The 48644-nt window shown below is 71.0% G+C and carries 37 protein-coding genes and 1 pseudogene; 11 read left to right on the forward strand and 27 right to left on the reverse strand.

What is annotated here, in order from left to right; translation table 11 throughout:
- The 17 genes and pseudogenes from FAF44_RS20365 to FAF44_RS56400 form a co-directional block, all read right to left on the reverse strand.
- Nucleotides 1-1657: ATP-binding cassette domain-containing protein (locus tag FAF44_RS20365; RefSeq protein WP_237104797.1), on the reverse strand; the 1657-nt coding region annotated here is incomplete at its 3' end.
- 283 nt (nucleotides 1658-1940) lie between these two features.
- The gene (locus FAF44_RS20370; protein ID WP_237104798.1) at nucleotides 1941-3197 is read right to left on the reverse strand and encodes a cation:proton antiporter; all 1257 of its coding nucleotides are present in this window, start codon (nucleotides 3195-3197) and stop codon (nucleotides 1941-1943) included.
- Entirely contained in the window at nucleotides 3194-3712 is a 519-nt protein-coding gene (locus FAF44_RS20375) for a flavin reductase family protein (RefSeq protein WP_237104799.1), read from the reverse strand. Before FAF44_RS20375 ends, FAF44_RS20370 begins: the two co-directional genes overlap by 4 nt.
- Nucleotides 3709-4473: a class I SAM-dependent methyltransferase gene (locus FAF44_RS20380; RefSeq protein ID WP_237104800.1), complete on the reverse strand. Its 765-nt coding sequence runs from the start codon at nucleotides 4471-4473 to the stop codon at nucleotides 3709-3711. The genes FAF44_RS20375 and FAF44_RS20380 overlap by 4 nt, the downstream gene beginning before the upstream one ends.
- Nucleotides 4474-4496: 23 nt before the next feature.
- Entirely contained in the window at nucleotides 4497-5522 is a 1026-nt protein-coding gene (locus tag FAF44_RS55840; protein WP_237104801.1) for an HEXXH motif-containing putative peptide modification protein, read from the reverse strand.
- 30 nt (nucleotides 5523-5552) lie between these two features.
- A complete protein-coding gene (locus FAF44_RS20390; protein WP_237104802.1) occupies nucleotides 5553-8129 on the reverse strand; it encodes an insulinase family protein in 2577 nt (858 codons plus the stop codon).
- Nucleotides 8126-9199, reverse strand: a complete 1074-nt coding sequence (locus tag FAF44_RS20395; RefSeq protein WP_237104803.1) for a ThiF family adenylyltransferase — start codon at nucleotides 9197-9199, stop codon at nucleotides 8126-8128. The genes FAF44_RS20390 and FAF44_RS20395 overlap by 4 nt, the downstream gene beginning before the upstream one ends.
- Nucleotides 9196-10455, reverse strand: coding sequence for an HEXXH motif-containing putative peptide modification protein (locus FAF44_RS55845; RefSeq protein WP_237104804.1), 1260 nt, complete (start codon nucleotides 10453-10455; stop codon nucleotides 9196-9198). The genes FAF44_RS20395 and FAF44_RS55845 overlap by 4 nt, the downstream gene beginning before the upstream one ends.
- Complete coding sequence (locus FAF44_RS20405; RefSeq protein ID WP_237104805.1) at nucleotides 10452-11660, reverse strand: HEXXH motif-containing putative peptide modification protein; 1209 nt, start codon at nucleotides 11658-11660, stop codon at nucleotides 10452-10454. The genes FAF44_RS55845 and FAF44_RS20405 overlap by 4 nt, the downstream gene beginning before the upstream one ends.
- A gap of 49 nt (nucleotides 11661-11709) precedes the next feature.
- On the reverse strand, nucleotides 11710-12990 hold the full coding sequence (locus tag FAF44_RS55850) for a tetratricopeptide repeat protein (protein ID WP_237104806.1): 1281 nt from the start codon (nucleotides 12988-12990) through the stop codon (nucleotides 11710-11712).
- The gene (locus FAF44_RS20415) at nucleotides 12972-14093 is read right to left on the reverse strand and encodes a hypothetical protein (RefSeq protein WP_237104807.1); all 1122 of its coding nucleotides are present in this window, start codon (nucleotides 14091-14093) and stop codon (nucleotides 12972-12974) included. Before FAF44_RS20415 ends, FAF44_RS55850 begins: the two co-directional genes overlap by 19 nt.
- Nucleotides 14094-14278: 185 nt before the next feature.
- Nucleotides 14279-15829, reverse strand: a complete 1551-nt coding sequence (locus FAF44_RS20420) for an NAD(P)/FAD-dependent oxidoreductase (RefSeq protein WP_237104808.1) — start codon at nucleotides 15827-15829, stop codon at nucleotides 14279-14281.
- Between the two features lie 21 nt (nucleotides 15830-15850).
- Nucleotides 15851-17134 (reverse strand): MFS transporter, encoded by a 1284-nt coding sequence (locus tag FAF44_RS20425; protein WP_237104809.1) that lies wholly within the window; start codon nucleotides 17132-17134, stop codon nucleotides 15851-15853.
- A gap of 62 nt (nucleotides 17135-17196) precedes the next feature.
- Nucleotides 17197-17325 carry a hypothetical protein gene (locus FAF44_RS54790; protein WP_272894771.1) on the reverse strand — a complete coding sequence of 43 codons (129 nt, stop codon included), beginning with the start codon at nucleotides 17323-17325 and terminating at the stop codon, nucleotides 17197-17199.
- Nucleotides 17326-17787: 462 nt separating this feature from the next.
- Complete coding sequence (locus tag FAF44_RS20430; RefSeq protein ID WP_237104810.1) at nucleotides 17788-18579, reverse strand: hypothetical protein; 792 nt, start codon at nucleotides 18577-18579, stop codon at nucleotides 17788-17790.
- A gap of 37 nt (nucleotides 18580-18616) precedes the next feature.
- Nucleotides 18617-19270, reverse strand: a complete 654-nt coding sequence (locus tag FAF44_RS20435) for a hypothetical protein (protein ID WP_237104811.1) — start codon at nucleotides 19268-19270, stop codon at nucleotides 18617-18619.
- Nucleotides 19271-19273: 3 nt separating this feature from the next.
- Nucleotides 19274-19402 (reverse strand): annotated as a pseudogene (locus tag FAF44_RS56400) (DUF4236 domain-containing protein); the annotation flags it as partial.
- A gap of 116 nt (nucleotides 19403-19518) precedes the next feature.
- Between FAF44_RS56400 and FAF44_RS20440 the strand changes: the two are divergent.
- A complete protein-coding gene (locus tag FAF44_RS20440) occupies nucleotides 19519-20598 on the forward strand; it encodes a hypothetical protein (protein ID WP_237104812.1) in 1080 nt (359 codons plus the stop codon).
- A 134-nt stretch (nucleotides 20599-20732) separates the two neighbouring features.
- On the opposite strand, the gene FAF44_RS20445 is transcribed toward FAF44_RS20440, so the two are convergent.
- Nucleotides 20733-21728 (reverse strand): hypothetical protein, encoded by a 996-nt coding sequence (locus FAF44_RS20445; RefSeq protein WP_237104813.1) that lies wholly within the window; start codon nucleotides 21726-21728, stop codon nucleotides 20733-20735.
- A 78-nt stretch (nucleotides 21729-21806) separates the two neighbouring features.
- On the opposite strand from FAF44_RS20445, the gene FAF44_RS20450 reads away from it, so the two are divergent.
- Complete coding sequence (locus FAF44_RS20450; RefSeq protein WP_237104814.1) at nucleotides 21807-22397, forward strand: TetR/AcrR family transcriptional regulator; 591 nt, start codon at nucleotides 21807-21809, stop codon at nucleotides 22395-22397.
- Between the two features lie 71 nt (nucleotides 22398-22468).
- Here the strand turns inward: FAF44_RS20450 and FAF44_RS20455 are convergent, their stop codons facing one another.
- From FAF44_RS20455 to FAF44_RS20465, 3 genes are all read right to left on the reverse strand, one after another.
- Nucleotides 22469-23908, reverse strand: coding sequence for a hypothetical protein (locus FAF44_RS20455; RefSeq protein ID WP_237104815.1), 1440 nt, complete (start codon nucleotides 23906-23908; stop codon nucleotides 22469-22471).
- A 111-nt stretch (nucleotides 23909-24019) separates the two neighbouring features.
- On the reverse strand, nucleotides 24020-24865 hold the full coding sequence (locus FAF44_RS20460; protein ID WP_237104816.1) for an SDR family NAD(P)-dependent oxidoreductase: 846 nt from the start codon (nucleotides 24863-24865) through the stop codon (nucleotides 24020-24022).
- A complete protein-coding gene (locus FAF44_RS20465) occupies nucleotides 24862-25752 on the reverse strand; it encodes an SDR family NAD(P)-dependent oxidoreductase (RefSeq protein WP_237104817.1) in 891 nt (296 codons plus the stop codon). The genes FAF44_RS20460 and FAF44_RS20465 overlap by 4 nt, the downstream gene beginning before the upstream one ends.
- A 70-nt stretch (nucleotides 25753-25822) precedes the next feature.
- On the opposite strand from FAF44_RS20465, the gene FAF44_RS20470 reads away from it, so the two are divergent.
- Together FAF44_RS20470 and FAF44_RS20475 are read left to right on the forward strand one after the other, a co-directional pair.
- Nucleotides 25823-26401, forward strand: coding sequence for a TetR family transcriptional regulator (locus FAF44_RS20470; protein WP_237104818.1), 579 nt, complete (start codon nucleotides 25823-25825; stop codon nucleotides 26399-26401).
- Between the two features lie 434 nt (nucleotides 26402-26835).
- Nucleotides 26836-28596 carry an FAD-binding protein gene (locus FAF44_RS20475; protein WP_237104819.1) on the forward strand — a complete coding sequence of 587 codons (1761 nt, stop codon included), beginning with the start codon at nucleotides 26836-26838 and terminating at the stop codon, nucleotides 28594-28596.
- Nucleotides 28597-28680: 84 nt separating this feature from the next.
- Here FAF44_RS20475 and FAF44_RS20480 read toward each other — a convergent pair whose 3' ends face one another.
- On the reverse strand, nucleotides 28681-30657 hold the full coding sequence (locus FAF44_RS20480; RefSeq protein ID WP_237104820.1) for a hypothetical protein: 1977 nt from the start codon (nucleotides 30655-30657) through the stop codon (nucleotides 28681-28683).
- Between the two features lie 319 nt (nucleotides 30658-30976).
- On the opposite strand from FAF44_RS20480, the gene FAF44_RS20485 reads away from it, so the two are divergent.
- Both FAF44_RS20485 and FAF44_RS20490 read left to right on the forward strand, forming a co-directional pair.
- On the forward strand, nucleotides 30977-32950 hold the full coding sequence (locus FAF44_RS20485; protein WP_237104821.1) for a hypothetical protein: 1974 nt from the start codon (nucleotides 30977-30979) through the stop codon (nucleotides 32948-32950).
- A 138-nt stretch (nucleotides 32951-33088) separates the two neighbouring features.
- Entirely contained in the window at nucleotides 33089-35131 is a 2043-nt protein-coding gene (locus FAF44_RS20490) for a hypothetical protein (RefSeq protein ID WP_237104822.1), read from the forward strand.
- Nucleotides 35132-35294: 163 nt separating this feature from the next.
- On the opposite strand, the gene FAF44_RS20495 is transcribed toward FAF44_RS20490, so the two are convergent.
- Nucleotides 35295-36779, reverse strand: coding sequence for a UDP-N-acetylmuramoyl-L-alanyl-D-glutamate--2,6-diaminopimelate ligase (locus FAF44_RS20495; RefSeq protein WP_237104823.1), 1485 nt, complete (start codon nucleotides 36777-36779; stop codon nucleotides 35295-35297).
- A 755-nt stretch (nucleotides 36780-37534) separates the two neighbouring features.
- On the opposite strand from FAF44_RS20495, the gene FAF44_RS20500 reads away from it, so the two are divergent.
- A complete protein-coding gene (locus FAF44_RS20500) occupies nucleotides 37535-38992 on the forward strand; it encodes an FAD-binding protein (RefSeq protein WP_237104824.1) in 1458 nt (485 codons plus the stop codon).
- 55 nt (nucleotides 38993-39047) lie between these two features.
- Here the strand turns inward: FAF44_RS20500 and FAF44_RS20505 are convergent, their stop codons facing one another.
- Nucleotides 39048-39875: a methyltransferase domain-containing protein gene (locus tag FAF44_RS20505; protein WP_237104825.1), complete on the reverse strand. Its 828-nt coding sequence runs from the start codon at nucleotides 39873-39875 to the stop codon at nucleotides 39048-39050.
- Nucleotides 39876-40136: 261 nt separating this feature from the next.
- Here FAF44_RS20505 and FAF44_RS20510 point away from each other — a divergent pair, with 261 nt between their 5' ends.
- Entirely contained in the window at nucleotides 40137-40820 is a 684-nt protein-coding gene (locus FAF44_RS20510) for a zinc-binding dehydrogenase (protein WP_237104826.1), read from the forward strand.
- 90 nt (nucleotides 40821-40910) lie between these two features.
- On the opposite strand, the gene FAF44_RS20515 is transcribed toward FAF44_RS20510, so the two are convergent.
- Together FAF44_RS20515 and FAF44_RS20520 are read right to left on the reverse strand one after the other, a co-directional pair.
- Nucleotides 40911-41588, reverse strand: a complete 678-nt coding sequence (locus FAF44_RS20515; protein ID WP_237104827.1) for a DoxX family protein — start codon at nucleotides 41586-41588, stop codon at nucleotides 40911-40913.
- Nucleotides 41589-41675: 87 nt separating this feature from the next.
- Nucleotides 41676-42851 (reverse strand): NAD(P)/FAD-dependent oxidoreductase, encoded by a 1176-nt coding sequence (locus FAF44_RS20520; RefSeq protein WP_237104828.1) that lies wholly within the window; start codon nucleotides 42849-42851, stop codon nucleotides 41676-41678.
- Between the two features lie 300 nt (nucleotides 42852-43151).
- On the opposite strand from FAF44_RS20520, the gene sigJ reads away from it, so the two are divergent.
- The 3 genes from sigJ to FAF44_RS20535 all read left to right on the forward strand — a co-directional run bounded on the left by sigJ (nucleotide 43152) and on the right by FAF44_RS20535 (nucleotide 48325).
- The gene (sigJ, locus tag FAF44_RS20525) at nucleotides 43152-44096 is read left to right on the forward strand and encodes an RNA polymerase sigma factor SigJ (RefSeq protein WP_237104829.1); all 945 of its coding nucleotides are present in this window, start codon (nucleotides 43152-43154) and stop codon (nucleotides 44094-44096) included.
- 218 nt (nucleotides 44097-44314) lie between these two features.
- Complete coding sequence (locus FAF44_RS20530) at nucleotides 44315-45508, forward strand: cytochrome P450 (protein WP_237104830.1); 1194 nt, start codon at nucleotides 44315-44317, stop codon at nucleotides 45506-45508.
- Between the two features lie 297 nt (nucleotides 45509-45805).
- Complete coding sequence (locus FAF44_RS20535) at nucleotides 45806-48325, forward strand: excinuclease ABC subunit UvrA (RefSeq protein ID WP_237104831.1); 2520 nt, start codon at nucleotides 45806-45808, stop codon at nucleotides 48323-48325.
- Nucleotides 48326-48374: 49 nt separating this feature from the next.
- On the opposite strand, the gene FAF44_RS20540 is transcribed toward FAF44_RS20535, so the two are convergent.
- Nucleotides 48375-48644: hypothetical protein (locus tag FAF44_RS20540; protein ID WP_237104832.1), on the reverse strand; the 270-nt coding region annotated here is incomplete at its 5' end.

Genomic DNA, 48644 nt, shown 5'->3' on the forward strand with positions numbered 1-48644 from the left:
GGGCGTCGAGGGCGGCGGTGGGTTCGTCGCAGATGAGCAGGTCGGCGTCGCGGTGGAAGCCGCGGGCGACGGCGATGCGCTGCCATTGGCCGCCGGACAACTCGCAGCCGTCCTTGAAACGGCGATCCAGCAGGGTGCGGTAGCCGTGCGGGAGGCCGGTGATCACGTCGTCGGCGCCGGCGATGGCGGCGGCGGCGTGCAGGGCGGGCTCGCCCCGATCGGTGCCCATGGTGATGTTGTAGCGGGCGGTGAGCGGCCAGCGGGTGTGGTCCTGGGCGATGACGGCGGTGCGCAGGCGGACCGCGTCGGGGTGGACGCCGGCCAGATCGACGTCGTCCCAGTGGACGGTGCCGGTGCCGGGTTCGTACAGGCCGGCCAGGATCTTGGCGAGGGTGGTCTTGCCGGAGCCGTTCTCGCCGACGAGCGCGATCACCTCGCCGCGTTTGATCTCCAGGGACACCCCGCGCAGGGCCGGGGCGTCGGAGCCGGGGTAGGAGAACGTGATGTTCTCGGCGGCGATCCGGCGCGAGCCGGCCAGCGTCGCGGCGGCGGGACGGTCGCTGGTCGGGGCGTGCCGGGCGGCGCACAGGTCGAGGAACGTGGTGAAGTCGGTGAAGTACAGGCCCTCCTCGTACAGGCGGTTGGTGGCGTACATGAGGTTGGCCAGGGAAGCTTGGGCGGATTTGATGGCCAGGACGGCGGTGCCGGCGACGGCCAGGGGGATGGCGGCCACCATCAGCAGCAGGCCGAGCGCGACGTAGACGAGCCCCGCGCCGATGCCGCCGATGGCCTCTCCGACGAGCCGCGCGATCGTCTGCCGGCGGGCGAGGCCGAGGCGGACGTCCTGCTCGGCGACGGCGACCGCGTCGTACATGCGCAGCAGGAAGCCCCGCATGGTGAACGCGCGGACCTCGGCGGCGGAGTCGCGCTCGGCCAGCAGCCTGCCGATGATCCATTTGCGGCGGCGCACCGGGATCAGGGCGTACTCGGTGGTGTAGCGCATGCGGGCGGCGCGGATGGCGGCCCACGCGTCGGGCAGGACGGCCAGCAGCAGGAGCGGCAGCAGGACAGGATGCAGCACACCCAGGACCCCGGCCACGGCGATGAGCCCGATGACGGCGCTCAGCACGTCGATCGCGGACGTGACCACGGTGGAGGCGATGAACATGCCGCGCGAGGTGGCGCGTTCGAGAGCGTCGTGGAAGTCGGGGTCGTCGAAGGCGGCGAGCGGGACCGCGCTCGTCTGCTCGTAGAGCCCTTCCTCGGTCACGCGCGAGATCTGCGGCATGAGACGGGACTGCGCCCACCCCGCGCCTGCCTGCACCACGGCGCGCAGCGCGGCGGACGCGGCGACGAGGGCGAGACTCGGCAGCGCGGCCTGGACCCGGTCGAGGGTCGGCCCGGTGGTGAACAGCGCGGTGAGCACGCCGGTGGTGGCCAGCAGCCCGAAGGCGGTGAAGACGCCGCCGAGCAGGTTGAGGATGACCGCGCACAGGGTGTCGCGGGGGCTGGCCCGCCAGGCCACGTCCATGGCCTGGCGGACGAGGGAGGGCAGGCGTCTGGCGATCGTGAGGAAGCGCACTTCGGCCATCTTGTCGGCGTGGCCGTACCAGTCGGAGATCGTGATCTCGCCCATCTCCAGGGCATCATCTGCCATGACGGAGAGTATGGACGCGGCCACTGACAGTTCCTCGTGTTGGTGACCCTCAGCCGGATCTTGCCGCCCGTCACGGTCAGCGACGCCGCCACGCCCTCCGGCCCCGGGGTGTGGAAGACGAATCCCGCCGGATCGGACTCGACGAGTTCTTCGAGGCGTACACGGAAGTGTTGTCCAGGTTCAGCCGAACGCCGCAGGACGCGTCACCCGGCGCGCGGCCGGTGTTCCGCGGATTCTTCACGATGCCCGCCTCCGCAGACCCGCCGTCCTGACCCGGGCGTGCTCACCTACAGGTCGCATCGCACCGATGGGGTTGCCGGCAGGGGAAGCGCCGGGTGACGAAGGCGTAGAACGGCCCGGCGAGAGCCGTGGACAACAGCGCCATCGCCACCAGGACCAGGTAGAGCTCCGACGTGAGGATTCCGGCCTCGTGTCCCGCCTGCAGCACCACCAACTCGGTCAGCCCGCGGGTGTTCAACAAGGCGGCGGCGCGCATCGCGTCCCGGGGGGTCCGGCCACCCAGCAGCGCTCCGGCATAGGACCCGAGCGTCTTGCTGCCGACGGCGACGACGGTGACCAGTACGACCATGAGCCATGGCATCGCATGCCACGGCTCGGACAACGCGGTGAGCCCGGCCACCACGAAGAACACGGGGACCAGGAGCCGGCCGAGGTGCGAGATGAGCTGGACCGGCCGCTGCCACCGCTCACCGACGGGTAGCGCCAAGCCCACGAGGAGTGCCCCGAAGACCTCGGTGAGCCCCCACGACCGCATCGACGACGAGACGCCCATGGCGGCCACGGCCACGATCCCGGCGGTGACGTACGGGTGCCGGCCGATCCAGGTCTGACCCGGCCAGTTGCCCAGGAACCGCCGTAGCAGCAGGCAGCCCAGCACCCCACCGGCGATGAGCCCGAGGAGAACCGGCAGGCCGGTCAGCGCGCTGGCTGCCAGGCTCAACGACACGGCCAGCAACAGCCAGGCCACCACGTCGGTGGTCATGGCCGTGGCCATGGCCAGCCTGCCCAGATCCGTGCCGGTGAGCCGATGCGCGGACAGAACGCCGGCGAGGACGGGGACCGCGGTGACCGCGAAACAGGTGGCGATCATCAGCACCAACGCAGCCGCGGGCGCCTCGCCGCGCAGTGCGCCGTCCGGTCGCGCGACGAGCCACCAGCCGACGAGAAGCCCGGTCACGGCCGGCACGAGCAGCGTGCCCAGCCCGGTCCACACGACGTCCTTCCCGATCGTGTTCCCCGGCGCCCGGCCCAGATCGTGGGCGACGCCGACGATGAAGAGCACGAGCCCGACGTGCCCGATGAAGCTCAGCGCCTCGGTGACGTCCGGCGACAGCAACCCGCCGGGCCCGGCGGCATCGAGGTGCGGAAGGAGCACCGGCCCCAGGGCCAGGCCCGCCGTGATCTCGACGATGACAGCGGGCTGCCGCAGGAATCCGGCCACCACGCGGGCGACGAGGAGAACGACGCCCAGCGCGAGGAGGGCCGCCAGCAGTTGGCCGGCGAATTCGATCGCCGTCATACGTGTCCGATTCCGGCGGCGTCCCGTCGCGGGGGGCGGGACGCCGGCTCGCGGCCCCCCAGGCCGAGACCGCCGAGCACACCGTCATGGAAGACCAGGGGCTCCCCGCCGTAGATCGTGAGGTCCTGGACCTCGCCCAGGTACAGCAGGTGGTCGCCGGCCGGATGCCGATCCCACGGCCCGCACTGCAGGGTCGCCACACAGCCTTCGAGGCACGGGGCCATGAGCCCGTCACTCCACCGGACCGGCACGTTCGTCTCCGGGCCGCCGGCGAACCGCAGGGCCAGGTCCCGTTGGTCCGCGGCCAGCACGTTGACGGCGAAACCGCGCGACCGTAGCTGCTCGCCCGACTTCGCGGTCTTCGCCAGCGAGACCAGCACGAGTGGCGGGTCGAGCGAGACCGCGGTGAACGCGTTGACGGTCACGCCTCTCGGGCGGCCCAGCCGCAGATAGGTGACCACCGTGACGCCCGTCGCGAACTGGGCCAGGCACCTGCGAAGCTCACGGCTGTTCACGTGGCTCGGGCGACGAAGTACAGCCGCGGCACCCGGTCGGGATCCGGCAGCGGAGTCGCCAGATCGTTGAGACGGCAGGCCCAGGCCCGGTCGAAACCGCTCTCGACCAGGGCGGCGATGATCTCCTCCGCGGGCCACGCGGTGATCGACGCATCCTGTTCGAAGCGCTCCCACCGGGTCGTCTCGTCGAGACGCCGGCATCCGGTCACCCGCGCCACGGCCCGTCGGCCGGCGGGGTCATAGGTGATCTTCACGACGAGCAGCAAGTCCTCCATGTCCCGTACCGTCGAGAAGTTCTGCATGCGCAGCCCCGTCATGCTGTGGACGTCGAAGACGAACGTGCCGCCCGGAGCGAGGGCACGTCGCACGGCCGAGAAGCACTTGCGCAGCGCGGCGACGTCGGGCAGGTGGTTGAGGGAGTCACCGGTACAGGTGACGAGGTGCACCGGCTCCTCGACGTCGAAGTCGGTGGCGTCGGCCGCCATGAGCCGCACGGCGCCGCCGCCCGGAACCTCTGCCGTACGGCGGGCGGCGATCTCCAGCATGGGGGCGGAGGCGTCGACCCCGACGACCTGGTATCCATGCTCGGCGAAGTGCGCGGCGAGCTGACCGGTGCCACAGCACAGGTCGAGGAGGCGGCGCTCCGACGGCTCGCTGATGCTCTCGAAGTAGCCGCGGATCGTCCGGGCGAAGTCAGTCACGGGGCCCGAGAAGTGGTTGTCGTAGATGGCCGCGAACGAGTGATCGTAGAAGTGCGTCATGCCATGGCTCCAGACCGTGTGCTTCAGGAAGGGGATACGGCCGACGGGCGGGTCGCGAGTTGCCCCGCGGCGGTCTCGACGACCGCCGATCCGGCTTCGGTGAGGTGGGCGTGGTAGCGGCGCAGGGTCGTGACGGCCTGGCCCGCCTGGTCGGCGAGCGCGTCCGCGCGTTCGTGGAGCGGCCCCTGCTCCGGGACGACCGCACCGGCGCGCCGGTAGAGGGAGGCACACCGAACCAGCACGACGAGCTGCTGCAGGAGACCGGCCAGCGGCCGGTCGTCGGCTCGCAGCGGCGTCGCCACCAGGGGCGCCCTGCCTTCTGGACCGCTGGCCACGAGGGGTTCGGAGACGGCCGCGGCGTTGCAGAGGCTGTGGGTGGCCTCGTGGAGGAGCGACTCAGCGAGACGCACCTCGGCGGGGACGCCCGTGGTGCTGATCGCGCGGGAGTCACTGACGAAGGCGGCGCCGTGCGCCACGAAGTCGGTGAAGCCGACCAGGCCGTGTCCGGTCAGGTACCAGGCTTGGGCCAGCACGGCGTCGATCTCCGCGTACGCGGCGGGCCACGCCGTCGCCAGCAGTTCCATGGCGCGTTCGAGGGTCGGCTCCTCGGGCCAGGGCACGAGCCTGCTGGTCAACGTGGCCGGGTCCAGTTCGGCGGGAGCCTGGGCGAGGGCCCGCCGGACACACGCGGCGGCGTACTCGTCGTCCGGCCGCCCGATGAATCGGCGTGCGCCCGCGCCTGCCCGCCGCTCCCGGTACCTGGTGGCCTGGCCGGCGAGTCTCATGGCGGCCTCGCGCGAGCGCCGCGGATGTGCCTCGGCGCCGCGGAGGTGATGGTAGAGGTGGTAGACGCCGGGGTAGAGCGGCAGGCCGCCGTCCGCGTGCAGCGCCTGGTCGAGTGCGACGGTGACCTCGTGGTCGTCCGTGCCGAACAGGTGGAGCGCGGCGGCTCGCAGCTCGGTCGCGACGGTCGCCTCCAGGCGCTCGCGCTGCCGCGTGGCCACGTCCGTCTCCGGCTCGACGAGGGGATGTCGATCAGCGGTGCTCACAACGGATTCCCTTTCGTGCTCATGGCTGCGTCAGTTGATGCTCACGGTCCGGCCGAGATCCGGAGCCAGACAGCGTTTCGCCGCCTCCGCCAGCTCGTCCGCGCTGATCGCCAGGAGGCGATCGGCGGTCAGCGGGTCCGCGGCGAACGGCGACCAGGCGTGCTCCAGGAGCCCGGCGAGGTCCGACCGGCCAGGCGGTCCGAAAGCATGGGTCCGCGCCGCCATCACCCGTGCTGTTTCCAGGTCGTCGTCCCCTGGAGGGGCGTAGTGCCGCTCGATGATCTCGAGCAGCTCATCGGTTCTGGACGCGCCGGTGGGGTCGGCGTGGGTGGACAGGCACAACCCGCCGCGTACGCCGTCGAAGAAGGCATGAGCCCCGTAGGCGCCGCCATCCTCGCGCAGGACCTGATGGGCGATCCGGCGCCTGATGTCGGAGGCGAGCACGGCCGCCACCGCCCGGTCCAGCTCCGGCGGTACGGGCCAGGCCACGGCGTGGGCGAAGCGGTCCCGGCCGCGAGCCACCTTGACGGCTTCGGCGGCAGGCGGGTCCGGCTCCCTCTCGCCACCGACGGACAACTCGCGGCTCAACGACCTGGCTTCGGCCGGCACGTCCTTCCCGACCACGAGGACGCGCACCGGTGCGGCCGCCAACCGGGTCAGCGCCGGGTGGAAAGCGCCGGCCGCGGCCGGGCCGCGCCACGCCACCATGGCGGGCAGCCCGTTCACGGCGTCCTGCGCCGCGCCCGGCACTGACACCTTCCCGAGCGCGGCGCTCTCGGCCAGCTCGTGGGGGGCGGTGACCAGCCGCCAGGAGCCCTCGTCCAGGCATCTCCCGACGCTCCGGACCGCGCGCTCGGCGCCCTGCTCCGTGGAGAGGAGATCGGTCACGCGCTCCAGCAGGCGGCGCCATCCGCCCGGAGTCCAATCGGAGAGGACCAGGTCGAGAACCGGCTGCCCGCCGTCCATCCGTACCTGTGGACGGGCCACCACCGGGCGGGGCCCGGTATCGGCTCCTGGAGCGGCAAGGGACTGCACCAACCGGATGAGCGGCCAGAGCAGCCGGGCGTCGTCGTGGGTGACCGGCACCAGCACGTGACCGTAGACGCCGCGCGGGCCGTCCGGCAGCACTTCCAGAGAGGTGTCCAGCCGCTGCACGCGTGGCGGGACGGGTATCGCCAGCTCGGCCACGCCACGCAGGGGCAGGCACGAGGCGTCCTGGCTGGGCCGCGGCCCTTGCCACACCCGCTCGTCGGCCTGCCGGCGCTCCGGCGACGGCGGGGTGATCGGTTCCGCGCGGTGCGGCACCGGGTCGAGCACCCGGGCCTCGACGCGCATCTGGGCGAGGGGCGAGGGATCGCGCTCCCGCGAGCAACTGCCGTACCTCTCGTGCGGCGGCTCGTCGTCGTTCGCGAGCTGGAGCGGACTGAGACCGGTGGCCTGGGCCCCCGCCAGTGCCAGGCCCCAGGCGATGTCCGGCGGAAGCGTCCGGTAAGGCTCGGTGAGGCGGTGGAGCAGCGGTGGCGGCGGATCGTGGGCCGTCCTGCCGTCGCGCCAGCCGGCGAGCGCATCCTCGAGCCGTCGCCGCAGGTCGGCTGCCTCCTGCCGGGGATCCCCGGACCCGCTCGCGCGGGTTGCCGCCACCACGATGACCGACGTGTCGATCGCCACCGGGCGGCAGACCAGCCCGCGCTGCTGCGCCGGCCGCCAGGTGGCGGAGAGATGGTCGTGGATCTCGAAGGCCAGCCGCCAGGACTCCGGCCGGCCCCCGGGCAGCGTGATGTCCGCCGCCACCCACCGCTGGTCGCGCAGGTGGCCGGGCGCGTGCAGCGAGGCCGGGCGGACCCGAGCCGGCGGAGCCTCGTCAGGGGCGGCGGTCGCCCGGCGCTCCCGGTGCGCGGCGCCGAGAGCCGTCAGCGTCTGCGCCAGCTCCGGCCCGACCGCGAAGGAGAACGCGCGTCTCGGCTGGTAGCAGCGCTGATGGAAGGCGTGTCCCGAGTCCGGTGTCAGCGCTGTGAGCGCCGAGGGCACCCCCTCGTGCCGGTACTGTTCGTACCCGTCGGGATGCAGGTGGCGCGCCATCAGCCGGACGACCCACTGAGCGTCGGTCTCCGGCTTGAGCAGCATCTCGTTGAAGACGATGCCCGTCCATCCGGACCGGCTTCCCGCACCCTGCCCCGAGGGGATGTCGATGGCCCGGCAGCTCTCGCGCAGGAACTCCCGTTCCGACAGCAGCGGACGATAGACCGCGTCGAGCACCACGTCGAGGACGTCACGGAAGTCCGAGCCGCTGCCGGCGGTGAAGGTGCACGCGGTGCGCCCGCACTCAGTGAACCCGTTGAGGAAACCGGAGCGGCAGCGGAACGCGGTGGTCAGCAGGGCGCTGCTCATCGGGTACGTCGCCGATCCCGCGCCGATCCAGTGCTCCAGCACGTGCGCGACACCGCTGTCATCCTCGGCGGGGGTGTCGAAGCTGATCCCGAACGCCCGCGTCGTCCGCTCGCGTTGCCAGTGGAGATGAACGGCCCCGCTCTCATGACGCCAGAGGGAGACCGGGGCGTCCTGCCGGGAGACCTGGTTCAGCAACTGCCAGTCGCCGGAGGGGATCACGGCCGCTCCAACGACTCGCTCGGCAGCGGCAGCCCCTTGTCGCCGGTCGTCCCGCAGACGCCACAGCGGGGATGTTTCACGCACGGGTCGAAGCCGGCGGTGAAGTCACCGGCCAGTTGCCATACCCGGTTCACCGTCGCGGGCGTCAGGCCCAGCAGATGGCGCACCGCCTCCATGGCCACGACCGCAGCGGTCATGGCGCCGTGCGGGCTCAACGCCCCCGAACTGCCGCGCGGAAGGCGGAGTTGCCGGCGCAGCAACTCGCCGTACAGCGGCTGGCGCTCGATCTGGTGGCTCCAGTCGCACATCGCGCAGGCGCCGGACTCATCCAGGCGGAAGGGGCCCACGCGTGAGCCGCTCGCCAGCAGGACCGGGGTCTTCGTCCGCTGCGCCGCCGCGGTGATCCACTCCTTGATGACCCAGGGAGGCTGGTCCGCCAGGCCGAGCACGACGTCGGCCTTCTCGAGTTCGGGGACGAGGTCCTCCTGGGAGGTGACGACGAACTGGCGCGTGGTCACCTCGATACGGGGATGGAAGCGCCGCATCGCCTCGGCCGCGACGGTGACCTTGGGGCGTCCCACATCCGCCTCGGTGAAAAGGATGCTCCGGTTGAGATTCGACATCTCAACCACGTCTCCGTCGATGACGGTGAAGCGGCCGACGCCGCAGCACACGAGGTTGTAGACCACCCAGCTCGCCAGACCACCGAGCCCGACGATGACACAATGCGCCTCGCGGAGCCTGCGCAGCAGGGTGAACCGGCTCTCGCCGGCCAGCTCCATCTCCGAGAGGAAGTTCAGCAGGCGGTCGAACCGCGCCAGGTCCGGATCGGACGACGCCGGCGTGCACTCTTCCAGGAAACCCGCGCCGTGCAGACGACTCATCCACGGCACGCTCGCCACCTGGTCGGCGGCGCAGCCACCGCGCAGCTCGTGCAGGTGAGGCAGCTCCTTCTCCGTGAAGGGCGCCACGCGCAGCCGCGTGGTCCCCAGGCTCAGCAGGAGCGCGTCATCGACCCAGATCATCTGGGCCCGGCCGCGTAGCCGGAGCCGGGTGTCCGTGCCGGTCATGCGGCCGCCTCGGCGCGCATCTCCGACCACAGCCGCTCCCCGGCGGGAGTGAACCGGACGGACTGCTCCGCCTCGACCGCCCGCAGGGCCTGGGCGAGCTGACCGGCGGTCTCGGCCTGGCGGCTCGCGTGGATCTCCTCGCCGGTGACCGCATGGGCACGGCGGTGGAAGGCGGCGATTCTGGCGAACGCGAAGGCCGTCTGGAGCATCCCCGGCAGCGGGCGGGGATCGAGCCGGACGGGAGAGCTGAACGTGGCCTCGGGGTCGGCCTCGACCAGCGGATCCAGCTCTTCGATCAGCGTCAGGCGCAGATGGGCCGCCTCGTGGAGGAGATGCTCGGCGGTGTGAGGGCGTGAGGAGAACGGCCACATGGCCTCGGACAGGAAGACCGCTCCCATCAGGCACGCCTCCGTGAAGCTGGAGTGGAAGGAACTGCGGTAGGGGACGAACAGCCGCACGTACGAGGTGATCTCCACGGCGAGTTCGGGCCAGCAGCGCTCGATCAGCCGGAAGGCGGCGTCGATGTGCCCCGGCCCTTCCGGGCTCAGGTCAGCGGGCGCGAGGTCGGGAGGCGGGTAGCCGGGCACGGCCGGTTTGGTGTTCATGGAGCTCAGGTGGCGGTGGATCCAGGGATCGCCGGAATCCACCTCGATGCCCGTCCCGGCGATGAACAGGTGGTCGTGGCGGCGGGTGTGCCCGAGCGGCCCGGTGACCTGGCCAAGCAGGAAGGCGCGGGGCAGACGTACGGCTCCGTCGCGGACGACACCGTCGCCGTCCCCGGACACCCGTACGGTGTCGACGGGATGGGCCACGGCGAGATGGAAGGCGCTGCCGGGCAGCCGGATCTCGCGGGTGGGCTCGGGGAGCCGCATGCTGACGGGCTCGTCCGGATGCCGGGTCAGGTGCGGCACCAGCAGGAACCGGGCCAGGTGGTGTGACCAGGTCTGGACGAACTCCCGGTCTCCGCGGGCACAACCCTGCATGAGCTGGAGCCAGAGGTAACCGAAGAACGGATGCCCGACGATCCGCATGGCCACGTCCTCGGGAAGCGCGTAGAAGCGCTCGGACCACACGCCTGTCTCGCGTACGGTCTCGGCGTCCCCGAACGCGCCGAGGCGCCTGGTCACGCGGCCCACGGAATCCCGCAGCCGGGTGGTGTGGTGTGCGGCGGCCGGGTCGTGACCGTTGGCGACCATCGCCAGCGGGCCACCGGTCAGCTCGGCGGGCGTCACGGCGTGTTCCCTCGTGTCGCTCACATTTCCCCCTTGAGATAGTCGGACTCGGCCGCGGGAGCGACATCACCGCAGGCAGCGGATACCCGATCGCGCTCGGAGGCGATCTCGGCCACCAGGCTCCGGCCGGCGGGGGTGAGCCGCACGGACGCGGTCAGCGTGGCCAGAGCGGTGGACACCTTGTCGATCAGGGCACGTGCCTGCGCGGCCCCCTGTGTCGCCTCGGGGGTCTCACGCGTGACGTGCAACAGCGCCGAGGCGGCCCGGGTGAAGACGAAGGCGCCGTGCAGCAGGCCGGTGACGGGGCGCGGCCCGGTGCGGAAGGGGCTGTTGACCCGCTCGTCCCAGGCGTGCTCGTGGAGGGGGACGAGCACCCCGAACGCGTTCAGCCGTAGGTGTCCCGCCTCGTGGGCCATCCGCTCGATCAGGAAGAGCGGGTCGGCGAAGTCGCCGCGCAGGAACACCGCACCCTGCCACGCGGTGTTGGAGAACGCCGCGGTCTGCCGGCTGGCGATCGGCGTCACCAGACTGACCGTGGCCACCATCTCCTCGTGCAGCTCCGGCCATGCCGCCCGAAGCGACGCCAGCGCGTTGCCGAACCGGTCGCGGGCATCGGCCGTGACCGGGATCGGACGGACGGACTCGATGGAGAAACTGCCCGGGTCCTGCGCCAGCTCGGCCAGCATCGGAGCGAGCAGTTCGGCCCGCCCGCCGAAGACGACGTCCTCGGGGCCGGAACCGGATGAGGGCACGATGCCCCCGGCGCCGTGGGCGCGCCAGCCGAGCAGTCCGTCGCCCGCGTGGTGGAACTGCACCGGCGTGCCGTCCGGGGTGGAATCGAGGAGCAGCGGTTCGCCCAGCGAGCCGAAGCACACGGTGCCACGAGGGCCGGCGGTCAGCGTGATCGGCTCTTCCAGCAGCGCCGCCGCGGGGATCAGTACGCTGCCCAGCAAGCGCTCCAGCGAGCGCGCCGCCGCCTGGAAGTCGCCGGCGCGCAGCGCGGTCACCAGTCCCGTGAAGGCCGCGTGGAAGACGGGTTCGCGGCCCAGCGCCTGACGCCCGGCCGTCGGTAGCTCCGGGATCCGTTCCAGGAGCGCCGCCGCACCGGTCGCGTGCGGGAGCCGGTGACGGCGGAGAAGGTCGGCGAGCCGGCGCAACTGCGTCAGCCGCAGGCGCACGATCTCGTCCATCACGCGCCGGTGCTGACCGGCGTCCGGGGCGAACCCCATGACCTCTCGGAAGGACTCGCCGAGGAGGGGAACGGCAGGTGGGGAGGTTTCAGTCGGCAAGGGCTCGTCTTCCCTTCAGCGGTTCGACCAGAGTCTGGATCTGGCGGTCGGCCCAGGGGCGAAGTCGCTGCAACGGACCGTCCGAGAGCGCGTCGCGCAGCAGGACGAGTGGGGTGACGGCGGCGGGATCGGCGGCGATGGCCTCACCGAGGGCGGCCAGGGCCCGCTCCTGGTCGCCGAGCCGGAGAGAACAGCGGGCGGCCTGGGTGTGCGCGTAGGAGGTGTAGGGCAGGCCGAGGGCGGCGGCGTCCTGGTAGCTCTCCCGAGCCTCGGCGGTCCGTTCGCGACGGAGCAGGTAGTCCGCCAGCCGGACGTGAACCTTGGGATCCTCGGGGTCGAGCTGTACCAGTGCCCGGTAGTAGTGCTCCGCCTCGTCGAATTCGCCGGCGGCCGTGGCGGCTCGCCCGCGGGTCTCCAGCAGCGGGTGCCGGTTCTCCCGGGCGAGCAGGACCTCGTCCGGCCCCGCCTGCTCGACGGCGGCGAGGGAGCTGTCCTCCGCCTCGTCGAGCATCCGCCGCACGGACGGGTGGTCGCCTCCGAAGAAGGGCAGGAAGCTGACCCCGCGCCAGTAGTAGCTGAGCAGTACGGGTCGGACCTCGCCGGGTGCCGCGGCGACCAGGCCATCGGCGACGTCCTTCCAGCGGTCCATCTCCGTCATGGAGCGATCCGACTTCGCGTGATCGACGATGAGGTTGACCGCGGCCGTGAGCCTGGTGGCCACCGGCAGCGCCTGGGAGGTGGCGACGGCGGTGAAGGTCTTGCGGGCCGCGGCGTGGGTGGCAGGCGTCGGTCCCGACAGCTTGAAGTCGGCGTTGCACCGCAGGATCGCGAGCCTGGCGTCGTGCGGGGAACGCTCGGGCGTGAGGTCCGGGGGGACGAGCCTGCCCACGGCGGCCCAGAAGCCGAGCTTGCTGAGCGTCGCCGCGACCGCGATACGTTCGCCGGTCGGCGACGCCGGCCACCTGTCCAGCATGGCGCACAGGTGCTCCCACCGCGGGCTGCGCTCGTCCGGCGGAACCTCGCGGGGATCGCCGCACGCCACCTTCCCCCAGCCGGCGGCCGCGAGGGAGGCGCGCAGCGTGCTCGGCGTGTTGATCTGGTAGGTCGGCGCCTGCTCGCCGGCGACGAGGCGCCGGCCGAGGTCGGCGACCGAGCGGGCGTGCAGCGGGCCCGCGTCCGAGGTCAGGTCGAGGTAGGCGCGCAACAGGTGGAGATCGCGGGAGTGCCACCGCGACCGCGTGACGGGGGCTCTCAGGAATTCGGCACGCACAGCTCGCCCTCCTCCGAACGTCCCATGCGCAGGTCGCGGGCGCTTCGCCCGGCCCACTCGGCCAGCCGCCCGTCACTCCGATGGCGGGCGAGCCGTTCCAGTCGCAACAGCGGCGTCACGGCCGCCGGGTCCCCGCGGTGGGCGCACATCAGCGCGTGTTCGGCGTCGGCGGGCTCCATCACCCCGGCGGCCTTGCACCATGCCAGCGAACGGTAGGGCGAGCCCAGAGCCGCTGCCGTGAGATAGCAGGCGAGGGCCGCACGGGGTTCGCCGCGACGGACGTGGACGTCGCCGAGCTGCACGTGAACCTTGCCGTCCAGCGGGTCGTGGTCGCGTAGCTCGGTCGCGAAGGCCAGCGCGCCGTCCGCGTCACCGGCCCACAACGCCGCCTTGGTGCGGGTCTCCAGCAGCGGGTGGAGGTTCTGATCGCGGATCCATCGCTGCTCCGGGGTGTCTCCGGGGAGCCGCCGCGCCAGGCTCTCCGCCAGATCCAGCTCCTCCTGGGTACGCCGGCGATCTTCGGCGAGGAACGGCTGGAAGCTGACCGCACGCCAGTACGTGCTGAGGTGGACGAGATCCAGCCAGTCGTCGTCCGGGCTCAGGTGCCTGGTCAGCTCATGCGCGGCGTTCCGGTACCGGTCGACCGCCGCCGGGTCGCGCAGCCGGCTCTGGGCATGGAGCACGACAAGCGTGGTCGCGGCGCCCAGCCGGGCGGTCGCGGGCAGGTCCGCGCAGGCGAGGATGTCCCGCAGAGCCTCGACGCTGGCCCCGGACGAAGCGGCGGTCCGCTCCGTGACGGAACGTGCGTGCGCGATCCGCGCCCGTACCAGGAGAGTCCGGGGATTCTTCGGCACCTCCTCCGCCGGGCCGGGGGAGAGGGTCGCCAGGTGGCGGTAGAGGCCGACGCCGGCCAGCAGCCCGGTCAGCCGCACCCGATCCGGCACGCTCAGGTCGTCGAATCGCGCGCCGAGCCGGCACATGCGGCTCCACGCCTCGGTCCGCAGCGATTCGGGTAGCTCCGCGGGGTCGGTCAGCGCGTACTCGGCCAGCAGCGGCGACTCGACCAGACGATCACGGAAGGCGGGGCCCGGGCGGATCTGCACGGGAAGCTGGGCGTCCTCAGGGAGGTCGAGATTCCGGAGAGCCAGCGCTGCCGCGGTCGACCTGGTCGGTAGCGCCTCATCGAAACCACCGAGGTCGAAGAGGGGCCGCCATAACCGGAACTCGATGGGACGTGCGGGCCGAGCACCCGCGAACGGCTCGGGTATCCGTAGGAAGGTCTCCATGGTCAGGCCGCCCCGCTGTTCAGGCCGGCGTCCTCGACCACCAGGCGGCTGCTGTGCAGCACCGACACCAGACGCCGCAGGCGGGGGTCACGGTTCCAGCTCCCCCGCACGACGGGTCCGGCGGCCAACTGGCGGATGAAGGCCGCGGCTGACTCCTGCACGGGCACGGTGACGGCCGGGCGACGGTTGCGCCGATCGCGAACGGCCAGAGCGGGGACGACACGGTCGCCCCTCCGCGTGAAGGTCTCCAGCACCTCGACCCCCGAGGCCAGCGCGATGCGTGCCTGGGTCACCTCGACATGGGGATCGGGCGCGGTCGCGAACTCCTCCAGCAGCGGTACGAGAGTCTCGGGGATGTCCAGGGTTCCGGCGTGATGGCCCGTCAGGAAGAGCGGCACGCTGATCGGTCCGAGCTGGGCGGCCATGGTGTCGGCCGCGGAGGCGGACAGGGCGCTGAGATCGCGGGAGGCCCAGAAGCGACTGCCGCGGCCGTTGATGCCGTAGAGCAGGTGAACCATCGTCTGCACCCGCTGGTAGTGCGTGCGCATCGTCGCGTCGTACCAGTCGGCCAGGGCCTGCTCCTCCACGCCGTCGGCAAGGTGGCTGACGACGGCGGCCGCCGCCGTGACGGCGCCGAGCAACGCGCCGTGGACTCCGGTGGAGAACAGCGGATCGACGAAGAGAGCGGTGTCACCGATGAGGAGGCGACCGTCACGCCACATGGGTCCGGCGGCGATGTGGTTGGTGTAGCGCAACAGGTGGGTGCGTTCCGCGGGGGCGGCGCCCACGAGCAGGTCCCGGACGAGGCTGCTCGTGGCGATCTGCTCGGTGAGCATCGCGTCGGGCCGGGCGTTCAGATCCTCCTCGTCACCGACGAAGCCGACACTGGTGGTCGTCTCGTCCAGGGGGATGAACCACAGCCAGCCGTCGCGGGCGGCCTCGGTGATGATGTTCGTCGCCTGATCGTCGGTCAGCCGCGTGGCTCCGGTGTAGTAGCCGGAGAGCGCGACCCGGCGTGGCCCGCTGACGTCCACGGGCAGCCCGAGCTTCTTCGGGAGGAACTGGAACAGGCCGCTGGCGTCCACCGTCAGCCGCGCCCGGTGCCGGATCATGCCGTGCTCGCCGTCGCTGACGACGGCGGTGATGCGTCCGTTCTCCCCGGTCTCGACGGACTTCACCCACTGGCGCGTGTGAACCCGCGCGCCGCAGGTGTGCGCGTGGTCGAGCAGGAGCAGATCGAAATGGGCCCGCCGCACCTGGTAAGCACGATGAGGTCGGGGCATGGCGAGGTCCACGCGCTGTTGCCGTTCCCCCCACACGAACACCGCACCGGTCTTGGGCAGGAAATCCGCCTCGTCGAGATCGGCCACCAGTCCCAGGGTCTCCAGGAGCGGCATGCTCATCGCGAGCAGGGATTCGCCGATGTGGTGACGCGGGAACTCCTTCCCCTCCAACACGTCTACGGTCAGTCCTGCCCGCGACGCCATGGTCGCGAAGGCGGATCCCGCAGGGCCGCCGCCGATGACGACGACGTCGGCCTCCTTAGTGATCATGATCGAACTCCTAGCGGTCGGTTACTTGACGCGGGCCAGGGGGGCACAGAGGAGGAGGCGGACACCTCCGGCGACCACGACGGCGCCGATGGCGGCCAGGGCGACCGGCGCGGAGGTGACGCCCGCGAGCGAGACGAACACGAGCGGGCCGAACGGGGCGAGCCACGTCACCATCGAGATGAGCGCGGCGAAAACCCTGCCGCGCATCTGGGGTTCGACCTCGAGCTGCACATAAGAGGACATGGCCACCTGCGCCGCGCCCGCGGGTATCCCGGCGACGGCCATGAAGAGGAGCGCCGGCCAGCCGCCGCCCGCCCACGCGACGAGGGCCAGCGCACCGCCCTGGATCAGGAAGTTGTACCGCAGGACGGCACCGCGCCGGTCCGCCAGCGAGGTCCGGTTCAGCAGGAACATGCCCAGGACGCGGCCGACGGCCAGGGCGCCCAGCATGAAGCCGTACTGTTCGCTGCCCTGCTCGCCGGTCGCCGACAGCAGGAGAGGCAGGACGAACGGCACGGAGCCCGTGGCGAAATCCATCACCGGAAAGGTGCGGAAGCACGGGCCGAGCACGGGATGCCGCATCAGGAACCGCAGGCCCTCACCAGCGGCGCGCAACTTGCTGGGCCGCGGACCGGCAGAGTCGGCAACCGGCTCCGGCGCAGGCATGCGACGCCCGGCACAGAGGATCATCACGGCGCAGAACGCGAAGGTCGCGGCGTCCACGAGCATCAGCGTGCCCGGCTCGACCCAGCTCAGCAGCACACCCGCGAGCGCCGGCCCGGCGATGCCGCAGACGCTGAGAGCACCGAGCACCCAGGCGTCCATCGCGATGAGACCGCGCTTGTCGCCGATGATGCGGGGCAAGGTCGCCTGCAGCGCCGGCGTCGCGACCACGCTCACGAAGGTGAGGAGAACGGCCAGGCAGATCGTCACGGCCAGGGAGGACCGGTCGATGAGCAACAGCAGCCCGAGCAGCGCCACCAGCAGGCAGCGGACGACGTCCGTGGAGATGAGCAGGCGGATACGGTCGTAGCGATCGACGAACACACCCGCGAACATGCCGACAACGGCTGTGGGCAGTGCCAGGGCCACACCCAGCGACGCAAGCCCGAACACCCCGTGTTCCGCCATGTTCAGGGTGAGCGCCACCCGGAAAAAATGGTCACCCAGGACCGAGACGGTGAAGCCGATCCAGATGAAGGAGAACGCAGGAGTGCGCAGCGGGTGACGGTATTCCTGTTGTTCCTGCTCGTCAATTGCCATTTCTCTCGATTCGCGCGGAGTGGCGTTGCCGAACGGCAGCACCCCGGAGGCACGTCGAGACATGCCTCCGGAGCACTGGAAAATCTGGCGTCAGATGCCGGAGATTACTGCGCCTGGTAGTTGTACTCGGCGGCCAGCAGGACGCCGAACTCCTCCAGCAGTTCGCTCTCGGAGGCGTTCAGGGAGAACTCGGTCTCCGCGACGGGCGCATTGGCCTTCTCGGTAGCGCTCATGGGCATACCACATCCCTTCCGAACTGATTTCGCTCCTGTTTCCGGGGAGAACATTCCGATTCGGCGCCGTTAGTACGTCTTCCCCAAGCGGTAATGTACGCAGTTGCGGTATGGAGGTGGTATGTAGCCGTGCCCATCGCGCGCTTCCCACGAAAAACCGGCCGCCGAGGTCCAGGGTCTCCAATCGGTCCTGACCCGATGTCAACGTCTCCAACCTCGGCTTTTGTGCGCTCGGCAGGACGGAGGCGCTCCTCCTTGGTACTGGGCGGCACCCGCGAAATTCCCGCCGACCGCGTCGCGGCAGGGCGGCCCCACCGCTCGCCTCCCGAAAGGCCGCCGGCGCCGCCCGTGTCAAGCTCCGCGCACCGGGCGAATGCGCCACCGCTCAGTCGATGACCCGCACAAACGCCGCTGCCGACCGGCGGCGGGCGCGCGTCCGCGGCACTTCCTTCCGGACGCCGGCTACGAACCTATGGTCGTCGTCTCAACGATCTTGACAGTCCGCACCTCGGGCCTTTCTAGCCACTCGGCGAGCGATTCTCCTGAGTATCCATAGGTGAGCAGCCCGTAGATTTCGCCTTGTCGCGCGGCCTGGCGCAGCACATCGAGGTCGAGGCCGAGGGATCTCAGATTCAGCGCGTCGGTCCAGTCCAGTTCGGCTGCCCAGCGCCGGAAGAGTTCGATCGGTGACGTGCTCTCGCACTCTCGTTCATAAATCGCGCACGCTCTCCAGTAGACGGGCTTTCCAGCGGCTCCTGGCGATTCGGAGACGAATAGGTAAAGCGCGTCCGATCGGATGTCCCGCACTTCCAGCGCGGTGCTGAGCTCGTCCTCCTTCAGGGGGGCGGCCAGTTCCACTATGGCGGTGGCAAAAGCATTGTCGGGTAGTGCGGAAATCTCTTCGCGTGCTCGGGCTTTCGCCGGCTCGGCCGGCCCTCTGCCGCCCCCGAACGAGCGGAGCAGTGGGCTCATCTTTGTTTCGGGCAGGTCAGGGGCCGAAACGAGGCCCAGTACGTTCGTCGAAACAGTGCCGTCTGCTCGACGGCCCTCGGAGCGCGGGTGCAGTTCGAAAGCGCCTACTTGTGCGCTCGTCGACAAGGGGTCCGTGCGCACGGTTGAGTCCACCAGGACATGATATTCCGGATGCGCCACCTGAAAGGCTCCGCCATAAACCTCGCGCACGCGTCCGGAGCGCTCGCCCAGGAAATGGACGCCTTCCAGCGCGCAGATCAGGATGAGCGCCGGCACGATCACGTACGTGATTTTCGGTAAATTCGGAATGACTTCTCCCTCAAGGGGTGATCACAGGTGGGCGGGCGGCGATGGACTGGTGGAGTGCGTTCGCCACGGCGTGGACGAGCGGGGCCTGAGAGGCGTCCCAGACGAGGTTGAGACCGCTGTGGCTGCGGAGGACGAGTCTGCCGTACAGCAGGATGGGCAGGCGGGCGTTGTTCTTGAAACGGCGGTCGGGGCCGCCCTTGACGTTGACGTAGCGCCAGGTGGAGTCCACGACCGTGCCGTCGTGGGGCACCGGGCCCGTTTCGATGAAGCGGGCGTGTTCCACGCCGGCCTGGAGGTGCTGGTAGGTGAGGTCGGCGACGTGGCGGCCGTCCCGGAACAGGACCCGGTCGGGGAGGAAGTGCACCGACAGGCTGCCCGCGGTCAGGGTCGGGACGGCGACGTTGGTGACCAGGATCCGCGGTCCCGTCAACCGGGCCGAGGCGTTCATCCGGTGCAGCAGGTTGGCGGCGCCGGCGTTCACCTTGAACTGGTAGGTGCTGGTGATCGCCCCGGACGCGGTGATCAGCCAGAACCCGTGGGCTCGCCGGAGGTCGGTGATCGAGCTGACCAGGTGATCGAAGCGCCGGGCGGCGTCGTCGGTCACGTCGTACATGACGACCACCGCGCGAGCCGCCCGATCACGCAACGCCACGCAGAGTCCCATGCGCACGACGTTGCCGCGGGGGCCCATCCGCGCCCGAAGGCCCGGGATTCCGGTCGAGACTCCCATCCCGGCCTGGCTGAGGGTGAAACGGAACGGTCCAACTCTGAGGCGGGTGCGCACATGGAAACCCACGATGAGGAATCCGTCCGGCCCGGGCGCCCGTTACCGGGCTCCGCGGGCGCCATCGCGGCAAGCACGGAGGGTGACGTCTCGATTACGCCTGCCAGATGTGGGGAAGGCACCGGGGTATGGCGTTCACCGGCCCGGCCGTCGGCAAGCGGTACAAGATCAAGCATGTGAAGAGCGGGAGGTACCTGGCGCACGCTCAGCTCATCGACGGGCAAGCCGATGAGTACGTCTTCTACCCGACGAGCGCCGACCCCGACTACCACATGGTGCTCATCTGGAGCAGGGCGCAACTCGAATGCCTGAAGTCCGTCGAGGGGGAGTCCCTGCTCATCTCGCTCGCCCCCGTCAAGCCGGAGCACAAGGACGACTTCACCGTGACGGACGAGAAGGAGGCGACCTTCGAGCTGGAAGCCGTGGGTGAGCACTTCCTGTTCCGCCATCCCGACACCGACACCTACCTGCACTCCCAGGTCATGAACGCCAACGCCACCCTGCTCCGCGCCGGCAGCCGCGAACAGGCCTCCGACGACGTGTTCGCCCTGGAGGAGACCGGGACCTACGACGCCGTCGTCGAGGCGTGGGAGGAGGCCAAGTCCGTCACGGGCGCGATTCCGTCACCGCCGAAGCTGACGTCGCTGGACAAGCCCGCCGACGACTACCCCGCCAGTCCCGAAAAGGGCCCCCTCACCGGCAAGACGGTCGTCCCCTGGTTCCTTGTCGAACGCGACGGCACCCACGACTCCCACTGGCAGTCGTTCAACACCCCCTACTACATCATCGACCGGCATTCGCGCTGGCACCTGGAGAAGTTCCAGGTGTATGCCAACAACACCACCGAGTCGCGCGAGTGGAGCACCACCGTCGGCGTGACCAAGAGCGAGAGCACGGAGATCGACAAGACGCTCAACATGAGCGTCACCGCCGAGGCCGGCTTCGCCTTCGAAGGCGTCAGCGCGGGCGTCAGCACCACCGTGTCGCGGGGGCTCGACGTCCGATGCGTCAAGTCGACCGAGACGAGCTGGACCGGCACCTACCAGGAGTCCAAGCAGATCGCGCCCACCGGCGGCGACGAGGCGATCGGCACTTGGCTCCGCCACGACCGGTACCGCATCTACCGGGCCGACGGGCAACACCTCCTGATGCCGTTCGAGGTCGTCGACCCCACCCCGCACCAGGACAGCTACACCGACAAGACGTAGCGCGACCGTTGCCGGCCGTGCGGAGTTCCGCGCGTGGATGGCAGGGGAGCCGACCGGGCCCGATCCGGAGAAGACGGCGCTGTCGCGGCTTTACGTCCTCGGTCCGGTGGTCCACCGACAGGTACGGACGCGCCCTACGCGTCGGTGAGGACGGTGCCGATCTCCGCCATCCGCTCGGCCGCGTAACCGGGGTCGATCAACGCCTCGGGAGTGTGCAGGCCGGGCGGCACGGGGGCGCCGCGCAGGCCGAGCAGCCGCTCGACGCCGAGGGCGATGCCGAGCGCCGTCAGGGGGCGCTGCCCCTCCGGGTGGAGCAGGTAGCGGCTCGTCCTCCGGGGTGCGCCCGCGCGGTCCACGCCTTCGAGGACGATCCTGACCTCCGTGGACGCGGGCCCGCCGCGCCGTCTGCCCGCCGATTCACCGATCGCGAACGCGAAGCGGACGTTGGGCGCGCCCGTCGCGAGGGCCAGGCTCGGCACGTCGAGGATGGGGACGATCTGGCCCGGCAGCACGGCGCCGTCGACGGCGGTGACCTCCACCTCCGCGTCGGGGCCGCTGACCCAGTGGAAGACGCCGTCGCGCCGGACGTGCCCCGCCGAGGAGGCGGCCAGCAGGCGTTCCATGTCCACCATGGCCGCGGGCCCGCCGCTGTCCTGGTCGTCCAGCACGCCGCTGACCTCGATGGTGTCGAGCCGGTCGAACTCCCCGGCCAGGCCGAGCACCGCGAGGACGACGAGCCCCGCGTACCAGTGGCTGGCCAGCAGGATCGGCGTCGCGCCGGCTCGCAGGCCGGCGGCGACGACCTCGGGCCCGATGTCGACCAGGCCGCTGGAGATGCTGACGTAGGGCAGGCCGCGGTCCTGCGCGTAACGCAGTCCGTTCAGGTGGCTGTCCCACACCGTCGCCACGACCGCCGAGTAGCCGCCGGTCTCCTGGAGGCCGAGGTCGCCGCGCCGCAGATCGATGGTCGCGGCTGTCGCGCCGCCGAGTTCGTCGGCGACCCGCCGGGCGCGGCCGAGATCGCGGCCCGCGATCGTCAGCGGCAGCTCCGGGTACCACCGGCGCAGGAGGGTCGCGGTCCCCGCGCCCGCCTGGCCGGATCCGCCCATGATCAGTACGGAGTGCTCCATGGTGCTGTCCTCTCGCTAACCTACATTCTGTAACTTACATTTTGTAGCTTAAGCTGAGACGCGACGCAAGGGAGGACGATGGCCACGGGATCGACTCGCCTGTCCAAGCCGGCCAGGCGGGAGCAGTTGCTCGACACCGCCATGACGATCGTGCGCGCCCACGGCACCGACAGCCTCACGCTGCTCAGCCTGGCGGAGGCCGCCGGAGTGAGCAGACCAGTCGTCTACGACCACTTCGGCACCCGCCCCGGCCTGCTGATCGCGCTCTACCGGCGGCTCGACGAGCGGCACCGGGCCGCCTCGGAGGAGGCCCTGCGCGACGCCCCGGCCGTCCCCCGCGAGATCGCCCGCGTGCTGAGCGCCGCCTACTTCGCCTGCGCCACCGACATGCCGGAGTGGACCGCCATCTCGGCCGCGCTCAAGGGAAACCAGGAGATGGAGGCGATCGAGCGCGAACTGCTCGACGGCTACATCGACCTGATGGCCACCGCCCTGCGGCCGTACTCCGGGCTCACGCAGCAGGCCCTCCGGCTCCGCTGCGTCGGCGTGCTGGGCGCGGCCGAGGCGATCGCCGCGGAACTGAACCGGGGGCGCGCCACCGTCGCCGCGGCCATCGCGGCGCTGACGGACCTCACCGCCGCCGGCCTCGACGCGGGCACTCAGGGCTGACGGCGCCGCGGCCGGGATGCCCGCGCACTCGCCGGCCGGTCAAGCGTCCAGAAGCGCGAGATCGAAGATCGCTAGGCCGGGGTGATGCGTAGCAGGCCGACCGCGTTCTTGGTGAGGGAGAGCACGCGGTTGAACTCGGCGGGCCGGTCCATGCTGAAGATCGCGTTTCGGGCGAACGTCGTGGTCCTGTTGTGGTTGTAGTTGTTGTTGGTCGCATCGACCAGCCAGTTCTCCACCCGGATCCGGTCGCCGAACACGCTCTTCGGGATGTCGCGGATGGTCAGCTTGGTCGAGCGGTTCGTGGTGCCGGTCTCGGCCTGGTAGTTCCAGTACATGACCGTGAGCTGCCGGGAGTCGAGATGAGAGATCGCCCCGAGCCCGATTCCGCCGGTCGCCGACCCGTCGGGGGTGATGGTCGTGGCCACTCGCCCGCCGTCGTCGTAACGGTCCTTCAGCATGCCCTGCATGACGACGACATGGCCGAACGGCAGGCGCACGCCGTCGAGTCCCTCGACGAACATGTCCTTGCGGACGTTCTCGCCGTGGTGCAGCACCCAGTGGAACGGGCGGTTCATGCCGCTCTCGACGTAGTAGCGGCCCAGTGCGGCGACACCCGCCGCCTGGACGAGCTGATCGTGGGCGAGGTCACCGACCGTCCCGGTGTCGGAGCCGCCGTAGACGCCGTACTCGGTGACGTAGGGCGGCACCGACTGGCTCAGTCCGGCCTGGCTCAGCAGGGATCGGAGGGTGGCGCGCTGGCTGAGCGCCTGGCGCGGGTTGTCGCGGTTCTTGTGGTAGAGCTGCACCGCCAGGAAGTCCAGCCGCTTGCGGGCGTCTTTGTCGGCGGCGTAGCGCTTGAGGAAGTCCAGCAGCCACTCGGCCGGCAGATTGGACGTCGTCGGGCCGCCGAAGGTCAGCGGGATCGCGGGTTCCAGGCCGTCGTTGGCCGCCGACACGGCACGATAGCCCGCGGCGTAGTAGGGATAGAACTCCGCCGGGGTCATCGCGGTGTTGTCCGGATGGCCGCCGACGATCCCGAGGTTGGGCTCGATCCACGGCATCACGCAGTCGATCTGCGGATAGCGCGCCTTGTAGACGAGCAGGGCGTCCCGCATGAAGGTCTCCCACTCCTGCGGGGTCTTCTCCGTGCCGGTGGAGGAGGTGAAGCTCAGCAGCAACCGGTTGGCATAGGACGCCGCCTGGTCGAGGTAGGGGAAGTTCGACGCGGGCGGCTTCTCCATCTTGACCACCACGCGGGCCCAGCGGACGTTGAAGTCGTCCTGGAGCTGCTTGAGCGTGCCGGCCGGGAGCAGGCCCCTGGAGAAGTACCAGTTCGGATGGGTGTGGTTGACGTACCACCCGGGGTTGAAGAACGTGCCCAGGAGGCGACCGGCGTCCACGACCATCGTGGAGTCGTAGGCCGTGGCCTGCGCGGCTCCGGCGGGCATGAGCCCCGCGACCAGTGAACCGCCCAGGCCCGCCAGCGCCCGCCTGCGGTTGAGCTCGCTCATCCGGCTCTCCCGTCGTCGTGGGGCGGACATGCACGTCACGCTAGTGACGTGAGGTATACCACCGGTATGCCGGGTGATCCGCAACCTCAGGTGAACGCGTCCGGCGCCGGTTCACGGTCGGCTGGGCAGGGTCGGGGCTCCGGCGTCGATCAGGCGCTGGGTGAGGTGGTGCAGGCGCATCGCCTCGTCACGGTCGAACGCGGCTCCGCCGAGGGAGAGCCGGCGCTTGGTGAAGTAGGCGCTGAAGGCTTCGGCCGGCGGATCCTCCAGCAAGGTCGTCATGGGCATGACGGCTTTGGCGACGGAGGTGGCGACCAGCGGGAAGGTGGCCCGCACCGCAGCACGCAGCGGCGCCGGGAGATGGGTGGGCATTCCGGTCGAGACGACGCCGGGGTTGTAGCCGACATAGCGGATCTCGCCGCCGTACAACTCGCCGAAGGCCACGCCGAGAAGGTCGTTGGCGCGGAAGGACTGCAGGGTGGCCCTGGTGCCGTTGTAGCGGCGGGTCAGTTGCAGGTCGTCCCAGTGAATGCGGCCCAGGGGGACGCCGGGCGTGCCGACGTTCATGATGACGGGGCGGGGGGCGGGCGTCATGAGGTCGCGCAGGCCGTGGCTGAGGATGTGCCGGCTGAGGTAGGCGAGGGCGAAGCTGTGCTCGAAGCCCTCGCGTGTGGTGGTGCGAGGGCCGAAGAGCCGGTAGCGCTGGGCGCAGAGGACGAGCGTGTCCAGGGATGCGCACGTGCGACGGATGGTGGCGAGGAGTTCCTTGGTCGCCGCGATCGAGGTGAGATCGGCGCGCAGAAAGGTGGCGTTCTGGCTCGCGGCTTCGGCCAGGAATGACGCGCCCTTGGCGGGGGTGCTGCCGACGGCCACCACGCGCGCGCCCTGGCGCAGGTAGTGCAGGGCGAGGCCCTTGCCGATCCCGTCGGTGCCTCCGGTGACGACGACGGTCCTCATGCCCTGCCTCCCAGCACCCGCAGGCTCAACGAGGTGCACAGGTCCCAGACGGCGTTGCGGTTGCGCGGGTCGAGCACGCTGGCCGGCCACGGCTGGTGGCGGCCCTTGCTGTCGAAGTAGGCACCGCTGATGCCCGCCATCTCAGGGCTGGAGGCGAGGTAGACGCTCGGGCGGGCGGACCTGGTGAGGTCGGCCAGGAACAGCGGCGCGATGACCTTCAGCACCAGGGGGGCGATGGGCCGGTACACCATCGGGAACGCCTTGATCGACGTCGATCGGTTCATCGGTGTGTAGCCGTGCCCCGGGTAGACCACGTTGGCACTGACACCGGTGCCGGTCAGTTCCGCGGCGAGGCGGTGGGTCATCGCCATCGTCATCGTCTTGGTGTGGTTGTACTGGCTGAACGTCCAGCCCATGAAGCGCTTCTCCGCCTGCAGGTTGTCGCGCTCGATCGGGCCGCCTGGTATCCCGCCGGTGACGTTGACGACCCGGGCGTCGCCCGCCTGGCGCAGGTGCGGCAGCAGCAGGTGGGTGAGCGTGAAAGGCGCCAGCACGTGGGCGGCGAAGGTCCTTTCCACGCCGTCGGCGGTGAGCTGCCTGGCAGGCGGGTTCAGGCCGACATTGTTGACCAGGACGTCGAGCCGGTCGGTGCGCTCGGCGATCTGGGAGGCCAGCTTGGTCAGGCCGTCCAGGGTCGTGACGTCCGCGGCGAGGGCCTCGATCCGGTCATGTCTGGCATCACGGCTGAGTTCGTGCACGGCCTGGCGGCCCGCTGCCGGGTCCAGGCCGACGAGGACGACGGACGCGCCTCGTAGGGCGAGGCCGCGGGCGATCTCCTTGCCGATCCCGCCGGTGCTGCCCGTGATCACGGCAGTCTTCGCTTTCATGGCATCTCCATCCATTTCTGTCACTCGGTGCCAGACTATACATCGAATGCCAGTGGATACACTCGGTCGCGTGACGGGATTGAGGGAACGCACCAGGCGAGCGGTCACCAAGCAACTCGCCGACGTGGCCATGGAGCTGTTCAGCTCGCGTGGATTCGACGAGACCACGGTCGAGGACATCGCCAAGGCGGCCGGCATCTCCAAACGGAGCTTCTTCCGCTACTTTCCGACCAAGGAGGACGTCGTCTTCGAGGGCGTCCACGCTCTGGGCGACGACATCGTCGAGGAACTGGAGGCCCGGCCCGAGGGCGAAGGGCCGTGGGAGGCGCTGCACGTCGTCCTGCGGGACTGGAGCCAGGAGATCACCGACGAACGCCACCGCCTGATCGCGTCAACTCCGGCGCTGCGCGCCCGCTTCCACGAGACGCGCGATGGCATTCGCCGGCAGTTCGCCGAGATCGTCCGGCGCAGATTCGGGCTCGACGCCTTCACCGCCGAACTCGTCACGGCCTGCGCGGCCGCCGCCCTCGACTCCGCCTCTCACGAGTGGCACCGCCTGGGCGGCAGGACCGATCGCACCGAACTCGTCGACCGGGCCTTCAACCTCGCCCGCCCGGCCTGCTGCCCACCACCGGCCGAAGGCACCTGACCTGTGTCAACCTCCCCGGCAACGGTTCCCGCCACCGGCGAGGACGATCGGCCGGGCCCGCGATCGGCAGAGCGGCGACGAGATGCTTCATCACCAGGATGCTCCTCTCGTCTGCCGCTACCGCCAGGGTCAGGCCCGCGCCCACGGCGCCGGCCGAACAAGTCCGTGCTTCGTTCACGATCGGGCTCCGCATGCGGGGCCGGACGAGGGAGTTCGCGGCGGTCAGGGCGATGAAGTTCTCCCGGTAAATGCCCGTGGCGGCGATCCAGGCCGTCTCGGAGAGGTCGGGGAGCGCCACCGACTCGCGGGTGGCCAGTGGACGGGCGGCCGAGTGCCACAACGGGAGCTTAGCGCCGTGCGGAAAGTACGTCTTAGACGAGCCGGGGGAGACGCCCCATCATGGGATGGCGGATGGCCCGTCCGAGAGGAGTCCGATGAAACGGGGCAGCCCCTCCACCGTCGTCGCCGGCCTGCACGACATCCCCGACGGCAGCGAGTTCGACTTCGTGGTGCTCGGATCGGGCGCGGCGGGACTGTCCGCCGCGGTCTTCGCCGGGCTGTACGGCGCACGCGTCCTCGTCGTCGAACGCAGCGGCCTCATCGGGGGCACCAGCGCGCTGACCGCGGGCACGCTCTGGCTGCCGGGCGCGTACCCCGTGGACGGCAGGTCACCCGAGGAGGATCGGCTGGTCGCCGGCCGCTATCTGGAGCAGGCGACCGGCGGCGATCGGCTGGCCGCGCTGCGCGGGCGGTACCTGGACGCGGCGTCCGACGCGATCGCGCTCCTGGAACGGCGTACGAGCGTGACCTTCTTCCGCCGCGACAACCACCCCGACTACCTGGGCGCCGTCCGCGGCGCGGCCGTCTCGGGGCGCGCGATCGAGGTGGCCGACTTCGACGGCCGGGTGCTCGGCGCGGACCTCAGGCTCGTCCGCCCGCCGTTGCGGAACTTCACCATCCTGGGCGGACTGGCGCCCAACCGCGACGAGACCCGGCGATACTCCGTCATCGCGGCCCGGCCGGCCAGCCGGGAAGGGGTGGCGAACGCCGTCCGCGCGTTCCCGCGGGTCGCGCGGCACCTTGCCGACCTGCTGATCCATCGACGCTCGTCCCGGCTGACCCTGGGCAACGCGCTCATCGGCCGGTTGCTCGCCTCGCTGATGCGACTCGGCACGGCCCGCGTCGTGCTGAACGCCCAGCCGGTGACGCTGACCCGCGGCGAAGCGGGGATCGACGCCGTCAGGATCGACGACGGGCGCTCGTCCCGCACCATCCGGGTGTCACGCGGTGTGATCTGCGCGACCGGCGGGTTCACGCGGGGACCGCGGCGGGAGAGCGTGCTCGGCGGCCTGCCGCTGGAGTGGAGCGCGGTGGCCGACGGCGCGCGGGGCACGGCCCATTCCCTGCTCGAGAGCGTCGGGGCCGTCTTCGGGCGGCAGGGCACCGACGCGTTCTGGGCCCCCGTGTCGCTGCCGCCGGGACGTGACGGACGCACGGAGCCGTACCCGCATTTCGCCCTCGACCGGGGAAAACCGGGCTTCGTCATCGTGGACCGGCTCGGGCGGCGCTATCTCAACGAGGCCGACCCGTACCACCTGCTGGGCGAGAAGATGCTGGCCCACGCGGACCGGGCCGGCGCGCCGAGCTTCCTCATCGCCGACGAGAGCGCGGTCAGGCGCTACGGGATCGGCGCCGTGAGACCGGGAGGGTGGGGACGGCGCCGCCGGCTGCGGGACGGGTACCTGACCCGCGGCCGTGACCTCGGCGAACTCGGGGACCTCCTGGGCATGGCTCCGGGAGTCCTGAGCGAGACGATCGAACGGTTCAACTCCTTCGCCGAGCGCGGCGAGGATCCCGACTTCGGGCGCGGCGCCGACCCGTACCAGCGCAACCTCGGGGACGCCCGGCAGCGGCCGAACCCGTCGCTGGGAGTGGTCGCGCGCCCGCCGTTCTACGCCATCCGGATCTACCCGGGCGACATCGGCTCGGCCTCGGGGTTCGCCACCGACGAACACGCGCGGGTGCTCGACGCCGGCGGACGGCCCATCGGCAGACTGTATGCGCTGGGCGCCGACATGCGCTCGATCATGGAGGGCGGATATCCCGGCCCGGGGATCACCCTCGGCCCCGCCGTCGTGTTCGCCCACCTCGCGATCCGCGACGCGATGGGTGACCCGCCGGGCGACCCGCCGTGACCGTCCGCCGCCGGCCGATAAGCACGGCTCATCGCCGTCGTGACGTTCCGTATTGACGGGTCGAGGGTTCGGCGCAGACCGAGATCAGTTCTGCGCCTCCGGGATGGTCACGGGCGGGCAGCGCGGGTCGAGCCGCACCTTCGCCAGGTCCCGGCCGACGATCGTCCAGGCGTCGTACGTGCCGGGCTCGAACTGCAACTGCGGATTGGTGTGCCATTCGTCGCCCAGCCCGGTCGCGAGCAGCTTGGCTTCCGATCCCAGCTCATAGGCGTTGCCGCCGCCGAAGAAGGTGGAGGTGAACACCCGGCCCCGGTGGACCTGCAACTCGCCGTGTCCCGACAGCAGGCCCTGGTGCTTGATGACGCCGGTGGCGGGGTCCAGGGCGATCCAGGCGCCCAGCACCCGCTTGTAGACCGCGTACAGCAGCCCGTCGTGGACCTTGAGGTCCTGGAAGGTGCGGTGGTCCGGCAGCGGATCGAACTGCCGCACCACCTTGCGCTGCTTCAGGTCGAAGGCGGCGATCGAGGCCGTCGTCCTGGTCGGCGGCGTGCCGCCGCCGCCGAGCACGTCGCCGCCGAGGTAGACGATGCCGCGCCGGGAGTCGACGCTCAGGCTCATCAGGCTCTGGTCGGGGATGACGTTCGGGTAGACGTCCATCGTGCCCGTGTCGGGGTCGAGCACCGTCAGAGCGCCCTGCAGCTTGGCGCCGGTGGGCGCGGAGGCCACCAGGATGGTGTCGGTGACAGGGTCGTGCTCGATGTCCCACGGCCGGGACTGGTCGTGCCCGATGTAGCCGAGGCCGCGCACCTCGTCGGTGCGCACGTCGATGGAGATGATCTGGCCGCTCGGGTACAGCGCGGCGTAGATCTTGCCGCCCCGCCGCACCATGGCCTTCGGCTCGCCCACCACGCGGATCCTGCGTTCCTTCCCGGTCCGCAGGTCGCGCACCTCCACGGCGAAGTGGCCGCCGATGTACAGGGCCCGGTTCGGCACCAGCAGCATGCTCTGGGTCCGCTCGGCGCCGGTCGGGAAGCCCGCGTCGATGAGGTCGACGAACTCGGAGGTCCCGCTCGGCAGGTCCAGCCACCACATGCCGCCGCTGCCGGCGAAGCCGATGAGCCGCTGCCCGTCCAGCTTCAGCGCCCGGGTCTCCTCGCCGGGCGAAGGCGGGTCGGCGACCTTGGTCACCGCGTCCTGCCCGGTGCGGTAGCTGTAGACGGCGCCGTCGGGGCGCGAGGTGAGGTAGACCGTGCCGTCGGGGGCCACCTCGAACGCGTCGATGGTGCCGACCCCGGCCTCGAACTGCCGCAGGTCCGTGCCGTCCTTGCGTACGTCGATCAGCGTGCTCCCGCCGGCCGCCAGCACCCGGTCGCCGTGGAGCGAGACCGTGCCGATGGCCGCGGGAGCCTGGGCCAGTTCCCTGACCGCGCCGCTGACCCGGTCGACGGCCATCAGCTTGGCCTTCTCCAGCAGGCCGGCGTAGGCCGTGGTCTCGTCGACGGCGACCGCCCTGACGTAGTGCTCGCCCTGGACCAGCACGCCGTACCTGCGGACCGCGCCGGTCGAGGGGACGTACTCCCAGAGCCGGCCGTCGGAGGAGGTGCCGAGGTAGAGGGTGCCGTCCGGCGCGGCGGCCATGCTCCAGACGAAGCCGCCGTTCGCGCCGAAGGAGTGCAGGCGCGCCACCTGGCCGGTGGCCAGGTCGTAGCTGTACAGGTCGGGTACGGGGTAGGTGCCGATGTACAGCTTGCCGCCGGCGACGGCGGTGGCCCAGCCGCCTTCGGGCTCGCCTGTCTCGGGGCCGTCCGGCAGCGTCGCGGTACGCGTCACCTTCCGGGTGGCCAGGTCGATCTCGGCCACGACCGGAGGCTTCGGCCCTCGGGAGACCACATAGGCGTGGCCCTCGTGGACGGCTGCGCCGACGATCGCGCCGGTGACGGAGGCCGGGCCGTACGTGGTCACGGCCGGGGTGTCGCAGCGCGGTGCGGCCGCCGCCTGTGCGGCGGTCGGTATCGATAAAGCGGCCAGGACCATGAGCAGCGCGAGACAGGTTCGCGGCACGGCCGCACCTCCAGAATGTTCAATGCTGCTTAGTTATGGCCCAGACCGTAATCAAACGCGCGGGGACGCGTCAAGAGCTGACGTCCGACACAGGACTTCGCGCCCGCCGATGATGCCGTCCGGCCGGATCACGGCCTTGCTGGAGCCGCTCGGCGCCCGCCTGCGGTCCGCACACCCGTCCTGGGGATGTCGGCGACCAGGACGGTCTTGCCGCGGACCGGAGCGTGCGCAACCGCGTGACCAGCGGGATCGATCGCAGCGCCCACCACGGCCGCTGCCGGGAAAGCGAGTTTAAAGCGGTTGCTGGTCAACTTTGTCCGTGATCGACGACGAACTTCTGTCGCTGGCGGCGCGGCTCCGCCGGCCACGCACGGTGGTGCGGGCGATGTCGCGGGTGGCGGCCCCCGCGGCGGCAGGATGCGCCCTGATGTGGGTTCTGGCGCTGGGCACGCTCGCGCTGATGCGGGACCCCGGCGGCGTGGCGCTCGTCAACGGCCTCCCCGCCGTGGTGGGGCCCCTCCCGGTAGGGGTCCTGGCCTGGGCCGCGGTGATGGCCGTCGCGGCGACGGCCGGGCTCACCCTCCTGCTCGCCACCCTGGTGATCACGACGGCCGGATCGCTGTTGACGCACTCCGTGCCGTTCCTGCCGGCGCTGCGGGTCGCGCTCCGGTACCGCCGGGCGCTGCTCGCACTCGCCGGCCTGGGCGCGGCGGCCGGAGCCGGGGTGACGGTCGTCCTGACGTCCGTGGAATCCTTCTGGCCGAAGGTGGCGATCGCGGGGGTGGCGGCGGTCGTGCTGCTGCCGCTGCCGCTCGCCGTACCGGCTGTGGTCCTGGAGGGCCGGACGGCGCCGCAGGCGGTGTCCCGCGCTTTCGAGCTGACCCGCGCGCGGTCGCCGCTGCTCGTGCTCGCACCGGCGATCTGCCCGGCGGTGGCGGCGCTCGACTGGTGGCCGCCGGGACGGCCGGCCGTCTTGAGCCTGCTGGTGGCCGTGCAGGCCATGGTGATGACGCTGGTGTTCCTGCTCGCCCTGACGCGCGGCTGGCGCGGCGACGCCCTGACCGCGTTCCGCGCCATGGTGGACGCGCTGCCTTCCGGGCCGTCTCCCCCGGCCCGGCCCGGCGTCGTGCCGGTGGCCGCGCTCGCGGGGCTGGTACTGCCCGGCCTGCTGCTGACCGGGGTGACCGCGGCCAACCCGATGAACTGGCCCGCCTACCAGCAGGGCGAACTGTCCGGTCGCGGCAGTCCGCGGTCCTTCTCCCATTTCTCGGTGTCGGTGGACGGGCGGGCCGCACTGATCCGCGACGACGTGTGGCTGTCGGAGTGCACCGACGCTCTGTGCACGAAGGGCGGCACCGCCCCCGTCCCCGCCGGCACCCACCAGGCGACGGCGGTGGCCGGGCGTCCGCTGGAACTCTGCTGGAACCGCACCGACGACTGCGAGCCCGGCTCCGGGCTGCCCCTTCCGGAGTTCACGCAGGCGGTCGCGGCCGCCCCCCGGCCGGGCGGCCCCGGCCCGGTGGTCGCCGTCCTCGCGCCCGACCGCCGCGCCCGCTCATCCCTGTGGCTGCTGCACTGCGGAGACCCCCGGTGCGGGTCCGCCACGCGCACCCGGATCGCGGATGTGGACGAACCGTACCTGCTTGCGGACGAACAGCAGCTCGCGGTGACAGTGACGGCCGACGGGCGGCCCGTGGTGGTCCGGCACAGTTGGGCCCTCGGCGAGGTCGCGGTGTTCACCTGCGACAGTCCGGCGTGCGCCGGCACTCGCCGTACGGTGCCGGTCGCCTCCGAGCCGCCCGCCGCCGATCCGACCCGCTGGGGAAACCAGCCGCCGCAGGCCGCGATCGACCCGGACGGGCAGGAGATCTTCCTCGACCGGTCCCGCTGGGGGAACACGCGACCGGCTGTCGCGATCGGCCCGGACGGGCGTCCGCTCGTCCTCTACCACGACGCGGCCGGCGCCACCCCGGTGCTGCTGGAGTGCACCGACCTGACCTGCGCCACCGCGCGCCGCGTCCCCGTTCCCGCCGCACGCTCGTACGACGTGCGCGGCACCCTCGCCGTGGACGGACGAGGCCGCACCCTGGTGGCCACCTTCACCCCCGGCGGCACGGTCAGCCTGGCGACCTGCGCCGGCACCTGCACGGCACGTTCGGTCGGCACGTACGACGGCATCCCCCGCGGGGTCCAGTTGGCAATCGACAGCGGGGGAAACCCACTGCTGGCCTGGATGTCGGTACGGAAGGGCGACGGCTGGCGACTGAAGATCATCCGTCCGGTCAGCGGATGAGTCCGGCCGGCGCCGGGCCGTGCGTTCGGCGCGAGACGCACACAGGGCATGGATTTCCGGTACGGCAGAGGTGGTTGTGCTTCATGATGATGACCAACTGTAAGTGAGTGACTACCGAGCTTTCGTCGAGGGGCGCGCATGAGCAGCACCAGCGACCGGCCGATGGGTGATCTGTTCCCCGAGTTGCCGTCCATTCTGGGCCGGGAGAGCGAATGCGCGCAGATCGAGCGGTTATTGGCGTTCTCCCGGGTGGTGACGGTGACCGGCACCGCAGGGGTCGGCAAGTCGCGTACCGCGCTGCAGGTCGCCGAACAGGTCTGGCAGCGCTTTCCGGACGGTGTGTGGCTCATCCCGCTGTCCCCGGTGAGCGACGGTGCGGTGATCCCGAACACGGTCGCGATGGAGCTGAAGGTACGTGACCAGACCTCCCGCCCCGCGATCGACCTCCTGATCGACCATCTCGCCGATCGCTCCTGCCTGCTCATCCTCGACGCGTGTGAACACGTCGTGGACCACTGCGCGTTGATGGTGACCGCCCTGGTCCAGATGTGTCCGGGCGTTCAGGTGCTGGCCGTCAGCAGACAGCCCTTGGGCATCGACGCGGAGACGGTGACCGAGCTGGAGCCCCTGCCCGTCCCGGCAGCGGGACTGGAGGACAGAGTCGGCGACCTGACGCGGTGTGCCTCGGTGGAGCTGTTCGCCGAGCGGGCGCGCCTTGCCGAGCCCGGCTTCACGGTGACCGAGGCGAACGCGCACGCGGTCGCCGAGGTGTGCCGCAGGCTCGACGGTCTGCCGCTGGCCCTGGAACTGGCCGCGGCGCAGCTCCGCGATCGCTCCGTGGAAGAGCTGGCAGACGGTACGGACCTGCACGCGCGGCCACCGGTTCCCCCGCCGTTGCGGGCGCTCGCGCCCCACGGAAGCCTGTGGACGACCATCGGACGCAGCCACGATCTGTGCGCCCCGGCCGAGAAGTTGTTGTGGGCCCGCGCGTCCGTCTTCGCGGGCGACTTCACCCTGGCCGGGGCCAAGGAGATCTGCGCGGGCGGCCCGCTGGACGACGTCGAGCGGACGCTCGCCGGTCTCGTCGCCCGGTCCGTCGTCTCCCGGCGCGGCGAACGCTTCCGCATGCTCGACAGCCTGCGCGAATACGGCGCCTGGTGGCTGCGGGAGCTCGGCGAGCACCGTGCGATCCGGCTCCGGCACCGGGACCGTTACCTCGACATGGCCCGGCGGGCCTTCCCCCAGTGGACGGGCGAGGGGCAGCTCGTCTGGTACCACTGGCTGGCCGGCGAGTATCCCGAAGTGCGGCGGGCGTTGGAGACCTGCTTGTACGAACCCGACTCGACGGCGCTCGAACTCTCCGGCGCCCTGTGGTTCCTCTGGTTCTCCTGCGACTTCGAGCGCGAGGGCCGCGACATCCTGGAACGGGCTCTCGCCCACGATCAGCGCAGCGGGCCGCTACGGGTCAGGGCCGCCTGGGCGCTCGGGCTCGTCATGATCTTTCAGGACGATCTGGACGGGATCGAGCGGTGCATCCAGGAGTGCCGCTCGGCCGCGCCCGACCCGACCGCGATGAAGGCCGGCGACTATCTGGAGGGCACCGACTGGGCCATGAGCGGCCGCCCTGAGCCGGCCCTCGAGCGGCTCGTCCACCTGGTCTCCGGCGCGTGGGAGGAGGGCGTTCAGGAGGCGGTGGGACTGCTGGCCAGGGCCGCCCTGGTCTTCGCCCTGCTCGCGATGGGCGACTACACCGGCGCCGGCGAACTGGCGGAGAAGATCAAGACTGACGGGGCGCGGCGCGGCGAGCACAAGTTCCGCTGCTGGGGCCTGTACATCCAGGCTCTGATCGCCCTCTCCCAGCACGAGCACACCGTCGCCGCGCAGCATGCACGGGAGGCCTTTCACGGCTTCGAACTGCTCGACGACAGTTCCAACATGGCCCTCTGCCTGGAGGCGCTGGCCATCGCAACGTGCGCCGAGGGCGATCCACCGACCGCCGCACGACTGCTCGGCATCAGCCAGCGGCTCTGGCATCCGAACGGTGGACGCGCCCGCTTCACCACCCCCGAGGTCGCCTCCGCCCGCCAGGACTGCGACCGGCGGATCTCCGCCGTGATCGGGCAGGAGGCGGCGCGCAAGCAGTTCTCCGACGGCCTGCACGCGATGCCGCCATACCTTTGACGAGAGTCGCCGGCGCCGAAGTCGATGATGGTTACCTTGACGCCAATGCCGACGATCTTGCCAGCCAGGGCCCGCAGGGTGACCGCGTCAGCCTCCCGGAATCCGCGCACGGATGGGCGCCCGCTGAGGGGGTGTCGGTCATCGGCAGGCGCCCTGCGCCGTGCTACTCGGTGGCGGCGGTGGTGCCGGCCAGTTCGCGGATGACCTGCATGTCGTCGAACGGCAGCTTGCGCTCGCCGACGATCTGGTACGGCTCGGCGCCCTTGCCGGCGACGAGCACGTTGTCGCCAGATTCGGCCACCTGCAGGGCCCGCGCGATGGCGTCGCGCCGGTCGGTGATCCGCTCCACCGTCGCGGACGTGCCCTCCAAGCCGGGCATGATCTCGTCAATGATCGCCTCGGGATCCTCTCCGCGTGGGTTGTCGCTGGTGACCACCACGACGTCGGAGTGATGACCGGCGATCGTCCCCATCGGCGCGCGCTTGCTGGGATCGCGGTCTCCGCCGCACCCGAACACGGTGACGATCTTGCGCTCGGCGAACCCGCGGATGGTGGTGAGGACCTGCTCCAGCGAGTCGGGGGAGTGGGCGTAGTCCACTATCACCGACACCCCGGCCGGGGTCTGATACGTCTCGAAACGGCCCGGGATCGATGGCAACTCCTCAAGCGCGTCGGCCAGGGCGTCCACGTCGTAGCCCAGCAGGTGGCCGGCGGCGAGCGTGGCCAGAGCGTTGGAGACGGCGAACCGGCCCGGGAAGGGCACGCGCGCCGCTTGCCGGTGACCGCCATGGTGGAGCACGAAGGAGGTGCCGGTCGCGTCCACCCGCAGATCGCCGGCTCGGAAGTCGGCTGGATTGTCCAAGCCGTAGGTCGTCGTCGCGTCTGGCATCAGGGCGGCGATGTCGGCGCTGATGGGGTCGTCGGCGTTGGCCACCGCCCACCTGCACATGCCGCTGAAAAGCAGCAGCTTGGCCTGCTTGTACGCCTTCATCGAGCCGTGGTCATCGAGGTGATCAGGGGTGAGGTTGGTGAACATGCCCACGTCGATGTCGGTGCGGTCGACCCGGTGCAACGCCAGCGCCCTTGAGGATGCTTCCATCGCGACGACGTCGGCCCCCCGATCCGCCATCGCGCGCAGGATCTGGTGCAGTTCCACCGCCTCCGGGGTGGTGGGGGTGGACCTCTCAATGGTGATCGGCTCGTCACCGACACGGCAGCCATCGGTACCGATGACGCCGACTCGCGCGCCCGCTCCGACCCGCAGCAGCGCCTCCACCATGAAGGAGATGCTGGTTTTACCGTTGGTGCCGGTGACCGCCATCACCTGCAGGTCCCGCGACGGATGCCCGAAGTAGCGCGCGGCGACCAACGGCGCGGCCGCTCGCGTGTCCGCCACCCGCACGACGCAGACATGCGACGGCAGAGCCTCCACGAGTGGGCGCTCGACCAGGACCGCGACCGCTCCACGCGCCACGGCGTCGGCCACGAAAGCGTGCCCGTCCGCATGTCTGCCACACATGGCGATGTAGAGACCGCCCGTGGTCACGCACCGCGAGTCGTAGGTGATGCCGGCGCGGACGTCGGCCTGGCCCGGGTCGCCATAAAGGACCTGGAACCGGCACCCGTCCAGCAACTCCCGCAGATTCATCCTGCTCCCCTGTCTCTCCTTGAAGCCAGCTTGCCGTGATCACGGGAACGAGCGCAGGAGATACGCCGTCGGTGCGCTGACACCGTCTCGCCCGAGGGGGCGCCGGGACCAGATCATTCTCGCCAGCCGCCGCGCCGAGTTCACCACCGCCATCACAGAGGCCGGCCGTGACCGGTGCCGCGGTCACCTTCCAGGCTCGGTCACCTCGGGGGCCGCCGCGTTACCCGATTGCTCCTCCGTCCGATGCCTCGGCGTAGGCCCAAATTGCCGCCCGGCCATCGTTGTCATGGGTTCTTGGTCCTTTCTCGCGGGGACCGGGCGAGCGTCATCGATTACTTCGCGCGGTGTTTCGTGCACAGGCGCGAAGGCGGGTCTTCGAGGAGGACGCGTGCGGGAACCGGCCCTGGGCGGGCGATCTTCGTTCGGTGCCTGGAGCGTGCCTGACGCCGACAGCCGTTATCGATTCGGTCCGCCCGGATGCCTTCGGCGGGGTATCAGACGTTGACGGCTGCATGCTCGTCGACGAATGCGTCCCGCACCGCACCCGGCTCAGGGCGTTCTCGTGCCCCTCGCCGATTGCAGGCCGGCCAGGCACGCGAAACTCATCGGTCTGTCCTGCTCCACGGCTCGCCCGTCGGGGTCCGAAGCGGCGTGGTAAGCCTTTTGTGGCTGTCATCCGGTTTCGTGCGGGTAGCGGCGCCGGGTGCCGTCGGCGAGTATCGACGCGACATGACCGCGCGGCGAAAGGATCGCGTATGACGTGGCATCCGTGGAGACGGGCGTTCCTCACGGCGGGGGCGGTCGTGGTCGGCTTCGAGCCGTCCACGCGCACGTGGGTCACCGACGTCGACCGGTCTCAGGGGATGGTCGACCTGCCGCCGCTGAAGGGCAGGGTGGTGACCGATCCCGCGTCGCGCGGCCAGGCGGCCGACGACTTCGGGCACCTGGTCCATCGGACCCCCGGGGCCGTGCTGGAGCCCGGCGACGCGTCGGACATCATGCTGATGATGAAGTACTGCCGGACGCACGGCCTGCAGGTGGCCGCGCGCGGCCAGGGACACGCCACCTTCGGTCAGGGCCAGGTCGCGGGCGGTCTGATCATCGACATGAGCCCGCTCAACGCGGTTGAGGTGCGGGAGGACACGGCCGTCGTGGAGGCGGGCGCGCTCTGGAGCAGTGTGGCGCAGGCGACCCTGGCCCACGGCCTGACCCCTCCGGTCTTCACCGACTACCTGGAGCTCTCGGTCGGCGGCACGCTCTCGGTGGGCGGTTTCGGCGGCCAGACCCACCACCACGGATCCCAGGCGGACGGCGTCGTGGAGCTGGAGGTCGTCACGGGGGACGCCGGTCTGAGGAGGTGTTCCGCGCGGCTGCGCCCCGACCTCTTCCACGCGGTGCTGGCCGGAAGAGGGCAGTGCGGCGTCATCACCAAGGCCACCATGCGCCTGCTGCCCGCCCCCGCGACGGTCCGCCGCTACCTGCTCTCCTACCCGAGCGTCGCCGCGCTGACCGCCGACCAGCGGCGTGTGGTCAACGACGGCCGCTTCGCCTACGTGGAGGGCGAGCTCGGGCTGCCGACCGGCCCCGTCGGCTGGACTTACCAGCTTGAAGCGGTCGCCTTCTTCAACGGCACGACCCCGCCCGACGACGCCAGGCTGCTCGACGGGCTGGGCGACCAGCCCGGCGACCGGCAGATCCAGGACATGCCCTACTTCGACTTCCTCAACCGGCTCGCCGCGGGCGTCGCCTATCTGAAGTCCACCGGCGAGTGGTACCGTCCGCACCCCTGGTGGAACATGTTCCTGCCCGCGAGCCGCACCGACGCCTTCGTGGCGGCCGCCATCAAGGACCTGACCGAGACCGAGGTCGGCGCCAGCGGCGCGGTCCTGCTCTATCCCTTCCCCCGCGCCCGCCTGCACCTGCCCTTGCTGCGCATGCCCGACGAGGAGACGGTCTTCCTCTTCACGCTGCTCAGAACCGCCTCGCCAGGAGCCGAGAGCCCGCAGGACATGGTGGCGGCCAACCGTTCCCTCTACCTGAGCGCCCAAGCCGTCGGGGGTTACCAGTACCCGGTCGGCTCCATCCCCACCACGCCTGAGGAGTGGCGCACCCACTACGGCCCCGCATGGGCCGACTTCGAGGCGGCGCGTGAACGCTACGACCCCGACGGAATCCTCACCCCGGGCCAGGGCGTCTTCCCTCCGGGACCGTGAAGTCCATCGTGACGCCGGCCCGCGCCGTGTCCACCGGCCTGTGGCCGGTCGCGGGCTATCCCGGGCGGCGTCCCCAGGCCGAGATCAGCGGCGCGAGGGTGAGGTCGAGCTCGCCGGCATCGATGGCGGCCAGGTGCGCGTCGATCTCGGCGTCGTCGGCCAGCCCGGCGGCGAGCAACTCGGCGCGGACCATGCGCACCGTCGCGGTCTCCAGCCGGTCGCAGGCCACCCCGCCGATCGGGAAGCAGCCGGTCGCCGTGACATCGGTCAGGCCGGCCGCACGCAACACCCGCGGCAGCGTACGGCCGTAGCGCAGGTCGGCGCCGCGGCGGGTCAGCAACTCCCGGACGGCGCGCCGCAGCCGGTTGGCGCGCTGCTGCGCCGGGCCGACCTCGTCGAGGCAGGCCAGCGGCTGCAGTTCGGTGTCGGCGTCCTCGACCAGGAGCCGGCCACCGGGGCGCAGCGCCGCCACCATCGTCGCCAGCGCCCGGGCACGGTCGGGCACGTGGACGAGCACGAGCCGGGCGTGTACCAGGTCGAATGTGCCTGGCTGCGGCGGCGGGTCCCCGACGATGTCGTGCCGGCGCACCTCGTACCCGCCGTGCGGGTCCAACCAGACCGGATCGATGTCCGTGGCCAGCACGTAACCGGTGGGTCCGACGGCTGTGGCGAGTGCCTCGGGAATGCTGGGGCCTCCGGCGCCGACTTCCCAGCAGCGCCAGCCCGCCTTCACCCCGAGCCGGTCGAAGTGCCCCCGTGTGACACCGTCGAACAGCTCGGCCAGCCAGGTGAACCGCTCGCCCGCCTCCTTCCGGGCGTTGTCGAGCAGGTAGCGGTGGTCCGGCTCGGACCCAGGGTCGGCGAGGGGCTGCGATGAACTCATGCCTCCATCCTCACGACCTTCCGCGTGCCGTGTCAGCGCGACATGGAGGAAACCCTGGGGATCACGGGCTCGCACGATGGCCGGAGCTCAGGCCGCCGAGACGGCTCCGGCAGGTCGACCGCCACCGTGTGTGACCCCGCCTGCGGCGAGCCGCCGGTCCGTGGACGTCCGCCCCACCGCCGGGCAACAGCAGGATCTCCGTCATCGTGGTGGGGTGGGGCGTTTGCGAGGTGCGGCGGAGCGGGGCGGCAGGGTGCGCATGTGGTCGCAGACGCGGGTCATGATGTCGCCGAGGTGGTGGACGTCCTGGTCGGTGAGGGGGTCGAACAGGAGGGTGCGGGAGAGCCGGACGTGGCCGGGCAGGACGCGGTGGACCTGGCCGACGCCGCCCTGCCGTCGGCGGGGCTGACGGCATGGCAGGCGCTGGTCGAGCACGCGGGCCTGCGGGCCGGGCAGAGCGTCCTGGTGAACGGGGCGGGCGGTGCGGTCGGCGGGTACGCCGTCCAGCTCGCCGCCCGGACGGGCACCGCGGTGACCGCGACCGCGAGCCCCCGCAGCGTCGAGCGGGTCCGCTCCCACGGCGCGCAGGCGATCACCGACTACACGCGCACGCCGGTCACCGGGACCGGTGAGCGGTTCGACGTCGTCCTCAACCTGGTGACCACCTCTGCGGCGGACACCGAGGCGCTGGCCGGCCTCGTCGCCGACGGCGGGGTGTTCGTCAGCACCACCACACCCGGCCGCGACGACGCCGCGCGGGACGTGCGGGCGGTGCGGATGTTCGCCCGCAGCGACGCCGCCCAGCTCGCCGAGCTCGTCGACCGGGTGGACGCCGGCGCGCTGGCGATCGACGTCGCCGCCCGCCGTCCCCTGGCCGATCTGGCCACCGTCCACGACGAGGCCGTCACCGGACGCCTGCCCGGCAAGACCGTCCTCATCCCCTGACCGGCCCGCCTCGCCGCCCCTCTTTCATCGATCACGAACTTCTCCGGGAGAACACCATGCCCCTCACCCTCGACCCCGAAGTCGCCCAGGCTACTCGTCGATCCAGCCGAGCTCGACCGCCCACCCGCGCGTCATGGCTTCGGCGGCGGGCAGCGTGAGGAACGAGACGGCATACAGGACGACGAGGAGCCCGATCGGAACGGCCCAGTCGCGAAGACGGGTTTGCGACGGGGCCGCCCCGTCCTGTCCGGCGTCGGCGGGGCGAGACCGACGGAGCCCCGTCCCCGTAGGCCGGCGGTCGGCGGGTCTGAGCGCCCACGACGCGATGGCGCACATCCCGAACACCAGCGGCACCCCCCACGTCCGAGGAGGGTCGCCGACTGTCAGATGCGACACCACGGCACTCGACCACAGGAAAAAGGCGCCCGCGTACGCCCATTCCTTGATCAGCGGGAGCCTGGGCGCGATGATCGCGATGGCTGCGGCGGCCTGCCACACGGCCAGAACATCGGCGAAGTAGTGCGGGTACCCCAGATGGCGCAACTGGGCTTCCACCCATTCGATCGGCAGCAGATTCCACACCGATCCGGCAGTCAACTCGAAGACGATGACAAACGTGGTGGCCCAAAAGGCGATGGGGCGGATCCGGCTCCGGGTCCAGCCGCTCCGTGCGCCGGTTGGCGGCTTCTCGTCCGTCGCGTGCCGGATCGTTCTGGTCGGTTGATTCTTCATCTCGGCCTCCTCGTCAAATCGATCTGGCATGTTCATGGGATTCGCCGTGCGTGGTGCGCGACCTCGGTTCGAAGCCGCAGGTGGTGGTGGATCGCGCGACGGCGGTCACGGCGACGTGATCCCTCACGGCGCGGAGGCCGGCTGGTCGGGACGCGGGCCGCCCTTGAGCCAGGAGCTGGAACCCGGTCTGCGGGCCTCGCGGCGGATCCTCGACACCCCGAGTTTGCAGGTCGCCTCCTTGATCGCCGCGGCCATGCGCCCGGCGATGTAGAGATTCACCGCGGTGTCGTCCTTGCGGGAGAGCTGTCGTATGCCGGCGCGCCGGCCGAGGCTGACGCACGACCCCGTGAAGGCCTGGTCGATCACCGCCGGTTCGGTGCCCGCGATACGGCTCAGCACGGTGCCGGCGGCCTGCGCCCCGAGCGGTTGTGCGGCCTGGCAGCTCATCCTCAGCGGCCGGCCCGACGGTGCGGCGGCGTCGCCGGCCGCGATGATGCGCCGGTCGTCGACGCTGGTCAGCGTCTCGTCGGTGAGCAGCCGGCCGAGCTCGTCGGTGCGTAGCCCACTGGCGGCCGCCAGTTCCGGCACGCCGAAACCGGCTGCCCAGATGGTGAGCGCGCTCGCACGCGCCGCGGCGTCGGCGAGGACGACCGCATCCGGCCGCACCTCGGTCACCACCTCGGCCTCAAGGACGGCGACACCGTGCCGGGACAGCCACGTGGCCACGGATCGGCGGGCGGAGGCGCTCAGTGACGGCGCGAGGGTCCGGCCGCACACCAGTGTGACCGTGCGTCCTTGTTCGGCCAGTTCGGCGGCCGTCTCGATGCCGGTCAATCCGCCGCCGACCACGGTGATCGGGGCGTCGAACGGGACATTCCCCAGCCTGGCGCGCAGCCGCTGCGCGGGTTCGAGTTCAGCGATGTCGAAGGCGAATTCGGCGGCGCCGGGCACCGATGACGGTATCGCCGAGGTGCTGCCGACCGCGTAGATGACGTAGTCGTAGTCCAGCGCGGGGCCCGACGCCAGCCGCACCGCGCGGGCGGCGGTGTCGATGCGCGTGGCGCTGTCGACGATCAACCGGATGCCCTCGCCCAGCAGCGTGCCGTAGTCCACCGTGGCCTCGCCGGTTTCGGCCACGAACTGGTGCAGCCGGAGTCGTTCGACGAACTCCGGGCGGGGATTGACGAGCGTGATGTCGACGTCGGCGCGGGTCCGCAGGTGATTGGCCGCGAGCGTACCGGCGTAACCGCCGCCGATGACGACGACCTTGTGGGATGTGGGGCGTTCGGATGTGGACATGGCGCCGCCTTTCGTTCCTGACTTCAGCGGTTTGAGGCTTTGCGACCTGGCGGAGTCGGTCTTCCGTCACGAAGTGGCTGCCGCGGGGTGATCACGTGTTCCACCGCGGGTTCGCAACGGCGATCCGCATGCCTGCCGGGGGGTAGCTTCGTGCGTACCGGATGGTGTCTCGCTAGTCCGACAACACAGCACCGCGGAATGTGAGGCGATGCGCCGGCCTGACATTTCACCGCGCTGTCTTGTCGGACTGGTGGAAGCAGATCCGAACCGAGGGAGTCAGTGCACGATGGCCAGGACCCCATGACCACCCCATCCGAGCCGCGTGGCGGCCGGCTCGATCCGGGCCTGGCCGCGATCACGGGCGAGCGGCGTCAGTTGATCAATCTCGCGTACCGGCTCCTCGGCTCCCTGGCCGATGCCGAGGATGTCGTCCAGGACGCCTACGCTCACTGGTACGCCCTGACCCGGCAGCAGCAGGACGCCATCGCATCCCCCGGCGCCTGGCTGACCACGGTCGCCAGCCGCCTCTGCCTCAACGTGCTCTCCTCGGCGCGGGTCCGGCGCGAGACCTACGTGGGCGAGTGGATCCCCGAGCCGCTGCCCGACCCCACGGAGTGGATCAACGGGCGGTCGGACGGCATCACCGTCGACCCGGCCGATCGGGTCACCCTGGACGAGTCGGTCAACATGGCCTTCCTCCTGGTGCTCGAGTCGATGACCCCGGCCGAGCGCGTCGCGTTCGTCCTGCACGATGTGTTCCGCTACTCCTTCGCCGAAGTGGCCGAGATCGTCGGGCGTACCCCGGCGGCCTGTCGCCAACTGGCCTCCTCGGCCCGCCGTCGCATCCGTGCCGCGCAGGCGCCTGCGGCTCCGGCGGCCCGGCAGGCCCGGATCGTCCGGGACTTCAAGCAGGCGTGGGAGGCCAAGGACATCGACGCCCTCATCGGCCTGCTCGACCCCGACGCCACGGCGATCGCCGACGGCGGCGGCGTCGCCGGCGCGATGCTCCGTCCGGTCGAAGGTGTTGAGCGGATCGTGCGCTCCCTGCTCAATCTCGATGGCAGGCTCCGCGAGCTGACGCTCCTGGAGCGTACGGTCAACGGGCGGCCCGGCCTGATCGCCCAGCACGACGGCGTCACCGTGTCGGTGTACGCGTTCGAGATCGCAGGCGAGCGGATCAAGCACATCTGGGCGGTACGCAACCCCGACAAGCTCCGGCCGTGGACGGCAGGACCGCGGCACTAGGAACAGCTCGTGCCCGGCGACGAAAGATGATCTCAGCCGGCCCGGAACACGCCCGGATGCGAGTGCGCCCTGCCGGAGGTCGAAGACCCCCGACCCGCGAGGGACAGGTAGCGCCGCAGGCCGTGGCATCGCATCAGCCGCCGGACGTCAGCCGCTTCACCCACCTGCCCGGCGGCGCACAGACGGTCTCCCACAATCACCGGATGGATGGACAGAACATGACGAAAGCGCTGGAATTGCCGCTGCAGATGCGGCGGAACGGGTTCAACCCGGTCGAGGAACTGGCCCAGGCTCGCGACGGCGAGGGTGTCGTGCGGGTGGAGACGCCGTTCGGTATGCCCGCCTACCTGGTCTGCCGCCATGAGGATGTTCGCCGGGTGCTGTCGGATCCGGCCCGGTTCAGCAGCGCCCTCACGCCCTTCCCGGGATCCGGGCAGGAGGACGCCGACGAACTGGCCAGGTTGCGGGCCGGGCAACTGATCGGGTTCGACCCGCCGGAGCACACGCGGTTGCGCCGGATGCTCACCCCGGAGTTCACGGCGCGCCGGATGCGCAGGCTCGAGCCGCGGATCATCGAGATCGTCGAGGCGGCGCTGGACGATCTGGAGCGGGCCGGCCGGCCGGCCGATCTGGTGGCCCACTTCGCGCTGCCGGTGCCGTCGCTGGTGATCTGCGAGCTGCTGGGTGTGCCCTACGCCGACCGCGCCGAGTTCCAGGACCGTTCCGCTCGCCTGCTGGACACGTCGCTGCCGATGGAGCAGCGCGGCGCGACGCTGAGGGAGGACCGCGAGTACATGGCCGGCCTGGTCGCCCGCGCGCAGGCGGACCCGGGCGAGGACATGCTGGGCATGCTGGTACGCGAGCACGGCGACGATCTCAGCACCGACGAACTGATCGGTATCGCCAGACTGCTGCTGCTCGCCGGACACGAGACGACCTCGAACATGCTCGGCCTGGGCACCCTGGCCCTGCTGCGGCACCCGGAGCAACTCGCGATGATCCGCGAGGATCCGGCTCAGGTCGAACCCGCCATCGAGGAGCTGATGCGCTGGCTGTCCATCGTGCAGTGGACGCCGCCGCGTACGACCACGACAGACGTGGAGATCGGCGGGCAGGCCATCCCCGCAGGATCGTTCGTGATCTGCTCGATTCCGGCCGCCAACCGTGACCCGGCCTCGATCGACGATCCCGAGACCCTCGACATCACCCGCGGAGCCGCCGGTCACGTCGCCTTCGGCCACGGCGTGCACCACTGCCTCGGGGCGCCGCTGGCGCGGATGGAGATGCGCATCGCCTTCCCCGCCCTGCTGCGCCGCTTCCCCGGCCTCGCCCTGTCCGGCCCGGACGAGCAGGCCGACTTCCGGGTCTTCAGCGCCGTGTACGGCCTGAACGCGCTGCCGGTGACCTGGTGAGCGGACGCCCGCCCGGCCGTCAGCTCCACGACACCCCGGCACGACCGTCCAGCGGATCGCCGGCCTGTTCGGCATGCCCCGGCTGACCGAGTGCGGGCAAGACGGCGGCGAAAACATGACATGCGGTGTCGGGTTTTGCGGCGAGCATGGCTGCACCGGTCGGCGGATCGGGGTCGCCATGTGACGAGCGCCGCTCAGCCCGATCGATGGTGAGCGGCGGCCGCATGTCGGGTCGTCCGGCAGGGGCGGAGGGTCTGTCCGCCCCTGTTCCGCTGTGTTGTGAAAGGTGGACGAAGGTTGACTGCATTCGTACGAGACGTCGCGAGCATGGTGCGCGAGACCATCGACGTGGTGGGGGCTCGTACCAACAATCTGCGGGACGTGTCCGTGAGCATCCCCAAGGGGCTGCTGGTCGCCTTCACCGGGGTGAGCGGCAGCGGCAAGACCTCGCTGGCGATCGACACGCTGCACAACGAGGCCCAGCTCCGGTATCTGGAAGGGCTTTCGCCGTTCGTCCGGCAGTACATCACCCAGCGCAACCGGCCCAAGGTCGATCGCATCCTGGGACTCGGCGCGACGCTCGCGGTCGACCAGCGCCGTCTGAACCGCAACCCGCGCTCCACGGTCGCGACGATCACCGGCATCGACGGGCACCTGGGGCTGCTGTACTCGCGCCTTCCGGGGATCGACGCGGACCCGGCGGCGAGCAGCGGAGACGGACATCTGACGACCGCTCACTTCGACCGCGCCACGCCGGAAGGGAGCTGCGGGGACTGCCACGGGGTGGGCGGGCGCTGGGAGGCGCAGGAGGACCTGGTCATCACCCATCCGGAGCTTCCGCTCTTCGAAGGGGCTTCGCCTTGGTACGCGAAGTGGCGATCGGGGGAGCACGCGTTCGTACCGGCACTCGCCGACAAGCGCGGCGTGGACCTCGGCCGGCCGTGGCAGTCGTTGCCCGAGGAGTTCCGTCACTGCGTGCTGCACGGCACGGGCGACGAGAAGATCGAGGCGACCATCGACATGACGAACAAGAACGAGACGGCTCAGGTGACCTACACCTCGAGCCAGCCGCTGCGGGGAGCGCTCGCCGAGGTGGAGCGGGTGTTCCTGAACGCCCAGACCTCCAACGCCAAGCAGCGCTACCTGCCGTACATGCGCAAGCGGCCCTGCGGCACCTGCGGCGGCAGCGGGTACGACCAGGTGGCCCGGTCCGTGCGGCTCGGCGGGCTGACCTACCCCGACCTGATCGAGGTGGAAGTCCGGGAGGTGCGTAGCTGGGCGAGACGGGTGGCGGACGACCTGGGCTCCCGGCAGCGCGAGGTGGGCGAGCCGCTGCTGCAGGACCTGGGCCGCAGGCTCGGCATCCTGGACCGGCTCGGCCTGGCCCATCTCCAACTGTCCCGGAGCGCGGCGACGCTGTCCGGTGGTGAGTTGCAGCGGACCCGGCTCGCCGCCCAGCTCAGCACCGAGCTGAGCGGCATCATCTTCGTTCTGGACGAGCCCGGGACCGGGCTGCATCCGGCGGACAAGGCGCACCTGCTCGACATCGCCCTGGAGCTGCGCGCGGCCGGCAACACGGTGCTCCTCGTCGAGCACGATCCCGAGCTGATCGCCCGGACCGACTGGGTGATCGACATGGGGCCCGGCGCCGGACGCCTCGGCGGTGAGGTCCTGGTGTCGGGGCCTCCCGCCGATGCGGCCGCGCACCCCGGGTCACTGACCGGGCGCTACCTGGCCGGTGCGGGGCCGCGGCTACGCCGGACCCGCCGCCCGGTCGGGCACGACACCGACTGGGTGGAGCTGCACGGCCTGCGCGCGCACAACGTGGCCGCGGACCGGGTGCGTTTCCCCGCCGGTCGGCTCACCTGCCTGACCGGGGTGAGCGGCAGCGGCAAGAGCAGCCTGCTCGGTGCGCTGGCGGTGAGCATGGAGGCCGCCTTGGACGGAACGCCGACCGACATGGTGCGGGAGGTGACCGGCGTCGAGGGGTTCGCCTGGGTCGCCGTCGTCGATCAGGAACCGCTCGGGCGGACGCCGCGATCCAACCCGGCCACCTACAGCAAGGCGTTCGACATCGTCCGCAGGCTGTTCGCCGGAACCGACGCGGCGCGCGGGCGCGGGGTCGATGCCTCCTGGTTCAGCTTCAACACCGCGAACGGCGGCCGCTGCGAGACCTGTACGGGATATGGCCGCAAGCTGGTCAACATGCACTTTCTGCCGGATGTGTGGGTGGTCTGTGACGCGTGCGAGGGGCGGCGCTACCAGCCGGAGGCACTGGAGATCAGGTATCAGGGGCTGGCCATCGATCAGGTGCTGGAACTGACCGTCGCCGAGGCGGTGGAGCGGTTCTCCGAGCCCCGGCAACTCGCGGAGATCCTCGGAGCCCTGGACCAGGTCGGGCTCGGCTATCTCCAACTCGGCCAGAGCGCCACGGAGTTGTCCGGGGGAGAGGCGCAGCGGCTGAAGCTCGCTTCGGCGATCCAGCGAGGTGCCGCGAGCCGCAGGGCCGGGCTCGTCGTTCTCGACGAACCCGTCTCGGGCCTGCACCCGTCTGACATTCAACGGGTGGTGGACACGTTCGACGTGTTGCTCGACTCGGGCAACACCGTCGTCGTGGCCGAGCATGACATCCCTGTCGCCGCGTCCGCGGACTGGCTGATCGACCTGGGGCCCGGGGCCGGTCCGGACGGGGGTGCGGTGGTCGCGGAGGGCACCCCGGACACCGTCGCGACCGCGGGCACCCCGACCGCCGTCTTCCTGCGGCGGTACGCGGCGGGCCGGCCGCTCCTGGAGACGCGGGAGGGCAGCCGCCGATGACGCTGCTGCGGCCGGCCGCCGGACCTCGGGCTCTCACCCCTGGACGCCGTCACTGGATGGGGACCTGGAGGTCGCGGAACGGGCCGATCTTGACCTGGAGGGTGTCGGGGGTGTCGGGCAGGGCGAAGAGGTTCCAGAACTCGCGGGTCTGGCCCGGTGCGAACTTCTCGGTGCTGATGCGGACGCCGGAGACGTCGGTGCAGGCGCAGTAGAAGTCGGTGCCGTTGTCGGTGGGGACTTCCAGGCGGCCGGGCAGGTACTGGCGGCGGGCGGCGGCGTCGGTGACGCGGACGTTGCTGGCGGCCTGGTACTTGTAGGC

The organism is Nonomuraea sp. MG754425 (assembly GCF_021699195.1).
GTDB lineage: Bacteria > Actinomycetota > Actinomycetes > Streptosporangiales > Streptosporangiaceae > Nonomuraea.

Coding starts and splice junctions, on each gene's coding strand:
- FAF44_RS20515 (WP_237104827.1), bottom strand. CDS start 41,588: ATGAACATGCCAGATCGATTTGACGAGGAGGCCGAGATGAAGAATCAA.
- FAF44_RS20465 (WP_237104817.1), bottom strand. CDS start 25,752: ATGAAAGCGAAGACTGCCGTGATCACGGGCAGCACCGGCGGGATCGGC.
- FAF44_RS20405 (WP_237104805.1), bottom strand. CDS start 11,660: ATGGGGTTCGCCCCGGACGCCGGTCAGCACCGGCGCGTGATGGACGAG.
- FAF44_RS20395 (WP_237104803.1), bottom strand. CDS start 9,199: ATGACCGGCACGGACACCCGGCTCCGGCTACGCGGCCGGGCCCAGATG.
- FAF44_RS20505 (WP_237104825.1), bottom strand. CDS start 39,875: ATGAGTTCATCGCAGCCCCTCGCCGACCCTGGGTCCGAGCCGGACCAC.
- FAF44_RS20455 (WP_237104815.1), bottom strand. CDS start 23,908: ATGAGCGAGCTCAACCGCAGGCGGGCGCTGGCGGGCCTGGGCGGTTCA.
- FAF44_RS20445 (WP_237104813.1), bottom strand. CDS start 21,728: ATGGAGCACTCCGTACTGATCATGGGCGGATCCGGCCAGGCGGGCGCG.
- FAF44_RS20495 (WP_237104823.1), bottom strand. CDS start 36,779: ATGAATCTGCGGGAGTTGCTGGACGGGTGCCGGTTCCAGGTCCTTTAT.
- FAF44_RS20490 (WP_237104822.1), top strand. CDS start 33,089: ATGAGCAGCACCAGCGACCGGCCGATGGGTGATCTGTTCCCCGAGTTG.
- FAF44_RS20370 (WP_237104798.1), bottom strand. CDS start 3,197: ATGACGGCGATCGAATTCGCCGGCCAACTGCTGGCGGCCCTCCTCGCG.
- sigJ (WP_237104829.1), top strand. CDS start 43,152: ATGACCACCCCATCCGAGCCGCGTGGCGGCCGGCTCGATCCGGGCCTG.
- FAF44_RS54790 (WP_272894771.1), bottom strand. CDS start 17,325: ATGAGCGCTACCGAGAAGGCCAATGCGCCCGTCGCGGAGACCGAGTTC.
- FAF44_RS20460 (WP_237104816.1), bottom strand. CDS start 24,865: ATGAGGACCGTCGTCGTCACCGGAGGCACCGACGGGATCGGCAAGGGC.
- FAF44_RS20500 (WP_237104824.1), top strand. CDS start 37,535: ATGACGTGGCATCCGTGGAGACGGGCGTTCCTCACGGCGGGGGCGGTC.
- FAF44_RS20450 (WP_237104814.1), top strand. CDS start 21,807: ATGGCCACGGGATCGACTCGCCTGTCCAAGCCGGCCAGGCGGGAGCAG.
- FAF44_RS20435 (WP_237104811.1), bottom strand. CDS start 19,270: ATGGGACTCTGCGTGGCGTTGCGTGATCGGGCGGCTCGCGCGGTGGTC.
- FAF44_RS20475 (WP_237104819.1), top strand. CDS start 26,836: ATGAAACGGGGCAGCCCCTCCACCGTCGTCGCCGGCCTGCACGACATC.
- FAF44_RS20530 (WP_237104830.1), top strand. CDS start 44,315: ATGACGAAAGCGCTGGAATTGCCGCTGCAGATGCGGCGGAACGGGTTC.
- FAF44_RS20420 (WP_237104808.1), bottom strand. CDS start 15,829: ATGATCACTAAGGAGGCCGACGTCGTCGTCATCGGCGGCGGCCCTGCG.
- FAF44_RS20440 (WP_237104812.1), top strand. CDS start 19,519: ATGGCGTTCACCGGCCCGGCCGTCGGCAAGCGGTACAAGATCAAGCAT.
- FAF44_RS20380 (WP_237104800.1), bottom strand. CDS start 4,473: ATGACGCACTTCTACGATCACTCGTTCGCGGCCATCTACGACAACCAC.
- FAF44_RS20520 (WP_237104828.1), bottom strand. CDS start 42,851: ATGTCCACATCCGAACGCCCCACATCCCACAAGGTCGTCGTCATCGGC.